55 protein-coding genes, 1 tRNA gene and 1 pseudogene (2 of these 57 running past the window's edge) are annotated in these 56,646 nt (G+C 55.1%); 35 read left to right on the forward strand and 22 right to left on the reverse strand.

Annotated features, from left to right (window positions below; translation table 11 throughout):
• Positions 1-633, reverse strand: the 5' portion of a protein-coding gene (locus J1C54_RS06165) for a LysM peptidoglycan-binding domain-containing protein (RefSeq protein WP_229145898.1). Its footprint begins 1,020 nt before the window's first position; only the first 633 of its 1,653 coding nucleotides appear in the window; it begins with the start codon at positions 631-633; its stop codon lies beyond the left edge, outside the window.
• Positions 634-651: 18 nt separating this feature from the next.
• A complete protein-coding gene (gloB, locus tag J1C54_RS06170) occupies positions 652-1,428 on the reverse strand; it encodes a hydroxyacylglutathione hydrolase (RefSeq protein WP_229145899.1) in 777 nt (258 codons plus the stop codon).
• 71 nt (positions 1,429-1,499) lie between these two features.
• Here gloB and J1C54_RS06175 point away from each other — a divergent pair, with 71 nt between their 5' ends.
• The 11 genes from J1C54_RS06175 (at position 1,500) to J1C54_RS06225 (ending at position 12,858) form a co-directional block, all read left to right on the forward strand.
• Complete coding sequence (locus tag J1C54_RS06175) at positions 1,500-2,300, forward strand: class I SAM-dependent methyltransferase (RefSeq protein WP_229145900.1); 801 nt, start codon at positions 1,500-1,502, stop codon at positions 2,298-2,300.
• On the forward strand, positions 2,297-2,755 hold the full coding sequence (gene rnhA, locus J1C54_RS06180) for a ribonuclease HI (RefSeq protein WP_229145901.1): 459 nt from the start codon (positions 2,297-2,299) through the stop codon (positions 2,753-2,755). Before J1C54_RS06175 ends, rnhA begins: the two co-directional genes overlap by 4 nt.
• Positions 2,752-3,462 carry a DNA polymerase III subunit epsilon gene (dnaQ, locus tag J1C54_RS06185; protein ID WP_229145902.1) on the forward strand — a complete coding sequence of 237 codons (711 nt, stop codon included), beginning with the start codon at positions 2,752-2,754 and terminating at the stop codon, positions 3,460-3,462. Before rnhA ends, dnaQ begins: the two co-directional genes overlap by 4 nt.
• 235 nt (positions 3,463-3,697) lie before the next feature.
• On the forward strand, positions 3,698-5,389 hold the full coding sequence (locus tag J1C54_RS06190; protein WP_229145903.1) for a hypothetical protein: 1,692 nt from the start codon (positions 3,698-3,700) through the stop codon (positions 5,387-5,389).
• A 4-nt stretch (positions 5,390-5,393) separates the two neighbouring features.
• On the forward strand, positions 5,394-6,215 hold the full coding sequence (nudC, locus tag J1C54_RS06195; protein ID WP_229145904.1) for an NAD(+) diphosphatase: 822 nt from the start codon (positions 5,394-5,396) through the stop codon (positions 6,213-6,215).
• A gap of 20 nt (positions 6,216-6,235) precedes the next feature.
• On the forward strand, positions 6,236-6,883 hold the full coding sequence (locus J1C54_RS06200; protein ID WP_229145905.1) for a hypothetical protein: 648 nt from the start codon (positions 6,236-6,238) through the stop codon (positions 6,881-6,883).
• A gap of 58 nt (positions 6,884-6,941) precedes the next feature.
• Positions 6,942-7,991, forward strand: coding sequence for a protease SohB (gene sohB, locus J1C54_RS06205; protein ID WP_229145906.1), 1,050 nt, complete (start codon positions 6,942-6,944; stop codon positions 7,989-7,991).
• A 15-nt stretch (positions 7,992-8,006) separates the two neighbouring features.
• Positions 8,007-9,005 carry a YhdH/YhfP family quinone oxidoreductase gene (locus J1C54_RS06210; protein WP_229145907.1) on the forward strand — a complete coding sequence of 333 codons (999 nt, stop codon included), beginning with the start codon at positions 8,007-8,009 and terminating at the stop codon, positions 9,003-9,005.
• The gene (locus tag J1C54_RS06215) at positions 9,005-9,973 is read left to right on the forward strand and encodes a zinc transporter ZntB (RefSeq protein WP_229145908.1); all 969 of its coding nucleotides are present in this window, start codon (positions 9,005-9,007) and stop codon (positions 9,971-9,973) included. The genes J1C54_RS06210 and J1C54_RS06215 overlap by 1 nt, the downstream gene beginning before the upstream one ends.
• Positions 9,974-10,103: 130 nt before the next feature.
• Positions 10,104-12,476 carry a phosphoenolpyruvate synthase gene (gene ppsA / locus J1C54_RS06220; RefSeq protein ID WP_229145909.1) on the forward strand — a complete coding sequence of 791 codons (2,373 nt, stop codon included), beginning with the start codon at positions 10,104-10,106 and terminating at the stop codon, positions 12,474-12,476.
• A gap of 79 nt (positions 12,477-12,555) precedes the next feature.
• Positions 12,556-12,858: a Rieske 2Fe-2S domain-containing protein gene (locus J1C54_RS06225; protein WP_229145910.1), complete on the forward strand. Its 303-nt coding sequence runs from the start codon at positions 12,556-12,558 to the stop codon at positions 12,856-12,858.
• Between the two features lie 41 nt (positions 12,859-12,899).
• Here the strand turns inward: J1C54_RS06225 and J1C54_RS06230 are convergent, their stop codons facing one another.
• From J1C54_RS06230 to J1C54_RS06240, 3 genes are all read right to left on the reverse strand, one after another.
• Positions 12,900-13,397 (reverse strand): DUF934 domain-containing protein, encoded by a 498-nt coding sequence (locus J1C54_RS06230; RefSeq protein ID WP_229145911.1) that lies wholly within the window; start codon positions 13,395-13,397, stop codon positions 12,900-12,902.
• Positions 13,381-15,042 carry a nitrite/sulfite reductase gene (locus J1C54_RS06235; protein WP_229145912.1) on the reverse strand — a complete coding sequence of 554 codons (1,662 nt, stop codon included), beginning with the start codon at positions 15,040-15,042 and terminating at the stop codon, positions 13,381-13,383. Before J1C54_RS06235 ends, J1C54_RS06230 begins: the two co-directional genes overlap by 17 nt.
• 127 nt (positions 15,043-15,169) lie before the next feature.
• A complete protein-coding gene (locus J1C54_RS06240) occupies positions 15,170-15,388 on the reverse strand; it encodes a DUF2970 domain-containing protein (RefSeq protein WP_229145913.1) in 219 nt (72 codons plus the stop codon).
• Between the two features lie 137 nt (positions 15,389-15,525).
• On the opposite strand from J1C54_RS06240, the gene nfuA reads away from it, so the two are divergent.
• Positions 15,526-16,119, forward strand: coding sequence for a Fe-S biogenesis protein NfuA (gene nfuA / locus J1C54_RS06245; protein ID WP_229145914.1), 594 nt, complete (start codon positions 15,526-15,528; stop codon positions 16,117-16,119).
• A gap of 43 nt (positions 16,120-16,162) precedes the next feature.
• Here nfuA and J1C54_RS06250 read toward each other — a convergent pair whose 3' ends face one another.
• The 4 genes from J1C54_RS06250 to J1C54_RS06265 form a co-directional block, all read right to left on the reverse strand.
• Positions 16,163-16,951 carry a M48 family metallopeptidase gene (locus J1C54_RS06250; protein ID WP_229145915.1) on the reverse strand — a complete coding sequence of 263 codons (789 nt, stop codon included), beginning with the start codon at positions 16,949-16,951 and terminating at the stop codon, positions 16,163-16,165.
• Between the two features lie 5 nt (positions 16,952-16,956).
• On the reverse strand, positions 16,957-18,621 hold the full coding sequence (locus J1C54_RS06255) for an AarF/ABC1/UbiB kinase family protein (RefSeq protein WP_229145916.1): 1,665 nt from the start codon (positions 18,619-18,621) through the stop codon (positions 16,957-16,959).
• Positions 18,622-18,683: 62 nt separating this feature from the next.
• Complete coding sequence (locus J1C54_RS06260) at positions 18,684-19,352, reverse strand: RluA family pseudouridine synthase (RefSeq protein ID WP_229145917.1); 669 nt, start codon at positions 19,350-19,352, stop codon at positions 18,684-18,686.
• Positions 19,353-19,985, reverse strand: a complete 633-nt coding sequence (locus J1C54_RS06265; protein WP_229145918.1) for a methyltransferase — start codon at positions 19,983-19,985, stop codon at positions 19,353-19,355. It lies immediately after the preceding gene.
• 173 nt (positions 19,986-20,158) lie between these two features.
• Here J1C54_RS06265 and J1C54_RS06270 point away from each other — a divergent pair.
• A pseudogene (locus J1C54_RS06270) lies at positions 20,159-21,091 on the forward strand (ABC1 kinase family protein); the annotation flags it as partial.
• A gap of 291 nt (positions 21,092-21,382) precedes the next feature.
• On the opposite strand, the gene J1C54_RS06275 reads toward J1C54_RS06270, so the two are convergent.
• The gene (locus J1C54_RS06275; RefSeq protein ID WP_229145919.1) at positions 21,383-22,240 is read right to left on the reverse strand and encodes a DMT family transporter; all 858 of its coding nucleotides are present in this window, start codon (positions 22,238-22,240) and stop codon (positions 21,383-21,385) included.
• A gap of 36 nt (positions 22,241-22,276) precedes the next feature.
• Positions 22,277-23,620: a 30S ribosomal protein S12 methylthiotransferase RimO gene (gene rimO / locus J1C54_RS06280; RefSeq protein ID WP_229145920.1), complete on the reverse strand. Its 1,344-nt coding sequence runs from the start codon at positions 23,618-23,620 to the stop codon at positions 22,277-22,279.
• An 81-nt stretch (positions 23,621-23,701) separates the two neighbouring features.
• Between rimO and thpR the strand changes: the two genes are divergently transcribed.
• Entirely contained in the window at positions 23,702-24,244 is a 543-nt protein-coding gene (gene thpR / locus J1C54_RS06285; protein ID WP_229145921.1) for an RNA 2',3'-cyclic phosphodiesterase, read from the forward strand.
• On the opposite strand, the gene J1C54_RS06290 is transcribed toward thpR, so the two are convergent.
• Together J1C54_RS06290 and J1C54_RS06295 are read right to left on the reverse strand one after the other, a co-directional pair.
• The gene (locus tag J1C54_RS06290) at positions 24,241-25,497 is read right to left on the reverse strand and encodes a hypothetical protein (protein WP_229145922.1); all 1,257 of its coding nucleotides are present in this window, start codon (positions 25,495-25,497) and stop codon (positions 24,241-24,243) included. The genes thpR and J1C54_RS06290 overlap by 4 nt on opposite strands.
• Positions 25,498-25,698: 201 nt before the next feature.
• Positions 25,699-27,408: a proline--tRNA ligase gene (locus J1C54_RS06295; RefSeq protein ID WP_229145923.1), complete on the reverse strand. Its 1,710-nt coding sequence runs from the start codon at positions 27,406-27,408 to the stop codon at positions 25,699-25,701.
• A gap of 127 nt (positions 27,409-27,535) precedes the next feature.
• Between J1C54_RS06295 and J1C54_RS06300 the strand changes: the two genes are divergently transcribed.
• The gene (locus J1C54_RS06300) at positions 27,536-27,964 is read left to right on the forward strand and encodes a PaaI family thioesterase (RefSeq protein WP_229145924.1); all 429 of its coding nucleotides are present in this window, start codon (positions 27,536-27,538) and stop codon (positions 27,962-27,964) included.
• A gap of 17 nt (positions 27,965-27,981) precedes the next feature.
• Here J1C54_RS06300 and J1C54_RS16710 read toward each other — a convergent pair whose 3' ends face one another.
• The 7 genes from J1C54_RS16710 to J1C54_RS06335 form a co-directional block, all read right to left on the reverse strand.
• Positions 27,982-31,440, reverse strand: a complete 3,459-nt coding sequence (locus J1C54_RS16710; RefSeq protein ID WP_229145925.1) for a translocation/assembly module TamB domain-containing protein — start codon at positions 31,438-31,440, stop codon at positions 27,982-27,984.
• The gene (locus J1C54_RS06310) at positions 31,437-33,059 is read right to left on the reverse strand and encodes an autotransporter assembly complex family protein (protein WP_229145926.1); all 1,623 of its coding nucleotides are present in this window, start codon (positions 33,057-33,059) and stop codon (positions 31,437-31,439) included. The genes J1C54_RS16710 and J1C54_RS06310 overlap by 4 nt, the downstream gene beginning before the upstream one ends.
• Before the next feature lie 193 nt (positions 33,060-33,252).
• Positions 33,253-33,807: a response regulator transcription factor gene (locus tag J1C54_RS06315; protein WP_229145927.1), complete on the reverse strand. Its 555-nt coding sequence runs from the start codon at positions 33,805-33,807 to the stop codon at positions 33,253-33,255.
• Complete coding sequence (locus J1C54_RS06320) at positions 33,807-35,000, reverse strand: HAMP domain-containing sensor histidine kinase (protein WP_229145928.1); 1,194 nt, start codon at positions 34,998-35,000, stop codon at positions 33,807-33,809. The genes J1C54_RS06315 and J1C54_RS06320 overlap by 1 nt, the downstream gene beginning before the upstream one ends.
• An 86-nt stretch (positions 35,001-35,086) precedes the next feature.
• Entirely contained in the window at positions 35,087-35,707 is a 621-nt protein-coding gene (locus J1C54_RS06325) for a class I SAM-dependent methyltransferase (protein ID WP_229145929.1), read from the reverse strand.
• 3 nt (positions 35,708-35,710) lie between these two features.
• On the reverse strand, positions 35,711-36,937 hold the full coding sequence (locus tag J1C54_RS06330) for a hypothetical protein (protein WP_229145930.1): 1,227 nt from the start codon (positions 36,935-36,937) through the stop codon (positions 35,711-35,713).
• A 144-nt stretch (positions 36,938-37,081) separates the two neighbouring features.
• Entirely contained in the window at positions 37,082-37,375 is a 294-nt protein-coding gene (locus tag J1C54_RS06335; RefSeq protein WP_229145931.1) for a PA4642 family protein, read from the reverse strand.
• 111 nt (positions 37,376-37,486) lie between these two features.
• Between J1C54_RS06335 and J1C54_RS06340 the strand changes: the two genes are divergently transcribed.
• Entirely contained in the window at positions 37,487-38,527 is a 1,041-nt protein-coding gene (locus tag J1C54_RS06340) for a DUF2806 domain-containing protein (RefSeq protein ID WP_229145932.1), read from the forward strand.
• A gap of 77 nt (positions 38,528-38,604) precedes the next feature.
• Here the strand turns inward: J1C54_RS06340 and J1C54_RS06345 are convergent, their stop codons facing one another.
• Positions 38,605-39,066, reverse strand: coding sequence for an HU family DNA-binding protein (locus J1C54_RS06345; RefSeq protein WP_229145933.1), 462 nt, complete (start codon positions 39,064-39,066; stop codon positions 38,605-38,607).
• A gap of 329 nt (positions 39,067-39,395) precedes the next feature.
• Between J1C54_RS06345 and aspS the strand changes: the two genes are divergently transcribed.
• From aspS to J1C54_RS06425, 16 genes are all read left to right on the forward strand, one after another.
• Positions 39,396-41,168 carry an aspartate--tRNA ligase gene (aspS, locus tag J1C54_RS06350; RefSeq protein ID WP_229145934.1) on the forward strand — a complete coding sequence of 591 codons (1,773 nt, stop codon included), beginning with the start codon at positions 39,396-39,398 and terminating at the stop codon, positions 41,166-41,168.
• A 117-nt stretch (positions 41,169-41,285) separates the two neighbouring features.
• On the forward strand, positions 41,286-42,497 hold the full coding sequence (locus J1C54_RS06355; RefSeq protein ID WP_229145935.1) for a hypothetical protein: 1,212 nt from the start codon (positions 41,286-41,288) through the stop codon (positions 42,495-42,497).
• 75 nt (positions 42,498-42,572) lie between these two features.
• The gene (gene ruvC, locus J1C54_RS06360; RefSeq protein WP_229145936.1) at positions 42,573-43,091 is read left to right on the forward strand and encodes a crossover junction endodeoxyribonuclease RuvC; all 519 of its coding nucleotides are present in this window, start codon (positions 42,573-42,575) and stop codon (positions 43,089-43,091) included.
• Complete coding sequence (gene ruvA / locus J1C54_RS06365; RefSeq protein ID WP_229145937.1) at positions 43,088-43,690, forward strand: Holliday junction branch migration protein RuvA; 603 nt, start codon at positions 43,088-43,090, stop codon at positions 43,688-43,690. The genes ruvC and ruvA overlap by 4 nt, the downstream gene beginning before the upstream one ends.
• 13 nt (positions 43,691-43,703) lie before the next feature.
• Positions 43,704-44,738, forward strand: a complete 1,035-nt coding sequence (gene ruvB, locus J1C54_RS06370; protein WP_229145938.1) for a Holliday junction branch migration DNA helicase RuvB — start codon at positions 43,704-43,706, stop codon at positions 44,736-44,738.
• Positions 44,735-45,145 carry a tol-pal system-associated acyl-CoA thioesterase gene (gene ybgC, locus J1C54_RS06375; RefSeq protein WP_229145939.1) on the forward strand — a complete coding sequence of 137 codons (411 nt, stop codon included), beginning with the start codon at positions 44,735-44,737 and terminating at the stop codon, positions 45,143-45,145. The genes ruvB and ybgC overlap by 4 nt, the downstream gene beginning before the upstream one ends.
• A gap of 35 nt (positions 45,146-45,180) precedes the next feature.
• Positions 45,181-45,870, forward strand: a complete 690-nt coding sequence (gene tolQ, locus J1C54_RS06380; protein ID WP_229145940.1) for a protein TolQ — start codon at positions 45,181-45,183, stop codon at positions 45,868-45,870.
• The gene (tolR, locus tag J1C54_RS06385; protein WP_229145941.1) at positions 45,870-46,298 is read left to right on the forward strand and encodes a protein TolR; all 429 of its coding nucleotides are present in this window, start codon (positions 45,870-45,872) and stop codon (positions 46,296-46,298) included. The genes tolQ and tolR overlap by 1 nt, the downstream gene beginning before the upstream one ends.
• Positions 46,298-47,026: a cell envelope integrity protein TolA gene (gene tolA, locus J1C54_RS06390; protein WP_229145942.1), complete on the forward strand. Its 729-nt coding sequence runs from the start codon at positions 46,298-46,300 to the stop codon at positions 47,024-47,026. The genes tolR and tolA overlap by 1 nt, the downstream gene beginning before the upstream one ends.
• Positions 47,023-48,306 (forward strand): Tol-Pal system beta propeller repeat protein TolB, encoded by a 1,284-nt coding sequence (gene tolB / locus J1C54_RS06395; RefSeq protein WP_229145943.1) that lies wholly within the window; start codon positions 47,023-47,025, stop codon positions 48,304-48,306. Before tolA ends, tolB begins: the two co-directional genes overlap by 4 nt.
• A gap of 51 nt (positions 48,307-48,357) precedes the next feature.
• Entirely contained in the window at positions 48,358-48,930 is a 573-nt protein-coding gene (gene pal, locus J1C54_RS06400) for a peptidoglycan-associated lipoprotein Pal (RefSeq protein ID WP_229145944.1), read from the forward strand.
• A 13-nt stretch (positions 48,931-48,943) separates the two neighbouring features.
• Positions 48,944-49,696 carry a tol-pal system protein YbgF gene (ybgF, locus tag J1C54_RS06405; RefSeq protein WP_229145945.1) on the forward strand — a complete coding sequence of 251 codons (753 nt, stop codon included), beginning with the start codon at positions 48,944-48,946 and terminating at the stop codon, positions 49,694-49,696.
• A gap of 37 nt (positions 49,697-49,733) precedes the next feature.
• Positions 49,734-50,375, forward strand: a complete 642-nt coding sequence (queE, locus tag J1C54_RS06410; RefSeq protein WP_229145946.1) for a 7-carboxy-7-deazaguanine synthase QueE — start codon at positions 49,734-49,736, stop codon at positions 50,373-50,375.
• Positions 50,372-51,049: a 7-cyano-7-deazaguanine synthase QueC gene (queC, locus tag J1C54_RS06415; protein WP_229145947.1), complete on the forward strand. Its 678-nt coding sequence runs from the start codon at positions 50,372-50,374 to the stop codon at positions 51,047-51,049. Before queE ends, queC begins: the two co-directional genes overlap by 4 nt.
• 84 nt (positions 51,050-51,133) lie before the next feature.
• A tRNA-Lys gene (locus tag J1C54_RS06420) sits at positions 51,134-51,208 on the forward strand.
• A gap of 82 nt (positions 51,209-51,290) precedes the next feature.
• Complete coding sequence (locus J1C54_RS06425) at positions 51,291-52,196, forward strand: aspartyl/asparaginyl beta-hydroxylase domain-containing protein (protein ID WP_229145948.1); 906 nt, start codon at positions 51,291-51,293, stop codon at positions 52,194-52,196.
• Between the two features lie 54 nt (positions 52,197-52,250).
• Here the strand turns inward: J1C54_RS06425 and J1C54_RS06430 are convergent, their stop codons facing one another.
• On the reverse strand, positions 52,251-53,309 hold the full coding sequence (locus J1C54_RS06430) for a porin (RefSeq protein ID WP_229145949.1): 1,059 nt from the start codon (positions 53,307-53,309) through the stop codon (positions 52,251-52,253).
• 128 nt (positions 53,310-53,437) lie between these two features.
• Here J1C54_RS06430 and J1C54_RS06435 point away from each other — a divergent pair, with 128 nt between their 5' ends.
• The 3 genes in view from J1C54_RS06435 to J1C54_RS06445 are tightly spaced (each overlapping or abutting the next) and all read left to right on the forward strand, a layout consistent with a single transcriptional unit that may run on beyond the window.
• Complete coding sequence (locus J1C54_RS06435; RefSeq protein ID WP_229145950.1) at positions 53,438-54,892, forward strand: deoxyribodipyrimidine photo-lyase; 1,455 nt, start codon at positions 53,438-53,440, stop codon at positions 54,890-54,892.
• Entirely contained in the window at positions 54,889-56,136 is a 1,248-nt protein-coding gene (locus J1C54_RS06440) for an NAD(P)/FAD-dependent oxidoreductase (RefSeq protein ID WP_229145951.1), read from the forward strand. Before J1C54_RS06435 ends, J1C54_RS06440 begins: the two co-directional genes overlap by 4 nt.
• Positions 56,133-56,646: the 5' portion of a DUF1365 domain-containing protein gene (locus tag J1C54_RS06445; protein ID WP_229145952.1), read on the forward strand. The gene runs 236 nt beyond the window's last position; only the first 514 of its 750 coding nucleotides appear in the window; the start codon lies at positions 56,133-56,135; its stop codon lies off the right edge, out of view. Before J1C54_RS06440 ends, J1C54_RS06445 begins: the two co-directional genes overlap by 4 nt.

A 56,646-nucleotide genomic window follows, 5' to 3' on the forward strand; every position in this document is an offset into this window, starting at 1 on the left:
GTCAAAACGTTTCGCGAGTCTGGAAAGATACTCAAGTGCTGCGTCGGTTGATGACAGAATGTCGCGCCTTCCGTCATACCAGTAATCCTGATGCAGGCCAAAGGCTTTGCCAGTAGAGGGAATGAACTGCCAGGGCCCGGAGGCGCGGCCATGGGAATAGGCAAACGGGTCAAAGGCACTTTCCACCACTGGCAGCAGGGCCATCTCCAGTGGAACCTGTTTGGCTTCGGCGCGCTCGACAATATGGTAGAGGTAGCGCTGTGCCCGGGTGGTCACTCTCTCAATATATTGAGGATTGCGGATTAGCCAATTGCGCTCGGCAGTAATGCGAGCATTATCAATGTCCAGATTGAGGCTGAAGCCGCTACGCAATCGCTGCCAAAGGTCTGAGCCAGTTACCGGCAGGCTTTCAGGTCGGGCTTCTGGCCAGTCCGTATCACCGCACAGCAGAGCAATATTTCCCTCTTCAGAGGCAGCCGCCAACATCGGCCCGAACTCGTCCAGAGGATCGTAATCACTGATGGAAGGCGCTCGCGAGGCACAGCCCTGAACGATCAGTATTACGCTGATTGTGGCAAGAATTTTTTTCATCACAGTAAAAAGGTTACTCACATCGGGAGAATAGAAGGCCATTGAGCGGCCAGCAAGGTATCAGAAATGGTCTTTCTTTGTCCGTAATGCTGTAAAGACCGAAAGTCGGTCAGTCGGTTCCGTAGAGCCGTCGTTTAAGGCTGCCTGAAGGTCGGCTTCATGGCAGCGTAGAAAAAGGTTACTGCGCAACTCCTCGGCAAGAGTGGAGGGCAGGCTGGGTTGATCCGCGTCCCGCAATGCGGACACCTGCTGCTGCCGTCGGATCAGTGCCGGATCGCTCGGCAGAATGCTGCGGGCGAAGGCCAGGTTGGAGGTCGTATATTCATGGGTGCAGTAGATCAGGGTTTGCTCGGGCAGTTCGCTGAGTCGGTCCAGCGAGGCCAGCATCTGTGCTGGACTGCCCTCGAACAGCCTGCCGCAGCCGCCGCTGAACAGGGTGTCACCGCAGAAAAGCAGCGGTTTATCAGGCTGCACGGTGTAATAGGCAACGTGGCCAAGGGTGTGCCCGGGGACAGCGATCACATCGAGGCGGATTGACGGTTCCGTCAGGATGACTTGATCGCCGTCGTCGACCGCCATGGTTACGCCGCGGATGGATTCCTGCTTCGGGCCGTACACTGGCACCGGCCAGCATTCAGTCAGGGCGTCTATGCCAGCGGTATGATCAGGGTGGTGGTGTGTAATCAAAATGGCTCGCAGGGTAACGCCGAGCCGGTCGAGCGCTGCCATCACGGGCGCTGCATCGCCTGGGTCGACCACCACGCCGTTACCGGCCGAATCATGGATCAGCCAGATATAGTTATCTTGAAATGCAGGAATAGCGATTACAGATAGCATCGGGGCGGGAACAGATCAGCAAGCCTTGATAGACTGTCACCATATCATCTGCCTGAGGCGACGCAAACCGTATGGATCTGCCGCGACTGCTACGCTCACCGTTCCGTCGGCCACCACCGGATACCGACCGGGCATTTGCTGACTGGCTTGCCTCGGATGCAGGGCAGGCTATGCTGGCCGAGCAGCGTCATCTACTGGATGACATTTTGGTGCGTATGATTGGTTATCATGCGGTGCAGTGTGGTGTTGGCTGCGCCGAGCCCCTGCTCGAAGCGACTCGAATCCGGCGCCAGCACTATGTTGGCCGCCCCGGTGACCAGGGCATTACTATCGCTGCTGACCCAGCCTGCCTGCCATTGGCCAATCACAGTGTTGATTTGGTGCTTTTACACCACAGTCTGGACTTTGAGGCCAATCCACATGAGGTACTGCGGGAGGTCACACGAACACTGATCCCTGGTGGGGCTCTGGTGCTCATCGGTTTCAATCCATTCAGCATCTGGGGGCTGACCCGCTTGTTCAGACTGGGCTCGAAGCACCTGCCATGGCTGGCCAGGTTTTTGCCTGCCCAGCGCGTGCACGACTGGCTTGGAGTGCTGGGGCTGGAGCTTGAGGGCTACGAAAGCGCTCATTATGCTTTGCCTCTGGGGGCTTCCGGACGCCAGCGTTTTTCCATGATTGAGCAAATGGGTCGGCGTTTCTGGCCGCGCCGGGGTGCCTTCTACATCCTCGTAGCCCGCAAACGGGCGGCCATGATCAGGCCGGTACGGCCTCGCTTTGCTTTGCCGGAGCGCTCTCCGCAGGTTATTCCAGTGCCTCTGGCACATTGGCAGCGTCGGGGAAGGCGAGACCCGCAAGGACCTGAACATTGAAGAAAATAGAGATATATACCGATGGAGCGTGCCGAGGTAATCCCGGGCCAGGCGGCTGGGGGGCATTGCTGCGTTATGGTGACCACCAGCGTGAACTATTCGGTGGTGAGGCGGATACCACTAACAACCGGATGGAGCTGACTGCCGCAATTCGTGCTTTGCAAGCGTTGAAAGAGCCCTGTGAAGTCGATTTGACCACTGATTCCGAGTATGTCCGCAAGGGTATTAGTGAATGGCTGCCAGCCTGGAAGGCAAGGAACTGGCGGACCAGTGATCGAAAGCCAGTAAAAAACGCTGATCTGTGGAAGCTGCTGGAGCAGGCTGCAGCGCCCCATTTGGTGCGCTGGCACTGGGTCAAGGGGCATAGCGGTCACGAGGAGAATGAGCTGGCTGACCAGCTGGCCAATCGTGGCATTGACAGCCTCAAGGAATTGCCGGAGGGACAGCCCGAATGAGACAGATTGTCCTCGATACTGAGACCACTGGTCTCGAGACCAGTGAAGGCCACCGGATTATCGAGATTGGCTGTGTGGAAATTATTGGCCGACGATGTACTGGTCGGGTGCTGCACTATTATCTCAATCCTCAGCGTGACAGTGATCAGGCAGCACTGGATGTGCATGGTCTGACTTCAGAGTTCCTGGCAGATAAGCCACTATTCTCTGCGGTGGTAGAAGATTTTATTCAGTTTGTCGACGGGGCGGAGCTGGTTATTCATAACGCGCCCTTTGATATAGGGTTTCTTGACCACGAGCTGCGTTTGCTTGGCGGGCAGTGGGGTGTGTTGAGTCAGCGTTGTCAGGTTCTTGATACGCTGGTTATGGCCCGGCAGATGTATCCGGGGCAACGCGTCAGCCTCGATGCGCTGTGTCGCCGTTTCGGAATCGATAACTCAAACCGAGAACTGCACGGTGCATTGCTGGATGCGCGTCTGCTGGCCGAGGTGTACCTGACCATGACTGGTGGTCAGGTTGGTCTTTCTCTTGACGGTGAAAGCAGTAGCGGTGGTGCCGAAGTGGAAGCTATTCGGCGACTGCCACAGGGCCGGCCAGCACTGCTGGTACAGGCGGCGGGCGTAGAAGAGCTGGCGCGCCATGAAAGTCGGTTGGATCACCTGGATAGCAAGCTGGAGGGCGGCAGTCTGTGGCGTCGTGGCCCGTGAGTCAGGCTGACTGACTGCCACCGCCATATTGTGTTCGACTTGGCAAAACTCTTTTTTTTCAGTTGGTTGGCGGTAAAAGTTGACGGATTCTTTAACATCGTGCGACAGTTGCTGGCATTGTTAGACAGAAGCTTGGACAGTGTTATGAGATGCCTGTATCCCTCAGGGAACGGTGCCGGATAGCTCAACCCGCAGCTGATAAACGCTGATAAGAACATAAGATTGCGGAGAAGCCATGGTTGCGATGACCAACAGTACCTCGCTGACCTTCCTCAAGGAGGAGATTGATAGCACCTTGGCGGAGGCAGGTCGCTCTCTGGAGGCTTGGGCTGCTGATTCTTCCCGGACACAGGAGCTTGATGTCTGTGCGGAGAGCTTTCACCAGTTGAGAGGGATCTTTCAGGTTCTGGAGTTGCCAGCGGCAACTCTGACTGCCACCGAGATGGAGCAGGTCGTACGCAAAATGCAGGAGCAGGGCTCCGGGGGTAACCTTCTTGGCGAGGCTTTAGGCCAGTCGCTACTGCTGTTGGGCCGTTATCTCGAATATGTTCAGCTGAAAAATCGGCCTTTGCCGGAAGTTATGGTGGGTGGTTTGAATGAGCTGCGTCGCGCAGCTGGCAAGCCGCTAATTCAAGAGAGCCACTTTTTTGCTGTGGATCTGGCACGCGACCGCTATCCAGTACCGACCGCAGCACCCCCCCCGGTGGCGGAGTTGAGTCGTCTCGGTCGCCGCCTTCGGCACATGTATCAGGTTGGATTGTTAGGTGTGCTGCGTGGTCAAAACAGCATTATTAATCTGAAGCTGATGGCCCGTGCCTTGAGCCGTATTGATAGACTGTGCGGCTCTGCTGCTATCGGTCGCTTGTGGTGGATCGGCAGGGCAATGCTGGAGGCGTTGATCGCCGACCAAATGGCGATTACGCCAGCGCGTAAGGCGTTGCTGGCTCAGTATGATAGACAGATAAAAAAGCTCATCCAGGAGGGGGAGCGGGCACTGGCTGCTGACGCGCCGCTGCTGCTGATCAAGGAAAGTATTTTTGTCGCTTCGTTATGCAGTCATTCCTCAGGGGTTATAGGCGAGGTCAAACAGGCTTTTGAGTTGCGCTCGGGCATTACTGATGCGGAGCTGCAGGCAGAGATTGCATTGATGGCCAGCGGCAGTGGCTCTGTCGCCAGAAGTGTTGCCGAGTCACTTAAGGAAGAGCTGAATGACGTCAAGCAGACCCTTGATATGGCGGCTCAGGGTGTTGCCGATATCGACTACCGTGAGGTTGCTGACGGGCTTGCGCGGATCGGCGGTACGCTGCTGATGGTCAACCTGGGCAATGAGTCCAAGCAAATCAAGTCGAGGGCCGATAGCGTTCGTGGTTGGCCTGCGGACTTTGATATTGAATCGCCGGCTTTTGTCGAGCTGGTTGATGATTTGATCTCCGCTGAGAATGCTGTGGCTGAGCTGGAACACAGCCTCACGCCTGCCGACGAGGTTAACCGTGAGGCAGGTAATCAGCGTATTTCTCGCTATCAGCTAGATGATGCCCGGCGTACGGTGGTGTCTGAGTGTCGTTCCGGTCTGGCACTGGCCAAGCGGGCGGTCGCTTCCTTCCTTGAGTCAGAGTGGGATCGGATGCACTTGGCTAATTTGCCCGGCATTCTGGGTGGCGTATCCGGCGGCCTCATGTTTCTTGATCTGGGCCGGGCGAAAGCGGTGATGGATGCCTGTCGTGCCTATATCGAGCAAAGACTACTTGCCGCCGGCGGCGGCTCGCCGGAGCGGGAGCACATGGATACGCTGGCGGATGCTATTACCAGCGTGGATTACTATCTGGAGAGTATGGAAGAGCACAAGCCCATTGGTGAGTCAGTGCTTGAGGTTGCAGAGGTGAGCATGGAAGAACTCGGTTTTCCGGTTATCCGGCCGGTCGGTTAAACCGATGCCGGTGGATATCGAGTTTGGCCCAGCCCCGGCCCAGTTTGAAGCAGAGCTACGTTTGTTCGTTTTTCATCAGGGCAGGGTGCTGATCAATGAGGAAGGTAGTGGAGCTTTGCTGCCATCACTACGTGCCGGCATGGCGCGCATGCTATTCCCTGGTGAGCAGATATATCTGGGGTGCCTGGATGGGCAGCATTGTTGCGCGGTTAGTCTGGAGGATGATACCGATCCCCCGCAGGGCTTTTTCCCGGAGGAGCTGCGTCGACTGATTCATCTGCTGCCGCAAGGTGACTTCATGCTGGCCTCCAGGGCAATGCAGTTATTTGCCTGGAGACGAGATCATCGCTTTTGTAGTCGCTGCGGGGCCGTCACCATGGCCCATAACAGAGACATGGCCATGGTCTGCCCAGCGTGCCAATACACTCAGTATCCGCGTATAACTCCTTGCATAATCACCCTTGTCACCAAGGGTGATGAGATCTTGCTCGCCCATGGTGCTCGCTTTCCCGAGGGGCTGTTTAGTTGTCTGGCTGGCTTTATGGAGCCGGGCGAGGACGCCGAGCATGCGGTGCGCCGGGAGGTCCGAGAGGAAACCGGCTTGCGGGTCGGTAAGTTGCGTTATCATGGTAGCCAGTCATGGCCTTTTCCCCACTCTTTAATGTTGGCCTTTCATGCCGACTATGAGGGTGGTGATCTGGTGCCAGATGGCGTCGAAATTATCGAGGCGGGTTGGTTTTCCAGAGATAACCTGCCAAGAGTACCTCCGCCGGGAAGTATTTCCAGATCATTGATTGACGACTGGATACAGCGTGGCGGGGTATGAATTAACCAGAGGATGCCGGCATGGGGTTCGATACTGCACCGTTATTGATCATTAGCTTTTGCCTGGTGATAGTCATCGCCGGCAGCATTGTTCTGCTCAGGACCGAGTGGCTGCTACAGTGGCTCAGGGGTACTGCGGGGCTGCTGTTGATCGGGTTGGCGGTGTACTTTTCTTTATTTTCTCTGAATTTGTTCAGCTATAAGCAGTTGTCTCGAGAGGAGCCTCTGGTGACTGTCAGCTTTCGGGAGCTAGGGCCTCAGAGCTATGCAGCTACACTGGCCCAGCCTGGCGGTGACAATGTGGACTATCAGTTAAGTGGTGATCTTTGGAGGGTGGATGCAAGGGTTATTCGCTGGAAAGGCTTTTTTGCCCTGCTGGGATTTCAGTCCGGTTATCAACTGGATCGTGTTCAGGGGCGCTACTTGACGCTTGAAGATGAGCGCAACAAAGATGCCAGTGAGTATCAAATCACCCGCCCGGCAGTTGGTTTTGATGTATGGCAGAACGCCCGTACGGGTTGGAGCATGATGCTTCATGCGGATTATGCCAGCGGTGCCCCCATGCCAATGGCGGATGGTGCGATTTACGAGGTTACTTTGGGCAATGGTGGATTAATTGCGCGGCCGCTTAATGAAGCGGCACAAGGTGCGTTAAAACGCTGGGAATGATTTTTCTCTGATAGCGGCGCTCCGGTGCCGCTTTTTTATTAATTAACAGGAGTCGGCAGTGCTGGATTTAGTTGTTGAGTACGGCATGTTTCTCGCGAAGATTGCTACTGTGGTAATCGCTTTGCTGTTTGTTATCAGCGGTATTGCCACCATGGCTGCCCGTAATCGGCATCAGAATGATGATGGCTATCTCAAGGTTCGTCACTTGAATCAGGAGATTGACAATCTGCGGGATGGCTTGCGCCATGAGATTATGACGGAAGCGGAAAGCAAAGCTGAGTTAAAACGTAAGAAGAAAGATGAGAAGACAAAGCGTCGCGCGGAAAAGAAGATGCCCGCCGCGAAAAGCGCTCGATCACGGCTTTTTGTTCTGGATTTTGATGGTGATGTGCAGGCTAGCGGGGTGGACAACCTGCGTCGGGAAATTTCTGCTGTGCTACAGGTCGCCGAAGCAAATGATGAGGTGGTTATCCGTCTGGAAAGTCCTGGCGGACTGGTTCATAGCTACGGGCTCGCCGCGTCCCAGTTACGCCGGGTAACCTCACAAGGAGTTCATCTGACGGTTTGCGTGGATCAAGTGGCGGCAAGTGGCGGCTATATGATGGCGTGTATCGCAGAGAAAATTATTGCGGCTCCTTTTGCGGTTGTGGGCTCCATTGGCGTTGTCGCGCAAATTCCCAACTTTCATCGTTTGCTTAAGAAAAACGATATTGATGTCGAGCTTCTGACGGCCGGTGAGTACAAGCGCACCCTGACCATGTTTGGTCAGAATACTGACAGTGATCGCGCTAAATTTCAGGAAGAGCTGGAAGACACCCATGTTTTGTTCAAGGATTTTGTTCGTGACAATCGTCGAGGTCTGGAAATCAGCAAGGTAGCCACCGGTGAGCACTGGTATGGTATTCGTGCCTTGGAACTTGGTCTCATTGATGAGCTGGCTACTAGCGATGAATATCTGCAGCGCCGTAGTAAGGATGCAGAGGTGTTCGAGATTAGTTGGCAGGTGAAACGCAATCTGGCTGAACGCCTCGGTTTGGGAGCTGAAGGGGCCATGATAAGGGTGCTGGAGCACCTGTTTCATCGAGGCAGCAATCGTCTGCTCAAGTAAAGTCGGGGAGAGGCTATGAATCAGTTATTCCGAGCGCTGCGCAGTGATAGGAGCGAGCAAGGTTTCGATGTTTCGATAGTCGATAGAAATGTTGCTGACCTGCCAGAAGGGGATGTGCTGATTCGAGTCGAGTGGTCGTCTCTGAACTATAAGGACGCACTGTCAGCCACCGGCAAGCCGGGAGTAACCCGCCAATACCCGCACACCCCTGGCGTGGACGCCGCCGGCGTGGTTGTCAGTGCCAATGATGGTCCCTGGAAGGCCGGTGATAAGGTGATCGTCACCGGCTATGACCTTGGCATGAACACTGACGGTGGCTACGGCGAATATATTCGCGTGCCGGCGGACTGGGTGGTCAAGTTACCTCAGGAAATGAGCTGCCGCGATGCCATGCTGCTGGGCACCGCTGGGCTGACTGCGGCGCTATGTGTAGAAAGTCTTCTGGATACTGGTCTGTCACCGGATCACGGCGAGGTGCTGGTGACCGGTGCCTCCGGTGGCGTTGGTGCCATTGCTGTGGCGCTGCTGGCACAGCTCGGGTTCAACGTAGTGGCAGGCACAGGCAAGGCTGACGCAGAGGACTGGCTAAAGCAGCTCGGTGCCTCCTCGCTAGTTGGCCGGGAAGAGCTTCAGGCCGGTGTTGCCAAGGCATTGCTCAAGCCGCGCTGGGCCGGGGTTGTCGATACTGTCGGTGGGGATATCCTGATGAACGCCCTGAAGACCCTTCGCTATGGAGCCAGTGCCACCTGTTGTGGCATGGCGGCCTCCGGCGAACTGCACGGTACCGTATTTCCGTTCATTTTGCGGGGCATCAATTTGCTCGGGGTGGACAGTGTTGAGCTACCGTTAGATATCAAGCAGCAGGTTTGGGAGGTGCTCGCCAGCGAATGGCGCCTTGAAAAATCAGAGCAGCTGCTGGCTGCAGAAGTGTCGCTAATGGAGTTGGTGGATTGGTTTCCACGCATCCTCGCCGGTCAGGTGCGCGGTCGTGTGCTGGTAAGGGTTGCGAGCTGATGCAGCATGGCCTTGTGCATGCTCTGTTGCTAGACGGCCAGGGCGGTGCCCGGCAGGTTGACTGGCCCGAGGTGGAGGCATGGCGGGCGGACCAGGGGGTGCTCTGGCTGCATTTTGATTACACCATGCCGCAAACCCGTGAATGGCTGCTGCTGCATAGCGGCCTGCCGGAGGCGGCAGTGGAGGCATTGCTGACCTTGGAAACCCGTCCCCGGGTGACGACACTGGCCGACGCCCATCTGATCAACCTTCGCGGCGTTAATCTGACTCCTGGTGCACAGCCGGAAGATATGATCGCCATCCGTCTGTGGCTGGACAGTAGTCGCATCATTAGTACCCAGCGACGCAGCCTGAAAGCGGTCAGCGATCTCCTTGAGGCATTGCAGAATGGTATGGGGCCAGAGTCGGCCCAGGCCTTGTTGGCAGAACTACTGGATCGCCTGACCTGGCATTTCGAGGACGTCATCGCCAGCGTTGAAGAACGCGTATCTCAGCTCGAGGAGGTCAGCGCGAGCTCGCAAGGCTCAGCAGCGCTGGGCGGCATAGCAGAGCTGCGCCGTCAGGCAATCAGTCTGAGACGCTATCTTAGCCCCCAGCGTGAGGCCATGGCTCGCCTGCTGGCGGATACCGGAGGGTGGTTAAGCGAGTCGGACCGGCTGGTAATTCGCGAGGCTGCCGACCGTTTGCAGCGCCTTTTGGAAGACATTGATCTGGCGCGGGAACATGCCACCATCGCTCAGGAAGACCTGCAGAGCCGGCTTTCTGATCGGCTTGGCCGAAGAATGTATGTGCTGGCGGTTATCACCTGCCTGTTTCTGCCTTTGACCTTTATTACAGGCCTGTTTGGGGTCAATCTCGGCGGTATTCCCGGCGCTCAGGATGACTTTGGCTTTACTGCGTTTTTCTTGCTGACACTGGGGTTCGGGCTGGTTCTGACCTTGCTGCTGCGTTGGCGCCACTGGCTGTGATCAGCCGCGACCATCTTGGGCGAGAAAATCTGTCTCGCTTTCGGTAGAATCCCGCCTTCATCTCGATCCACTCGGATACCTGTTCCGGCAATCCCGGCCCACCGGTCGGCTCAGTAAGGGGAGCACTACCTTGGCGAACTATGTAGTCTGGTTTGAAAACCTTGGCAAAGGTGATGTCGATACCGTGGGTGGCAAGAATGCCTCTCTCGGAGAGATGATCAGCAACCTGTCTGCTGCCGGCGTTTCGGTACCGGGAGGCTTTGCCACCACGGCTGAAGCGTTCCGGGACTTCCTTGATACCAATGGTCTGACCAAGAAGATCAACGACGCCTTGCTGGCGCTGAATGTCGATGACGTCGTAGCGCTGGCGAAAACCGGCGCGGAGATCCGTAGCTGGGTAGTCGAGGCTCCTTTCCAGCCAGAACTGGAACAGGCGATCAGGGATGGCTACGAAAAGATTGGTGCAGGTAATGCAGAAATGGCTGTGGCGGTGCGATCTTCCGCAACAGCTGAGGATTTGCCGGATGCTTCGTTTGCAGGCCAGCAAGAAACCTTTCTGAATATTCGCGGCATTGATCATGTTCTGCACGCAGTCAAGGAGGTGTTTGCCTCTTTGTTCAATGACCGGGCGATCAGTTACCGGGTTCATCAGGGCTTCGAGCATGCTCATGTGGCCCTTTCCGCTGGCATCCAGCGCATGGTGCGCTCTGAGACTGGCGCTGCCGGGGTTATGTTCACGCTGGACACCGAGTCGGGCTTCCGTGATGTAGTGTTCCTGACCGCTTCTTATGGTCTCGGTGAAATGGTTGTTCAGGGTGCAGTGAACCCGGACGAATTCTATGTTCATAAGGAAACTTTGTTGAACAAGCGTCCTGCTGTGCTACGCCGCACCCTTGGCAGCAAGCTTCAAAAAATGGTGTATGCGGAAACTGGTGCAACCGGTAAATCGGTTGAGACCGTGGCCGTGGATGCTGCAGAGCGAGATCGCTTTTGCTTGACCGATGCCCAGATTGAAGAGCTGGCGCGTCAGGCTATCGAGATTGAAAAGCACTACGGTGCACCTATGGATATCGAGTGGGCGCTGGATGGTGATGATGGCAAGCTTTACATCGTTCAGGCTCGCCCGGAAACGGTCAAGAGTCGTTCCGATGTTTCGGTTATGGAGCGTTACCTGCTTAAGCAAAAAGGCAAAGTGCTGGTAGAGGGCAGGGCGATTGGCCAGCGTATTGGTGCTGGCGTGGTGCGTATCGTCTCCAGTATTCGTGAAATGGACAAGGTTAAGGACGGTGACGTACTGGTAACCGACATGACTGACCCGGATTGGGAGCCAGTGATGAAGCGTGCTGCAGCGATTGTTACCAATCGCGGTGGGCGTACCTGTCATGCGGCGATTATTGCCCGTGAACTGGGAGTACCGGCAATTGTTGGCTGTGGTGATGCCACAGAGATTCTACAGGAAGGGCAGGCGGTAACTGTTTCTTGCTCTGAGGGCGATACAGGCCGTATTTATGAGGGACAGCTTGCTTTTGACGTGCAGCGCAATTCTGTTGAGTCTATGCCCAAGCTGCCGTTCAAGATCATGATGAATGTTGGTAATCCTGACCGTGCTTTTGATTTTGCCTCATTACCCAATCAGGGCGTTGGCCTTGCCCGCCTGGAATTTATTATTAACCGGATGATCGGTGTACACCCCAAGGCATTGCTTAACTACGACAGCATCCCCCGCGATATCCAGCAGACCATCGATAAGCGAATTGCTGGCTATGCTGGACCGGTAGATTTCTATGTTGAGAAGTTGGTGGAGGGTGTCAGCACGCTGGCAGCGGCCTTCTTCCCGGAGAAGGTGATTGTTCGCCTGTCTGATTTCAAATCGAACGAATACGCTAACCTGATCGGTGGCAAGCTTTATGAGCCACATGAGGAAAATCCGATGCTGGGTTTCCGGGGGGCGTCTCGCTACATTAGTGAAAACTTCCGCGATTGCTTTGAGCTTGAGTGCCGGGCAATGAAGAAAGTTCGAGACGAGATGGGCTTTAGCAACGTTGAGGTGATGGTGCCATTCGTGCGCACTGTTGGCGAAGCTGAGCAGGTCATCGAGTTGTTGTCGAAGAATGGCTTGCGTCGGGGCGAGAATGGTTTGCGCGTGATTATGATGTGCGAATTGCCCACCAATGCGCTGCTGGCGGATGACTTTATCCAGCACTTTGATGGCTTCTCGATTGGCTCGAATGATCTTACTCAGCTAACGCTTGGGCTGGATCGTGATTCTGGTATTGTCAGTCATCTGTTTGATGAGCGTGATCCGGCGGTTAAGCGCTTGCTCAGTATGGCGATTCAGGCCTGCAATAAGGCTGGTAAGTACATCGGTATTTGTGGTCAGGGGCCAAGCGATCACCCGGATCTGGCTCAATGGTTGATGGAGCAGGGCATCGATTCCGTTTCGCTGAATCCTGACTCGGTATTGGATACCTGGTTTTATCTGGCTCAGCACCACGGCCAGTAAAGCCTACTGGAGACGCCCACTTCGGTGGGCGTTTTTTTGTAGGCTGTTATTGTCTTGTTACTGCCATGGGGATGGTCTGATGGCATTTCACAGGCTGGTTCGACTGGATCAGTTGTATGACGGGTTTCGTCAGTCCTTTCGTATCGAGCGCGAGGATGTCCTGCTTCTGCAGCGTGATGGCAGGGTGTTTCTCATTGAGGGACGTTGTCCGCATCAGGGGTTTTCTCTGGCGCAAGGCTCATTGCACGGAGAAAGGATTATTTGTCCGCGGCATGGCTTTGCTTTCCATATTGAGCATGGTGACTGCTTCCAGGCGCCTTCATGTCGTTTGAAGACCTGGCTGCCAGCGTATGATGGGAATTATCTCGGCGTTGAGATATGAGAGCCCGTAGTGGCTGGCCTCCCTGTTGATAGTGGTAAGGGTTACTCTGGCTGCCGTCGGTAAATTGGTCGCGGATCGCGGGCGTCGGCTTGGTAGGTGACGGTGAAGTCGTTCAGGCCTTTTAGTGCTTCGCTGGCGTCTTTGTCGGCGCGAATGTCAAATGCATTGAAGCCGCAGCGCCACATATAGAACAGCTGGTCTTGCAGTACATCGCCAACCGCACGAATCTCACCTTGATAACCATAGCGTGTGCGCAGCTCGCGGGCGTAGGAGTAGCCGCGACCGTCAGCAAACACCGGGAAGTCGATAGCGATCATTGGTAGATCAGCAAGATCACCGGCAAGCTCGGCTGGTTCTTGACCGGGTTTCAGGCAGACAGCGACTTTACCGTTATGGTTCTTCAGCGCTTCTTTTTGTTCCAGCCAGCAACTTAGCGATACGATAATGTCGCCATTTGCAGGAATGCCTTCGGCATCTTCCGGGGTTACCCGTACCCAGCTGTTTTCGCACAGCGCGCCGTCTTTAATTAGCTGGGCCATAAATGCGCTCCTTAAAGGGTTCCATGCCAACACGCTCATAGGTGTCGATAAACAGCTCGCCATCGTGACGCAGCTCTACATACAGGTTGACGATTTTCTCAACAACGTCTGCGACTTCATCTGACTCAAAAGATGGTCCCATTTTGTCGCCGATGCGCGAGACCTTATCGCCACGACCTCCGAGGGTAATTTGATAGTACTCGCGACCCTTTTTGTCGACGCCGAGAATGCCGATATGACCGATGTGGTGGTGGCCACATGCATTCATGCACCCGGAAATATTGATATCCAGTTCGCCCAGATCGTGCAGGTAGTCCATGTCTTCAAAGCGATGCTGAATTGCTTCTGCAATTGGAATCGACTTCGCGTTGGCCAGAGAGCAGTAATCACCGCCTGGACAGGCAACAATATCAGTGAGCAACTTGAGGTTTGGCGTCGCCAGACCCATAGACTCCAGTGCCTGCCAAAGATCAAAGAGCTCATCCTGGCGCACATCTGCCAGAACCATGTTCTGTTGATGGGTTGTGCGCACCTCACCAAAGCTGTAACGGTCGGCAAGATCGGCCACCACATCAAGCTGCTCATCAGTGATGTCACCGGGGACACGGCCGGTTTTCTTCAGGGTCAGGGTTACTGCCCGATAGCCAGCTTGTTTGTGAGCCCGGGTATTGGTGTGATACCAGCGGCTAAATGCCTTGTCGCTACTCAGTGCCTGCGAAAGAGCCTGTGGCAGGTCTGTCAGGGAGCTGTAGGCAGGTGCCGGGAAACTGGCACGCATGCGCTCGATCTCATGCTCAGTGAGAGTTATAGGACCATCTTTAAGTTCGGCAAACTCACGCTCGGTCAGCTCACGGAATTTGTCGCGCCCCATGGCTTTGACAATGATCTTGATGCGCGCCTTGTATTTGTTATCGCGGATACCGTACTTGTTATAGACCCGCAGAACTGCCTCCAGATAGGCGAGCAGGTATTTGGGCTCGATAAACTCGCCGATAACTTCGCCTGTCATCGGTGTTCGGCCAAGGCCGCCGCCTGCCCAGATCTGGAAGCCCGTTTCGTCTTGGCCATTTTCGACGATCTGCACGCCGATATCGTGTACGCCGATCAGAGCAGGGTCTTCATCCGGCACAGCGTTGACAGCAATCTTGAATTTGCGCGGCAGGTAGGCAAACTCGGGGTTAAACGTTGACCATTGACGAATCAGCTCACACCATGGCCGCGGATCATCAATCTCTTTTGCATTGACCCCGGCAAATTCATCGGTGGTGGTGTTGCGGATGCAGTTGCCGCTGGTCTGGATGGCATGCATCTGCACGCTGGCGAGCGCTTCAAGAATATCCGGTACGTCCTGCAGCTCAGGCCAGTTGAACTGGATGTTCTGACGGGTGCTGACATGGCAGTAGCCTTTGTCCCAGGTGCGGCAGATGTGGGCAAGCATACGTAGCTGTGCGCTGGCCATCATGCCGTAGGGCACGGCAACGCGGAGCATCGGCGCATAGCGCTGCACGTAGAGGCCATTTTGCAGGCGCAGGGGACGGTATTCCTCTTCGGCCAACTTGCCGTCCAGGTAGCGTTGCGTTTGATCGCGGAACTGGGCGACACGCTCGTCCAGCAGGCGCTGGTCATAATCCTGATAAACGTACATATACTCTAAGTAACCCGCTAATTTATAGGGAAACAGGCGCTCAGAGACGCCGGGCGACGAACTTTATCAGATAAGGAAAGGAGTCAGAAGAAAGATACGGTTATATGGATATTCCGGACAGCTGACGTTATTTCCCGGCGGAGGCCAGCACCATATTGACCAGGACTATCATGCTGACTACGAAAATCACCACCAGAACCACATACACACCGATAAAGTCCTTCGGATCGCCTTTGCTAAAGTCCCGCTCCCGGTTTTTGCCACTTTGCACTCCCAGCAAACTGGCCAGAACGCTGATTATGACTTGAATCAGATTAGGCTTCTTTTCTGGGTTCTGGTCGCTCATAGCGTGTCCCGGGACTGGTAGTTGGTGCCAAGAAGGTCGCTATCATAACGCCTGATATGAGAAAGGGAAGGTCACGGCCATTGCGTCCAGCGAATACTTGACTAAAATGGTCGGGATTCCGGCCTGAGACCTGCTCCATGTCCGAACAGCTGATTAGCATCACCGATAATGCCAAAGAGTACCTGCGTGACCTGATTGAAAAACAGGGTAACCCGGGCATGGGCGTACGCATATTTGTGGAACGTCCCGGCACTCCTCATGCCGAGTGCTGTATGGCCTACTGCCCGCCAGGCGAGCAGGAAGAAAATGACGTTCGCTATGACTATGAGGGGTTCCACGCCTGGATCGAGGGCAAGAGTGTCCGTTATCTCGAAGATGCTTCGATTGACTTCAAGAAGGATAGTATGGGCGGGCAGCTGACCTTCCGGGCGCCAAAGTCACGGGTGCCGGACATTGGCCCTGAAGCCACGCTCGAAGAGCGCATCAATCACGTGCTTTACGCCGAAATCAACCCAAGTCTGGCTTCCCACGGTGGCAATGTGCAGTTGCTGGAGTTGACTGACGATAACGTGGCTATTCTGGAGTTCGGTGGTGGCTGTCAAGGTTGTTCCGCCGTCGATATGACACTCAAGAGTGGAGTTGAAAAGACCCTCAAGGAGCGTATCCCGGAGTTGACGGCAGTACGTGATAAGACGGATCACAGCGTCCGGGACAACGCCTACTTCCGCTGATCGCCGCAAAGCAGCGATCGCGGGGGCGTTTGCCCTTGTCAGGTCAGCTGCATTTGGGCACTCGTCCAGCAGCCAGAGCCTGTTCATAATAGGGCAGCACCTTAGGCATATATCCGCTCAGTCCTTTGATGCGGGTGTCATTGGAGGGATGGGTGGACATAAATTCTGGCGGCGCCTTGCCGCCAGCTGCGCCCATATTTTCCCACAGTGACACTGCCTGACGCGGGTCAAAGCCGGCCTTGGCCATCATTTCCAGACCTATCAGGTCTGCCTCTGCTTCATGCTTGCGGCTAAACGGCATGGATACGCCGAATTGGGCGCCAACCCCCAGAGCTGCAAAAACCATCTGCTTTTGAGGGCTTTCTTCCCCGGCCAGTACCTGAAGTAGCTGCAGGCCGGTGCTGGTGGCAGACTCGATGGAAACACGCTCATTGCTGTGCTGGGCAAGCACATGACCGATTTCATGGCCCACAACAGCGGCGAGCTGATGCTGATTCTGGGCTACTCGCAGCAGACCGGTATGCACGCCCATAAAACCACCGGGCAGGGCAAAGGCATTGGCGGTCGGGTCTTCAAACAGATTGATTTCCCATGTCTGGCCACCGTCCAGAGTCGCCGTCAGTGCGTTGCTGACGCAGCGCACATAGCTGATCTGGGCTTGATTGGTAGACAGGGGGGTTTGTTGTTTAAGTTGGCTGTAGGCGGTTAGACCCATTTGGTCCATTTGTGCTGCTGGCATCAGTAGCAACTGGCGTCTTCCCAGTGGTGATGTGGCGCAGGCGACCAGTGTTAGTGCGGCGACGCTAATGGCCACCCAGTTGGCTTTTTTCATTCGTACTACTCCCATTCGCGCAGGTGGCGACGGGCCACCAGCATCATCCAGATTGACCAGGTACCACTGCTTAGCAGGATCAGCAGACCAAAAACAGAAATATCCCAGATTGTCGGAGCCACTCGGCCAGCGAGCAGCAGGCTGCCACAGAGAATTCCGGCGACGGTCAGCCATGTCTGCACCAGACGATACTGGGAGCGCTCAAGTCGAGCCACCAAACGCTCCAGGTGGCGAGGATCAATGCCGTTGCCGGCACCGCCACGGGGGCCGCCGACGGCCGGTGGTGGAGCATATATCCGATCGACCACGCCTAGTGCGCGCATGCCCAGACTGCGGGCCAGGCGACCGGGGCTATAGCGAATACGAACCATACGCTTGATCAATGGCTCAGCTTCGCTCATCACGTCAAAAGTCGGGTCCAAAACCCGGCCAAAGCCCTCCAGTGTGATAATCGTCTTGACCAGCAAGGCAATGTCACTGGGTAGCACCAGATCGTGATTTCGCAGTAGTGCGGTAATGTCCATCAGCAGGGCGGTAGCATCAAGTTCCGCCAAGGGAATGCCGTAATAGCGAGTGATTATGTCTTCGATATCGGCAGTCATTTGTTCATGCTTGACCGGAACGCCATCAGACCAGGAGGCAAGCACGGAGGCGCAACCTTCAGGCTCCTGCATGACCACGGACTTCATGATCTGCACCATTTGCTCCTGACGCGCGCGTGTCAGTTTGCCGACCATGCCATAGTCGAGCATGGCAATACGGTTGCCAGGCAGGATGAGGAAATTACCGGGGTGGGGGTCGGCATGAAAGAAACCATCTTCCAAAACCATTTTCCAGGCCAGCGAGGCACCACGGCGGGCGATCAGTTTACGGTCAAGGCCCTGATCTTCGATGCGCTCTGTCTGTCTCGCTGGGATTCCATCAATAAACTGTTGCACGGAAAGTGCAGCAGAGGTGTATTCCCAGTACACCTTGGGAACGACTAGCCACTTTACCGCTTTCATGTTCTCGCGGATGCGGTCGGCGTTGCGTGACTCGCTAGTAAAGTCGAGCTCCCTGGTGAGAGATCTATCGAATTCGCGCACCAGTTCAACTGGCCGATAGCGACGCAGTTCCGCGGAGTTGTCGGCAGCCAGCTTGGCGACTTGATCCAGCAGGCGCAGGTCCGATTCAATGCGTGCTCGGATGCCGGGCTTTTGTACTTTCAAGACCACCTGTTCGCCACTGCGGGTAACAGCTCGATGAACCTGACCGATAGAGGCTACCCCAATGGGCTTGGGGTCGACGCTGGCAAACACCTTGTCCATGGGTTTGCCCAGACTTTTCTCAATTTTCGGCTGCAGCTTGTCGAAAGGGATGGCGCGGGCGTTATCTTGCAGCTTTTCAAACTCCTCGATCCACTCCATCGGGAACAGGTCTACACGGGTGGCAAAAATCTGCCCGAGTTTGACAAAAGTTGGCCCCATTTCCTCCAGTGCATGTCGTAGTCGCTCGCCCGGCTGCATGTTCAGCATATCGCGGTCGACAGACTGACGGAACAGTTTGCTTGCCTGCTCCACAGAGCCAGCCAAACCCAGCCTGCGGATCATATCTGCAAAGCCATATTTGAGAAGAATGCCGGTCAGTTCGTTAAGGCGGCGCAGGTCGCGACCGGTATCAAGAAGACTCATTGCCTGTTCCGTTCGGCTGTCAAAGGCCAGATGGTAGCGTTTATTGGCTGGCAGGGGGAAGTTTAGGAAAAAGGCGCCGGGCAGTGGAACTCTCGCCACTGATTGGTTTGCGGGTGTTCAAAGCCAATATAGCAGGCATGTAGCAGTAGTCGTGGTGAGCGGGCCAGAATATCGGCGGGCGCATAGAGGTCACAGCCTATTATCGGGTGGCCCAGCTCGCGCATATGAATACGTAACTGATGAGAGCGGCCGGTATATGGCTCCAGTGCTACAAGTGTGCTGTCATCATTGATGTCGCGGCTTAGCACCCGATAGCGAGTCAGCGCCCATTTGCCATCTTCGCTAATCTTTTGTCTTGGCCGGTTTTCCCAATCACAAATAATTGGCAGCTCTACTTCACCTTGATCAGGACCTACAATCCCTGCCACTCGTGCGCGGTATTCCTTACGCACCTTGCGCTCCTGAAAGTGCCGGGCCAGGTGCTTCTGCGCCGGGCCACCACGGGCAAACACCATAAGCCCGGAGGTATCCAGATCCAGCCGATGGATTAGCCGTATATCATCGAACTGCGCCGCCAGTCGACTCTGCACGCTGTCCTGCTTTAGCGGCCCGCGACCTGGCACCGACAGCAAGAATGCCGGCTTGTTGACGATTACCAGCCAGTCGTCCTGATATAGCACTAGCAGTGGCTCAGTGCAGGGCGGTGGCAAGTGATAGGGACGCTCGTCCAATCAGGCCTCGACAATCAGCAGATCGGCAAGAGCCAATTTAGGCTTGGACGTTTTGCGCTCTACCACCCGAGCGTTAAAGGCCTTTTCGCAGCGCTCGGCCAGCTGGTAGAACGGGTCCCGGCCAGGGTCGGCGATAATTACGCGCTCAACGCCAGCCTTCAGCGAGCGTCGGATCAGCTTGAACAGTACAGGCGTCAGTTCATCCCAGAAGCAAATATCGGCGCCAGCCAAGGTGTGTACGCCGTCAAGATCGCTACGCTTGAGCTTTTCAAAGCGCCGCTGGCGGGTTTCGATTTCGACGCCATTCAACTGGGCATGCAATTGCAGGTAGGGAAATACGCCGTCGTCTGCGTCCACGGCAATCACTTGCTGTTTCAGTTTCTTTGCCGCATATACGCTCAGCGGGCCCCAGCCACAGCCCAGATCCATCAAGGTGCCTTTCTTTGGGGGCGGGTTGCGGCGTAACTCATCCATCAGTAACCAGCTTGAGTCCCAGACCTTGTCGCCATGGATGCAAGGGGTAGGCAGGTCTCTTTTCAGTTTGCGGATCAGGGGATGAGAGGGCTTAAGTACGACAATGCTGCGGCTGTGGACGGCACGCGTGTCGTTGCGCGCAATACGGACTGACGACATGAAAAGTTCCTGTTCTATCTGGTGAATGGAGGCTCGCCCATTACGCATTGTTACAGGGTGGAGCAATACATCACAGTACATGATGTCATGATTTGGTTACACTGATGCGACTTTTTCTGGGGATATGACACTTGGTTTCGAGTATCCAGTTGGCGCGTACCGGTTCTGGTGCGGTGAGCAGTCTGCTTACCGGTCGCCGTCGATATGCTCGTGCCCTGCGCACGGGGCTGGATATTCTGGCCCTCTATGGTCGTCATGGCCTGGCCTTACAGCGGGCTCGCCCTGATCAGCTTGAGCAGGTTCACAAGCGCGCAGCAGAAGCGGTCACAGAGTTGTGTCGTCGAAATGGCGCCATCTGGATAAAAGCCGCACAGTTTTTTTCGTGCCGCCCGGATGTCCTGCCTCCTGCCTATATTCTTGCACTTCAGTCCCTGCAAAATGATGCCGCTCCGGTATCTTTTAACAAGCTGGAGCCTGTACTTGAGCGTGCCTGGGGATCTCGCTGGCGGGATCGCTTTATTGAGTTCAATGAAGTGCCTGCTGCGACTGCGTCAATTGCTCAGGTGCATCGTGCAACCTTGCGTGATGGCAGGGAAGTGGCGGTAAAAATACGCCTGCCCAAGGTGGCGGAGCTATTTGAGCAGGATGCTAGGGTTTTCCGCCTGCTGGCGTTATTGCTGGCGCCCATGTTTAGCGAGCTGGACTTTGTCCAGATTACCGAGCAGTTACTGGATATGACCTCGGTTGAGCTGGATTTTCGTAACGAAGCGGAAAATATGCGCCGTTTCTCCAGGATTCCCCACCCCCCGCGTATCAAAGTGGCCGGCCTGGTGGAGAAGATGTCCGGCGCCAATGTGCTGGTAAGTGAATGGCAGCATGGCCATCGCCTGCGTGACTATCTTGATGCCCATCCGGACAAAGCAGCAGATCTGTTGAGCTTGTTGTTTGCTTCCTATTTGCAACAGGTTACTAGAGTAGGCGTCTATCAGGCGGATCCGCATCCGGGTAATTTCATCGTCAATGATCAGGGTGAAATAAGTATTCTTGATTTCGGCACGTTGGGCCGTTTGACGCCTAGCGAAGTGCGTAATTATTCCAGATTGCTGTATGGCATGATGGGATACGAGGGTGACGTAGATATTGGCCAGCTGTTTGTCGATGCCGGCTTCGTCGGCGGTAATCCGGATACACTGCGAGAATTGGCACTGTATGTACTGAGTGATCGCATGAAGCGAAATGATTTTGGCCTGGCGATGTCCGATCTATTAGAGAAATTTCGTGAAAACAAGGTGCGTATTCCGGATTCCTATATCGGCATCGCCCGAGTATTGATCACGTTGGGTGGGTTTCTGATGACCTACAATGTGCCATTTGACTGGACGCCCCCGGAGCGTCGTTCAGGCCCGCTGACTGCGCAGGTTCCAAACTCCGGCGCCGACGATCAGTATGGTACCGATAACGAATCCCAGATAGAGAGTCTCGCCCCAGAACAGCCAACCAAGCAGTACCGCCCAGATGACTGAGCTATAGTTGTAGACACCTATTCGGCCAGGGCTTGCCAGTTGGTAGGCGTGAGTCATACAAAACTGCGCGGTAGTGGCAACCAGTCCGATGGCTAGTAGCCAGATAAACTGGGCCTGATCTGGCCAGGTTTTCTGCCAGAACATTGGCACGGCGGAAATTAAACTGCTGAACATTGCGAACCAAAAAACGATACGGCGCGGGGGTTCCGAGTTGGCCATTCGTCGTATGCTTACTTTGGCGACTCCCATTAATGCTGCACTGGCCAGCGCGACTAAAAGTACGGGGTTAAAGTCCCCAAAACCTGGCCGCAGAATAACTACCACGCCTAGAAAGCCTAGAAAAATCGCCCACCAGGTTTGTACTCGCACTTTATCGCCAAGCCAGATCAGACCAATCAAGGGAAGAAAAAATGGCGCTGTCATCTTAACCAGTACCGCCTCCGCCAGAGTGGCATGAGTGATGGCGTAGAAAAACAGAAACATGGCGCCGACACCGGTGACCGCGCGCAGTAGATGCAGGCCAATGCGTTCAGTCTTTAGCTGAGTAAGGCCGCCACGGCTGATGAGTAGTGGTAGCAGAATCAGTAAGCCAAGCAAATTACGGAAGAACACCAGGCTCTCACTGGATAAGCCCTGATCGGCGAGGTGCTTGATCATGGCGGCCATCAGCGCCAGCAGTAATTCGCCGGTAACCAGAAGGATGGCGCCACGAGCCGGGTCATTGGCAAGCAATCAGCACCCCCTCAGCACGGATATAAAATGATTTCGTTACAGCGGCTCCGCCCACATATCGTGCTCATCGGCGTCTATAACTCGTACCTGCAGACGTTGGCCAGGGTGCACGTTGGTGACGCCATCAAGATAGACTAGTCCGTCAATCTCCGGTGCGTCGGCTTGACTGCGAGCTACCGCGCCCTGATCGGTGATCTCATCAACAAGTACTTCAATCTTCCGGCCAATCTTCTGTTGCAAACGGCGAGCGCTGATTCGCGCTTGCACATTCATGAAGCGTTCCAGGCGCTCCTCAGCCACTTCCAGATCTACCGGGTCTGGCAGCTCATTGGCAGCTGCCCCTTCCACCGGGGAATAAATAAAGCAGCCGACTCGGTCAAGCTGAGCTTCTTCCAGCCAGTCCAGAAGCATCTCGAAGTCTTCGTCAGTCTCTCCTGGAAAGCCCACTATAAACGTTGAGCGAAGGGTGATATCCGGACATATTTCGCGCCAGCGTTTTATCCGGGCTAGTGTGTTTTCAGCATGTGCCGGTCGCTTCATTAGTTCAAGGACCCGAGGACTTGCATGTTGGAACGGAATATCTAAATAGGGTAGTACCAGCCCCTCATTCATTAGTGGGATGACGTCATCAACATGAGGATAGGGGTAAACGTAGTGCAGGCGCACCCATACTCCCATGCTGCCCAGAGCGCGGCATAGGTTGAGCATCTTCGCCTTGACTGGCATGCCTTGCCAAAACCCGGTTTGATATTTCAGGTCGACACCATAGGCGCTGGTGTCCTGAGAAATAACCAGCAGCTCCTGAACGCCTGCTTTAACCAGTCGTTCGGCCTCGTCCAGCACCTCACCAACTGGACGGCTGACCAGTTTGCCACGCATGGATGGAATAATGCAGAAGCTGCACTTGTGATTGCAGCCTTCGGAAATTTTCAGGTAGGCATAATGGCGAGGTGTCAGCTTGATACCTTGTGGTGGCACCAGATCAGTAAACGGGTCATGGGAGGCTAGCGGCGGGATCACCTGGTGAACAGCATTGACCACCTGCTCGTACTGCTGTGGGCCGGATACCGACAGAACCTGAGGATGGGCCTTGCGAATATTATCCTCCTCAACGCCCATGCAGCCGGTGACTATTACCTTACCGTTCTCGCTTATCGCCTCGCCAATGGCCTCAAGAGATTCTGCCTTGGCCGCATCAATGAACCCGCAAGTGTTGACTACCACTACGTCAGCGTCTTCATAGGTGGGGACCACTTCATAGCCTTCGGTTCGCAGCTGAGTCAGAATACGTTCAGAGTCCACCAGCGCTTTCGGGCAGCCCAGACTGATAAAACCGACTTTGCCCGGGGTCTGGGAGGTAGGGAGCTTTTCAGAAGACATTGTGAGGGTCACCGTGTTGGCAGGAACAGGGTCAGAGGTTCCCGGGGGCGCAGATTGTACCGCCCGGCAGGCACAGAGGCCATGAGGGCATTCATTGGTTTGTCGGTTCCCGATCATCTGTCTCTGGAGCTGATCAGTGTCCGTGACAGGGCAGTGGCGCAGCTGGCGTCAGCCAGTCCCCGTCCGGTAATTGCGGGTAACTTCCATATTACGCTGCTATTTCTGGGGGAAATAGCAACAGCACGCAAGGACAATGTCTGTCGTGCGATTGATCAAGTGATCGCCGCTGAGCGGGGTGCGATACCTCTGTATCTTGAGCGGGCGTGCTGCTTTCCTGATGCCAGTGGTCGTATTTTTGCCGCAGAGGTCGCTCCTGAGGGTGGCCTGATCCAGCTTCATCAGAGGCTGCTGAAGGCTCTATCAGAGCCTGACGCCAGAGCGTTTCGCCCCCACATTACCCTGGCTCGATTATCCAGAGCATTTATCCCGGCACCCGTTATGCCACTAAAGCTGTCTTTTCAGGCTACAGAGTTGTGCCTGTATGAATCCCGAATGAGTGAATGGGGTGTGCGCTATCGAGCGCTGCGCCGCTGGACGGTACCAGCGGCAAACCAGGCAGGTTAGTCGATCGTTCGCCAGCTGATTTGCGGCGCATCGAGTATCGAATTGGCGTACTGGCCAGGGCCGAGGTTTTGGCTGTTTTCGCTGAAATACAGCCCGGCTCGAAAGTAGAACTCTTTGCCAATCGGAAGCTTCTCAATGATGAAGCCAACATTGGGTAGCTGTCCGGGGAAGCGCTCTGGCAGATTCGCAAGACTGGCGTCGTCTTCGTAGAGCAGGCGCACCGGCCGCTCAAAACCTTCCAGAAACTGTAGCTCGGCAAGCAAGTCGAAGCCTCGACCGGTTCCAAACCAGAGCCAGTTTTCGCCCTTAAGAGGGGTGTCTTTCATTTCTTGCTCAGAGGGCGAAAGCTTGCCGTCCGTGACGGCTACTTTGTCCCCTGTCCAGCTGGTTACCAGTTTGCTGTCGTAGAGCTGGTTGCCGTCCAGAGAGATCGACAGGGTTGGGGGGGTTAATACGGTTTTGGCAACGGTGGGCAGAGTGAAGCGAGTGTGTATGTCCGTCTGTTGTGGCATTAGCAGAAAGTAATTGCGCATCCGCATCACAGGCACGCGCGCGACTGTCAGCGTGGTGCTGGTAAAAACAGCCCAGGCCAGAGGGCCTTCGATGATCTCCTCAATGCGCGGCTCGAGATTTTCGTTGGTCAGGGTGATACGCGCATTCTCTGAGAACAGACCAGCGCTCATGCGAATTTTAAGGGTGTCTAGTAATGTCTCTGGCTTGCCGGAGGCTGTCTCGAAGCTGCGATAAAAGAAGTCCTTCCAGATCAGCATGTTGTCCTGATCCATTTCAAGTGAGTAGTCCGTGCTGCGAACCTGCATGCGCTGCTGGTCAAAGCGTATATAGCGCTGGGTTGCCTGACGGTAGGCATTTCGCACTGCATAGTAGTAAAGCGTAGTGCCGCCGATGGTTACCTGGACTTCTCCAACTACATGCTCGGAGGGTGTGCCGGAAAGGCGTTCTCCACCATCGCTACGACGCAGCAGCAGGCGGTCAGTGGTATTGATGACACCGGGTTTGCCCGTTCTTTCGGTGGCACTATCTTTGGCAAACCAGGGAAAGCCATCATCAGAAAATGCCAGCCACTGATGAGGGACTGGCTCAAGGCGACCGTTCTGCATACTGAAGAAGCTATAGGGCTCTGGTGCTTGATTGACTAGCCCAGGCAGCTCCCCGGCAGGAATCTGAAAAACATGGGCGATGGCCGTTGCTGGTAAAGTCACCAGACAAAACAGAGAGAGCAAGAGTCGCAGCATTGACTTATTCCGCTTCAGCCATAGGCCCCAGTTGCGTGAATGCGGATTGTCCGCAAAATACTAGACCGCCACCGGTGCAGTTGTGTGTCATGACAGTCGTTACTGTTATCGGTTGCACTCGTCGCGTCAATCACCAGTTCACAAAAAGGCTACGAAAAGGCTCCAGAAGCCGACGACTGGCCCGTCTTCTACAAGAGGGGGTCATCGGGACTGAAGGAATGTCGTCAGCTCGGTAATTGCAACATCCGTGGACTCTGCATCACGGCGTCCTTTGTACTCCAGAGTGCCGGCATCAATGCCTTTTTCCGTAATTAGCAACCGATGGGGAATGCCAATTAACTCGGTGTCAGCCAGTTTAACGCCCAGACGTTCTTTTTCCCGGTCATCGTAAAGCACATCAAAGCCAGCGGCGGTCAGTTCGGCGTAGAGCTTCTCGCACAGCTCACCCTCACGTGGGCTTTTCTTCAGGTTGAGCGGAATCAGTGCTACATCAAACGGGGCGATGGAGGCGGGCCAGATTATGCCGCGGTCATCATAGTTTTGCTCAATAGCGGCAGCGACTACCCGGCTTACGCCAATACCATAACAGCCCATCGGCATAACCACTGACTTGCCGTTTTCATCCAGCACTTTGGCTCCGAGTGCCTCAGAGTACTTGGTGCCAAGCTGAAAAATGTGACCAACCTCGATGCCCCGGCGGATGGTCAGACTGCCTTTGCCATCCGGGCTGGGGTCTCCTTCCACGGCATTCCGCAAGTCGGCAGTCACTTCAATGGCAAGGTCGCGCTCCCAGTTGATACCGAAGTAGTGTTTGCCATCAATATTGGCACCACTGGCAAAGTCGCTGCACAGCGTCACAGCGCGGTCAGCAATAAACGGAATGGGCAGGTTCAAAGGGCCAAGACTGCCTGGCCCTGCACCGATAAGGTTGCGGATCTCCTCTTCGGTGGCAAAACGTAGTGGGCTGGCGATCGCTGGGTGCTTTTCCGCCTTGATCTCATTCAGCTCATGATCGCCGCGAAGTAGCAGGGCGACAAAGCCACCACCGAAATCTTCACTGGCCGCAACAATCAGAGTCTTGACTGTCTGATTGGCCGGGATATCAAACTGTTCAACTAGCTCGGCAATGGTTTTTGCGTTGGGTGTGTCGACCAGTCGAAGCTCCTCCTTGCCATCGACGCGATCGCCGATAGCAATAGCTTCGGCCAGCTCAACGTTGGCTGCATAGTCAGACTGGTCGGAAAATGCGATGGCATCCTCACCTGAGTCCGCCAGCACATGGAACTCGTGCGAGCCAGAGCCACCGATAGAGCCCGTATCTGCAGCGACCGGACGATAATCCAGGCCAATGCGATCGAAGATCCGGCAGTAGGTGCGGTACATCTCGTCATAGGTCTGTTGCAGGGAGTCCATATTGATATGGAAGGAGTAAGCGTCCTTCATAATAAACTCCCGTGCCCGCATAACGCCAAAGCGGGGGCGGGTCTCATCACGGAATTTGGTTTGGATCTGGTAGAAGTTCATTGGCAGCTGCTTGTAGCTATGTACTTCGTTACGCACCAGATCGGTGATTACCTCTTCGTGGGTAGGGCCGAGGCAGAAAGGATTGTTATGTCTGTCGGTGATACGCAACAGTTCAGGGCCATAGGCCGGGGCGCGGCCAGACTCATCCCACAGCTCCATGGGCTGCACCACGGGCATCAGAACTTCCTGGGCGCCGCTGGCGTCCATTTCCTCGCGCACAATGCGTTCAACCTTGCGCAGCACCCGCAGGCCCACGGGTAGCCAGTTGTATAAGCCGGAGGCCAGTTTGCGGATCATGCCGGCACGCAGCATTAGCTGGTGGCTGATAACCACGGCATCGGCCGGGGTTTCCTTGACGGTGGCAAGCAAAAAGCGAGACGCGCGCATGAGTTGTTCCTGAAAGGTGTTAAAGCCGACCATTTTACGGCATGCGGAGGGCGCTGCCCATGGTCATACTGTTCTGTATGCATGCAATCGCTATGATAGGGGGCGGTTTTGGCCAACGGAGTGCAATATGAGTCTTGATGCCCGTGCGGTAGAGCAGATTATTAGCAGTGGGGTGCCCAACTTCAGCGAGCATGGCATTTGTGTGGAGCAGGCAGGCTCAGGCAAGGCCAGATTACGCCAGCCATTTCGGCAAAACCTTATCCGCCCTGGTGGCACCCTGTCGGGCCCGACCATGATGGGCCTTGCAGACGCAGCCATGTATGCGGCGATTCTTGGTCAGCTTGGCCGCCTTGAGATGGCGGTCACTCAGAATCTTAATATCAACTTTCTCGCCCGTCCGGAGCCTTGTGATCTGATTGCTGAAGCACAGATTATTCGCCTCGGCCGACGCTCTGCAGTGCTGGAAGTGCGCCTGTTCAGCGACGCTAGCGAGAAGATGGTCGCCCATGTGACGGGCATTTATTCCCTTCCCGTGACCGCGGAGGAGGTGCCTTAAAGCTGGCTGACAGACAATCAACGCTCTAACTGATAAATGAGATCAAGGCTTTGTCGGTTACTGTCTGATTGTGCTTCAAGGTGCAGGCGTCGGCTAAGGGTATAACGCAGCATGACCGTTGAGATCGCATCGAACAAACCTATGGCGTAGCGCAGGTACAGCCGGTCGCTAATCTGCTTGCCTAGCATCAGAGATGCGTCCGAAGTTTCCCAGTCACTGCCTACCGCGATTTCGTCCAGACCCAGTTTGTCGCCGATTTTCTTGGTCACGCCGCTACCCTGCTCCAGGCCATAGACTGCCAATGCCTGAGCGATCATGGCGTTGTCACTTTCTGACCCCCCGGCAAGTCCGCGCCCGGTCAGTAGCCAGGCCATGATTTCGCTCTCTTCCATGGCAGGCTCAGAAATAAGACGAGCATGTGGATTCTGTAGAGTGCCGCTGATGGCTACGCCGGCGACAATTTGAGCGCTGGGAATGCGACGCACCGCGCGGATGTTCAAGCCAGGGTTATCAATTTTTTCCTGGAATAGTAGTACACCCTGATCAATCGCCAGCTTTTGGCCGTAGGCCCTGTAGCGGCCTTCTTCGATGCGCAGATCGCCAAGCAGGCTTATCGGCTTGTCCGGCTTTTGAATAAACTGCAAATTGCCGCCCAGTCGGGCGTCCAGGCCAAAGCCGCTGAAGCGTACGTCCTTACCAATCAGCAGCATCAGCTCTGCATCCAGTTTCAGCGCCTCAACCGGAGGTTTTACCGAATTTACTATGATCTGATCTTCGCTAACACGTATGGCTACCTCTGGGAGTTGCTGCGGGGCCAGACGCGCCTCTGGAATTTGTATGTCGCCGCGCAAACGAAATAGCTGCGCATTTCCCCTTAGAGTTACGGAAGGGTTGATTAATACCATGGCCTCAGGCAACGCAAGCAGCTGGAAGCGTTCTCCACTAATGCTCAGGTTAAGTTCTCCGGGCAGGCCGCCTGCGAGGTCAAGTGCGCCCGTGATATCAACAAATCCAGGGCCTGACTGAGCGCTGCCAGAGATGTCAATATGTTTACCCTCAGCGTTTAGTTTAGCGCTGATATTCGTCAGTGTCAGTCCGGCTTCTGCCACATCGGTTTCACCATCTTTTAGTTCCAGTAAGCCGTGCAGCTGTGGTGCGTTTCGTTTCCCGGATAGCACCAAATCGCCAGTAAGGCTGCCGCTGCGCTGGCGAATGCCAGGTATTAACAACTCCAGCCAGCGTAACTCACTGATCTCAACATCAAGCTGACCATTTAGAGGTGCGTCAGTTGGTATTGCGGTGCGCAGTGATGCGTGTAGATGGCCATGTTCTGACATGACAACACTTGCTACAGCGTCAATGTTCTGCTGATCAAGTGTGGCAGACATTTCTGCTTCTTCAAGTAGTAGCGGGTAGTCTACTGGCCCATCATCGAAAGAAATCGTTGTTCCGTTGAATGTACTTTGCAGAGAGCCATGCCAGTCGCCATTAGAGTCACGCTTGATATCACTTCTATGCTCAAGCTCACCAGACAAGCTTATATCCGGCCCAAGGAGCGCGGAGAAAGGCGCAAGAGGAAGGGCGTTAATGGCAAGACTTGCTTTAAGTTGTTCCGCGCTGGAGTTGAGTTCTATGCATGCCTGTCCGTCCCCGTTAGACAGACATGTGTTCTCCAGAAGTTGCTGTCTGGCCGATAGTGACAGGGCTGTGGGGTTATCCAATTGCCAGTCAGGAAAGTCGCTCAGGAGCAACGTGAGTTGATCAAGTGTTCCATGCCAGCCTGATTCAAAATCTGTTATGCCGCCGTGCACAGTTCCGAACAATTGGGCAGCCTGTTGATTCAAGGACCAGCTCAATACATGCTTTTCGTGACTGCCTTGAAGCTGGGCTGCGGCACTGCTAAGCAGGCCTTTGTTGTAATAGAGCACGCTATCGCTGCTTGCTGATAGTTGCATCTCGTCTGATAGCAAGCCTAACTGCCGCCCATGAATTTCAAGATTTTCTATTGTGTATTCAGAAAATCCCACTCGACTGCTGCTGACGTCAATGTCCAAAAAGGGCTCGCTGCGTGACCCAAAGACATGCAGGTAAACTTCAGCGTTACCGCGTAGATGTGGGTGAAAGCTTTGCGGGTTACGTAACTGCGCGCGACTATGAATGCTAATAGCCTGGTTGATGTGGCCATCAATTGTAAATTGGTTGTTATCGTAGTTTGCCTCGCTGTTAAGGGATAGCACAGAGTCGTTTATCGCTGCCTGCAATGTTGCTTCTATGGGGCGATTATTTACTAGTCCTTTAACGCGGAAGCTGTCGGCACTGAGCTGCCATTTGCCGCTGTCATTGCGCTGGCCAGTCAGGTTTCCTGAAACGTTAATCCTTCCTGGTAGTTTCGGGTCAAGTAGAGACGGATTAATCTCTCGGCCATCCGTGGTCAGCTTGAAACTAATGCCGGGGAGCCAGCGGGCAGCCCCCTTGATATCCAGCTCGCCATCGTCTCCTGCTAGTTTTACGTTGAGAGAAGTGGCTTGTTGCCAGTCTCCAGTGGCAGAAACATTGAGCTGACTATCTATGATGTCAGAGAAATTAGCGTGGGTTTCAGATGTGAGGTGAACTACGCTGTTATCTGAATCCAGCCGCAACTCTCCAGAAGACAGTTTCACTGCCTGATCTTGCGGCAGGAATATGGTTAGACTTTCCCATCTATGCTGACTGGAAAAATCATGCTTGGTTGAGAATGGTGCAACCTTGATTTGACTGTCTATTAGCTGTGGTGTGCGCAGATGATGACGAACGTCAAGGTTCATTAGCGAACCTTTTATGCGCGCATCCCCCGCGAGATTTTCACTGCCAAGCCAGCTTGATGCCTTGGTCAATACGCTTTGCCAATGCAGGCGGGCAGCGACAGGGTAGGGCATGGCCAGATCTATCTGCACGTCACTAAGTGTGGCCTGGTGCTGCTGTTGACTGACGCTCAGCCTGTCAATATTCATTTGCCTTCTCATGGACGCTTCATCAAGCGAAACGGCATCAAGTTTTAGTAACAGTTGATGACCTCTTGTTAGCTCCAGATTGCTCAGCCTTGCAGATGTGATGGCAATGCCAAATGGCAGTGCTAACGCATCCGGCAAAACAAACTCATTATCACTGCCTGGTTCGAGCTCCGGCAGGTTGATCAGCAGTCCGTCGATTTTCAGGTGCCGGGCACTAAGCCAGCCCTGCCAGAGCTCGCCGGTATCAATGGCAATTTCAGCCTGTGCTAGTTGGACAGATAGATCTTTGTTCTGAAATTTAAGGTTGGTGACTAAAACACCATCAAGCACGGTGCCATTAATCTGATCGATTTGCAGGTTGCCTGGTACCAGAGGCAATAGTCGATATATCAGCCAGCGACTACCGGGTTCGGTGCCAAGTAGTGCCGCCACCACTAGCTGCATGGCAATCAGCAAAACAAGCACTGTCAGCAGGAGTCGTCTCACAAGTCAGGGCCCATGCTAAGGTGAAGCCGCCAGCTTCGCTGGGCATCAACCGGACGGGCAAGGTCGATCCGTATTGGCCCCAATGGCGAGCGCCAGCGAATACCCGCCCCGGCGCTGTAGCGAATATTCATTTCATCGGTTTCGTTAAAGGCGTTGCCGGCATCAGTAAAAATGGCGGGGTGCCAATGTGCAGTCAGCGGGAAGTCCATTTCCACTGAGCCTACCAGCAGATGACGACCACCAATTGCATCGCCGGCAGGGTCAGATGGGCCCAATGTTTGATAGTCGAAGCCGCGCACGCTGGTATCACCACCTGCAAAGAAACGGACTGAGGCGGGTAGTGTGGCAACATCGCTGACCATGGTTTGGCCGCCATCAATTCTGGCAAGTAATCGGGCCGGGCCTAGCGGAATTACCCCTTTTGCTGAGAGTCGTGTTTGCAGGAAAGCCTCGGTGCTGGAAATTTCGGGATGGGTGCCGCGCAGGCCGAAGCTGATTTTCCAGCCACGACGAGGGTAAATAGGGTTATTACTGCGGGTTTTTTGTACTTGTGCGCCGGGCATTACAAGCTCGATGGTATTGCTTTGATCGCCTACAGTAAAATTCTCCCTTTCGTAGTCCAGTGATCGAGTCAGCACCCAGCCATTGCCAATGCCGCCGATCAGACTTCCGCCGAAGTGGAGCTGTTCGCTTCTGGCGCTTTCATTATCTTCAAGGCGATAGCCCGTAGAAAATACAAGTCTGTCGCGGGCAGGGTCGCGCAAAGGTATTTCATAGCGACTGGATGCTGCGCGAATCAAGCTGGATATTTCGCTGTCAACATACCAGCGATGTCCATGCTGATTGATATAGCGGTCTTCATAGCCCAGGCGCAAGCGTGGTCCGGTATCTGTGCTAACGCCTAGGCCTGCAAGCCAGGCCCTGCGTGGGCGTTCGCTGAGATAGAGGGTGGCAGGGACTTCAAGTGTAGCAGGGTCGGCAACACTTCGTTCCAGTCTGGCGGTGGTGAAATATCCACTGCCGAGCAACGCCTGCTGACTCTCCAGTAGCAGATCGCTGTCCCAGTAGTCACCGGGCGAAAAACGCAGGTAGCGTTTAGCTATCTGTGCGTGAAGTATTTCTTGATCCAGAGAAAATTCGCCGAAGCGGTGGCGGCGACCACTTTCAAGTGTCAAAAAAATTCGAGCCGAATAGTTATCCGGGTCCACTTCCAGGCGATGCTGTCTAAGCTGGTGGTCGAAATAACCCCGTTGACTGGCCATTCTCAGAAGGCCATCTTTCATTGACTTGTAATCACTATGGCGCAGGATTGCATCTACCTGCAAGGGGCTACTGCTGATCAGCTCTGCAAAGGCAGGGTCTGTCTCAGCATCGCCTTCAAGGCGCACCTGAACTTCCGCTATTTTTACCGGGCGACCCGCTTTGGCAGAGATAAATGCGCGCCAGCAGTTTTTGCTATCTTCGAATCGGATACTGATATCGGCTTCGTAGTAGCCCACAGCCTGTGCAGCCAGACTTGCGCGCCGCTGCAGGTTGCGCTCCAGCAAGCGTTTGCGGGAACGGTCAGCACTGCAGCTTTCGTGTAGTACATCAAGGCTGGCCTGAAGATTCTGGCTCAAGGTCGGCTGATCCGATTCCACATGTAATGACGGCTGTTTGTCGGCAGCGCGGGCTTGCACCGCGACGGCGGCGAGGCATAGGGTCAGCAGGGCAGAGTGCAACTTTATTGGCATGCCAGCATTGTAACGTTTTGCCGCAGGCTGGTCGGTAAGTTATTGCACAGGTTGTGTGGCCAAAGGGCACGTATGTGGCTCAGTTGCGATCTCTCTCGTACTCACTTGCCGAGGGGCGCTTCTTCAGGCGTCGTTGCAATGTGCGCCTATGGATGCCGAGCGTTCGCGCCGCTGCTGAAATATTGCCATCATGCTCCTCCATCACTCGCTGAATATGCTCCCACTCCAGGCGCTCCAGGGATGGCGGCGCATCGGGCAGAGCAGGTAGGGCCGTTTCCGCCTCATCGCTTATGGCGTGAAGAATGTCACTAAGAGATGCCGGCTTAGTCAGATAATTGCGTGCTCCCCGTCGAGTGGCGGCTACTGCCGCGGGAATGCTTCCATAGCCGGTCAGAATAAGTATCCGGCAGGCGGGAAACTTTTCCAGAATAGGTGTTATCAGGTCCAGGCCATTGTCATGACCGACATTTTGATCCAGCACTGCGATGTGAATTTCCGGCTTTGACTCTATGGCCTGTCTGGCTTCCTCCAGTGAGGCGCAGCAGATGACCTGATATTGGTGCCGCTCAAGCTTGCGGCCGAGGTGGTGGCGCAGCACTTCATCGTCTTCGAGCAAGAGAAGATGCTCAGCCATTAGATACCCCGGCTTGACAGTGGCAAGTGAATCCGGGCGACTGTCCACTGCCGATCAAATAACAATTCCAGAGAGCCGCCCAGCGCTGCAAGTGTGGTTTCCACCAAGGCAAGTCCGATTCCGAGGCCCTGTCTGGCGGAGTCATGATCATGTTGTCTGGGGCCGTCATCACTGACCTGAATGTAATAATCATCTATTCCCTTCTCGCAGCGAATCTCCAAAGTGGTGGCTCCTGCGTCACAGGCATTGTAGCCAAGGTTCGCAAGAACACGTTGCCACTGACTGGTCTGGGTAATGGGTAGGTCATCTGGACCATGCCAGCGCACTTTCAGGCCCGGTGCCAAAATGCGCAGATTCTTGCCTAGATCGCTGACCAATTCGGAAAGCAGTCGCTGGCCCTGCGCCGCGCTGTTATCTGGGGCTTTCAGCAGAGCGGCCATGCGTTCTGTTAGCGCATGAATTTGCTGCCAATCCTCCTGCAACTGGGTGTTGTCTTGCGGGGGCTGGTCTTCTGTCATCAGCATTAAAGTTGCCAGCGGCGTGTTGAGCTCGTGAGCACGATCAGCCAAATCAGCGGCGATCTGGTACATACGTTCACGCTGCAGGGCAATTCCCAGAGCGGTCGCCTGCTGCCGTTGGCTTTGCCCAAGTGCCCTTTGCAAAGCCTGCCCAAGCAAAGAAAAGACCAACGCAAGCATGGCAAAGATTAGCCACATACCGATGCCATGGGCATTACTGATGTCCTGCAGATCATGCATGTGGTGTGCATGCCCGGTTTGCCAGAGAAAGGTACTGGCATACCCGGCACTAGCCAGCACTGCGATTAACATATTGCCCACAACTGGCAGGGACAGGGCTGCAACCAGTACCGGCAACAGCAGATAGAAAATGACAGGGTTGCCAGCACCGCCTGCCTGATAAAGGAAGCCTAGAAAGAGCAGCACATCTAAGGTCAGTTCAGAGATCAGCCAGAGGTGCTGATAGCGCTCTGGAGCTTTTCCGGTAAATAGAAGGAGTAGCGATGGTAGCCATAGCAGGGTTAGCCAAAACAGGACGGTTATCACGGGTAGCGGAGATACAGAGTGACTCCATGCAGCGATAAAGACGATGGCAAGAATGACTACCAACATGCCGCGCAGCATCACCAGACGGCTCCGCCAGGTGCGGAAGGAAGTGGGAGATAGTGCTGTCATGATGCCCCGTCAGACTTGATTCTTTAAGGAGCGATTCTAAACCTATCGGCAAGGCTGTGCCTGCGGCTTGATGCCACACAGATCAATCAGGGCTTCAGTGCTGTACCGGATAACATGAAGCCAGCCAACTTGGGGATTTTTGGATGTTGCCAACGTCGCAAGCCGGAAACATCAAAGCCTGCTTGCTCGAAAAGTTGGTAGGTGTCCCGGCTGAGATGGCAGCCGCAAGCCATTGGCGTCCATACTGGTTCAATTATTTTCTGCCCGCGCCGCCATAGCGACTGTTGATGGGCAATATGTTCAAGTACAAGTAGTTTGCCGCCGGGCTTGAGTACACGTAACACTTCCTGAGAAGCGCTATTGGCATCTGGAATGGTACAAAATACCAGACAAGCAACTACGGTATCGAAGTGGTTGTCTGGATAGGGTAGCTTTTCAGCGCCGGCCTTGATTAGTTGAAAGCGCTGGGGGTTGACTTGTATTGCGGCGTTGGCGGTAGCCTCGCCAAGTAAGGCTGGGGCCGGCTCAATGCCATGAATTTCGGTGGCGCACTCGGTATAGAAGGGGAAGTTGGCGCCGCTGCCGACGCCAATTTCCAGCACCCGGCCAGCAGCTTCAGATAGCAGTTCCTTTCTATCCCGCGTCAGCGGACGCGTAGCCCAGTCGAGCAGTCGCGGAAACACCTTATCTTCATACCAGCCAAACATGAATTACTGACGTTCCGGCAGCTTGTACTTGTCCGGGTTTTCCAGCATATCCATGGTCAGGGTTGGGCTGTTAACGCTGCTCAGGTTGCGGTCCGTGGCGCGAATCAGTTTGCGGCGATCCTTTTCAAACTTGCGGAAGCTGCGGTAGTTAAGCGCATACAACCGGATTTCAGCGAGCCGTTTGTGTGCGTACATGGTATCCAGAGCATCCATGGAAAATTGCGGCTGCATCCTGGATGCTTCCTCAAACAGCGCCATGGCCTCATTGAGGTTGCGGTTTTTGTTCATGTAAATCAAAGCATTGCCGTGCTCGTAGGCGACAATCGGAATGTCCGGGGTAAGTTCGCGGGCTTTGCCGAACGAACTCCCCACCACAGTGGAGCGTGCGTTATAAGTCATTCTGCCGGTGAACTTGCCAACCCGGCGCATGATGCCCGCATCTACGCCCGCTCGAAATGCATGGCCCAGCGGGTGGTCCGGGACGAGCTCTGTAATGTGATCAGAGTTGCTTTTGATTTTGCCAATATAGCGGCGGGCAACGACGATCGGAATCGGTGATTCTTCGGCGATGCGGGCGATGGCGTAGGCATAGCCCAAACGAACTGCCGCTGCCAGAGTGGCGATTTCCGGGTCATCCTCGATCTCTTCAAATTCATCGAAATACATGTGGGCCCGGTTTGCCGTGTCCTGCAGCAGCATGTATTTGTCGCTTTGTCGATCGGTCAAGTAGATGGCGTACATGAGCTGCGAAAACATGGCTGGCATAAGGCCGATTGGGCCGAGTTTCATGCCATCGTTACGCGCCTGTTGAAAGTTGCCGGCAAAGAAGTTGCGCCACGCCGACAATACGTCCTTTTCCAACCCCTCGAAGTCACCGTCAAAGCCTTCAATGCCCTCGATAACAAATGGGTATTTATTCGACGTATCGCGAATGTACTCTGCTGAAGGAAACGGGATGCGCAAACCGCGCATCAAGTAGTCCCACTTTTCCTCGATCTGCTCATCGGTGTAGGTAAAGAATCGTTGGTCAAACGGAGGCTTCTTCCAGATCTCCAGAAAAATTCTCTCGTCCACCGGAATGTCTTCGATGGCCAGGTCTTCAGCGGTAACCTCGTCCATCTCATCATCGGCTTCGTCGTCGTCATCTCTGGCGGCGTGGCTATTCAGGGAAAAAAGGCACAGAAATATCAGCACCAACAGGCGCCAGCGGGTGGTTTGCAGATGTGGCATGGGCTTAAGGCTCATTTTTTAGTTATTGTGATTATCCCGCCAAGCATAGCGAGTTATGCATACCTTGCCACGGGATTGCTGCTTTGAACAGACCTGACCGGTCAGTCACAGTGTATTGGGTGCACGCCTGCGGCGGGGGCTAACCTAGCACCCGCCGACTTGTTTTAATACTTCGGCGTAGTCTGCACTTTGTTGGTGGCAGCTGATTATACTCAGCACCGTTCTGCCCGTGGTGTCCGGGGCGTTAACATTGCGGCCATCGGCAAGGAAAAAGGCCACAAATCGGCCGAAGTCCTCGCTGCGCAGGCTGCGGTATGCTCGCAGCAACGCATGGTGGTCCTCGTCCAGGCCCGCCTCCCGGCTGCCGTGCAGGAATGCACGAATTTGCTCGTCTGTCATCGGCTCGCCAATAATCTGTTTCTTGTCCTTGCGTGCCATGGGGCTCTCTCTGTTGGGCGGGGGGATGGCATTATAGGGATATATGTAGCGTGCACAAAGCGGCCGCGACAACACACGATATGGCCGGGCGTCTGGCTGGAGAACCGGTTTATGAGTGGTTTTGACGATTATTTGGACAAACTGTGGCTGACAATCTTTGGCAAAGGGATGCGTGGTTTATCTGCCCCTGACCTGCTGCGCCGCCGCAGCCTGGACCGGCGCACGGTGCGCGCCAGGGAGCTGCGCGAGATTGCCAAGGTGCAGCACGAACTGCAGGGGCTTATTGAAGGGCGCCTTAAGCTGACCCGGGAGGGGACGCTGCGAGAGGCAGTGGATGATGAGTTGATGCAAGGGGTCAAGCTCAACTCGGTCATTGTTTCGGCGGGCTTTGATGACCCGGTCGAGTCCCTGGATACCGCCAGGCTGTTGCGCCAGGCTGACCGGGATGGCGCCATGAGAGCGGTGCGCCGAGAGCTGGCGATCCGCCATATCGCGATCCTCGCTGAGGAGGAGTGCCGTAACCTGCCGCTGGAAAATATCTCCCGAGTGCAGGTTGATCCAGACTGGATGGTGCGCTGGAGAGATGGTGCTCAGGACGCGGTTTCCGTGCAGCTGAAGCGTTACTGGGCGCGACTGCTTGCCGGTGAGGTGCTCAAACCCAGCACCTATTCGGTGCGGACCATGGAGTTTATGCGCACCATTTCCCGCGGCGACCTCGAAATGATCAATATCTGTGCCCGGCTATGCTTCGATGGTTTTATCTACCGCAATCCCGGCACTTACTTCTCTGCTGAGCTGCACCTGCCCATGTTTGAGCAGCTTGAGGAGCTGGGCTTGCTTCGTGGCGTTTATGGTCGGCCCGAGTCTTGGTTGATGAGTTCAACCACTAGCGAGGGCTTCAGCACCATGTTGGCGTGTTCCAATAAGGCCATTTTTGTTGAAGGTGGCAGCGCTGAGGACGATTTCCGCTTGCCGGTATACCGGCTGACCCGCTTTGGCCGCGAGGTGCTGTCGCTTTGCCGGGTAGATGCGGATCTGGCCTATATGATGGCGGTGGCTAATGAGCTGAAGAAGAAGGGCTTTAGCATCCTCCTTGGGGATTGGGTCGGGGATGCAGGCCAGGGCCTGTTCGCAGAGAGAATGTCAGTCTGAAAGGCGTTCTGATGGTTGTGATCGACAAACAAATAAGGCGGGTTGCCCCGCCTTATTTGCTGTGCAGATGACTCGAATTACTGAGCCATATCTTTGACTTTCTTGAGCGGGCGAATCTTCACTTGAACAGAAGCCGGTTTGGCTTTGAAGGTGGTTGGTTCCTTGGTGATCGGATGGATGCCTTTGCGAGCCTTCTGGGCTGGCTTGTGCTTGGTCACGATCTTGAAAAGGCCTGGCATGGTGAAACTGCCGACTCCGCCTCTCTTCTTCAGGTGGCCCTCAATGATCAGGTTAAGCTCGTCCAGAACGGAAGCAACCTGCTTGCGGGTCAGTTGGGTGCTCTCAGCGATGTTGGTCAGCAGCTGAGTCTTGCTAATCGCCTCAGCGTATACTTTCGCCTTCTTCGGAGCAGCCGGAGCAGCTTTGGCCTTAGCCGCCGCTTTCTTCGGAGCAGCTTTGGCTTTGGGAGCAGCCTTGGCCTTTGGTGCGGCTTTGGCTTTTGCAGGTTTTGCGGCAGCAGCTTTTTTCTTGGCAGCCATGATGGTGTTTACCCCTTTTTTATATTTCCGATTGGATGTCATGACCCATCTGAAGGATATCCTTTTCCGATGCCCCTTAATTCTGGCACCTGTGGGTCATCCCCCGCGATGATTCCGGGCTAGTTATATGCCAACGTCCTGCGTCCGGCAAGCACTGAATGAGTGTTTTTCCCTGTATTTTTCAGCTTTTTTGTCGATGAACGTGTTTGGCGCAGGGCCGTCTGTCAATGCACCAATCGCTGGCATAGCTGACGGCTGCCTGAATCGCTATACTACGCGCCCTCCGCGGCAGCCCGCCGCATCCTGAAAAAATGAGCGGATTCAGAGTTATGCGTAGCCATTATTGCGGTGATTTGCGTGCATCAAACGACGGTGAGACGGTGGCCCTGTGTGGTTGGGTGCATCGTCGCCGGGATCACGGTGGGGTAATTTTTCTTGATGTGCGCGACCGGGCTGGGCTGGTCCAGGTGGTATTTGATCCGGATTCCGTAGCCGCGTTTGAGCGCGCTGATCGTGTTCGTGGCGAGTATGTTATCCGTGTTGAGGGCAGGGTACGGATGCGTGATGAAGCCGTACGCAACTCGCGCATGGCTACTGGCGATATTGAAGTTCTCGGTACCGAACTGGAAATTTTGAATACCTCCGATACACCGCCGTTCGAGCTAGATGAGTTTGGCGGTGCTGGTGAGGAAGTACGTCTGAAGTACCGCTATCTGGACCTTCGCCGAGCCAACGTACTGGAGAAATTCCGGTTCCGCTCCAGACTTACCCATGTGGTGCGCAGCTATTTGGAAGAGCAGGGGTTTATGGATGTGGAAACCCCCATCCTGACTAAGGCTACCCCGGAAGGCGCCCGAGACTATTTGGTGCCTAGCCGTACCCACCCCGGTAGTTTTTTTGCGTTGCCCCAGTCGCCCCAGCTGTTCAAGCAGCTTCTTATGGTGGCCGGCTTTGATCGCTACTACCAGATTGCCAAATGCTTTCGCGACGAAGATTTACGTGCTGACCGTCAGCCAGAGTTTACCCAGATCGATATCGAGGCCTCGTTTGTCGACGAGGAGGCGATAATGGCCGTTGCCGAGAATATGGTGCGTCGGGTGTTCCGTGATTTGCTCAGTGTCGAGTTCGGCGAGCTGCCACGCATGCCATTCAGTGAAGCCATGCGCCGCTTCGGTTCGGATAAACCGGACCTGCGCATCCCGCTGGAGCTGGTTGATATTGCCGATCTCATGGATGGCGTTGAGTTCAAGGTGTTTGCTGGCCCAGCAAAAGACCCGAAGGGGCGCGTGGCAGCTCTGCGGGTACCGAAGGGCGCAGAGCTGTCGCGTAGCCAGATTGACGAGTACACCAAGTTTGTTGGCATTTATGGAGCCAGGGGCCTTGCCTATATCAAGGTTAACGATCTGGATGCAGGTGCTGACGGGCTGCAGTCACCGATTCTCAAGTTCCTCACCGACAGTGCCATTCAGGGAATTTTGCAGCGTACCGGCGCGCAGAATGGTGATTTGATCTTCTTCGGTGCGGATAAGGCTAAAATTGTTAATGAAGCACTTGGTGCATTGCGTGTGCGGGTTGGCCACGACCTGAATATGCTGGAGGCTGACTGGGCTCCTCTGTGGGTTGTTGACTTTCCAATGTTTGAGGAAAACGACGATGGCTCCTGGGCGGCACTGCACCATCCCTTCACCATGCCCAAGTGTACCCCGGAAGAGTTGGCTGCCGATCCTGCGGCCGCATTGTCCCGAGCCTATGATCTGGTGCTTAACGGCACCGAGCTGGGAGGTGGTTCGATCCGTATCTTCAGTGCACAAATGCAGCAGGCCGTATTCAAGGCGCTGGGTATTAGTGAGGAAGAGGCGGAAGAGAAATTCGGCTTCCTGCTGGATGCGCTCCGTTTTGGTGCGCCGCCGCATGGTGGTTTGGCCTTCGGACTGGATCGTATGGTCATGCTGATGACCGGCAGTGATTCGATCCGTGATGTCATTGCCTTCCCGAAAACCCAGACTGCAGCCTGCGTTATGACCCATGCACCATCACCGGTGGAGGCCAAACAGTTGCGAGAAGTGGGTGTTCAGGTGCGCAAGATGGACGCGGATAAGTAATCTCCTGCTCCCGAGCTGCGACATTGATTTTGGGTTGTCATCAGGGTCGTGGCATAGCACCATCCGTTTAACGTAATGTAATACCACTGTTAAACGGAACGCCTACGGGGGCTTGCTATGCAAAACTCATTACTCCGAGTCACGCTTTTGGCGTTGATGTCTGCTGTTCTGCTAAGTGGCTGTCATACGCGCAGCTACTTGCCTCCAGATGGTCAGATGGCCCCCTCCGTGGCGCCACCGCAGGAACTCTCTGCCTACTCTGGCTCTGTCTCTTCCAGCAAAATTGAAATGATGCATCAATCTGGCAGAGAAGAGAGGCTTCGTAAGGGCTGGAATGAAGCTGCTAAATGGTTTGCTGGTGATGGTACTGATTATGAAGTGGCAATTGACGTCAAGAAAACGGATGGCAAAGGTGGCTGGACATTTGTCACCTATCTGCTGACGTTGTCGCTACTGCCATACGTTGAAACGAATAGCTACGAGAGCACTATGGAGCTTCGCTCCGGGGACGTCGTGCTGTTCAGCAATACGGATTCGTTTGCCGTCAGGGAGTCGCTATCCGTCTATTTTCCAACGGCGTTGCTTTTTGGTGCGCAGGGGCCTGGTCCGTTGTATAGCATTACCAGCGATCAGCTGAATCGCCACGCGCTGGCACTTGGTCAGTTTATTGCGGAAAGTAGAGGTGCATATCAGGCGGCCGTTCAAGGCGGTACCGTGGCTACCTATCGCAAGTATCTTGCCGACAACCCGACATCGTTTTTCCGTATGGACGCACTGCAGCAACTGGCGGCATTGGCGCCTGACCGCCAACCGTTGGCATTTCATCGTGAAAACCTTGCTATCGACGAGCGATATGCGCGGTTTATCCCGCCGGCCCACGCGGTCTGGTTTATCGGGCCAGAGGGTATGAAGGTGTCTGATGTATTGGAGAAACAGGCGGGCGAGGATATTGATTTGCTGGCCTCACGTATTCGTGCCGCAGGTCAGCCTTACAAGGTTTTTAATGATGAGGAAGTTGCCGCGATGAAGGAGGGCGGTCTAAAACCAGCCCTGATCGCCGCAATGATTGATGCTTCCGCTGGGCAGCCGTCTGCATCTTCGGTCGCCCCTGCTGCAGCTGTGCCTGTGGCTGTTCAAGCAGACCCTGTGCCTGCACAGCCTGCGGATGCAGCTGCTGCGGCGCCCACCGCAGGCGATATTGCGGCGGACTGTGCCAAGCGTCTGGCGGCAATGCAGGCCTGCGATCAGATACCCTCTTTTGGGAAAAATATCTGCAAAGCACAGGTGCGGAAAACGTACGATCATCTTGTCTGCTCGGTGATTCAGTAGCGCTCTTGGTACTGGACATCTGGCCAGCACGCGGGTACAAAGGACGTGCCCGCAGCTGCTCTTCCTGATAGGCCCATGACCCTCATTCTTGGTATTGATCCCGGCTCGCGCCACACCGGCTTTGGTCTGATTCGCCAGCAGGGTGGTGCCCTTGGCTACGTCGCCTGTGGCACCATCAGCACCGCTTCAGATGATATTCCGGCTCGCCTTGGTGAGATTTTTTCCCGTCTGTCGATGGTGGTGGAAGAGCATGGGCCGGCAGAGATGGCTATTGAAAGGGTCTTTATGGCGCGCAACGCAGACTCTGCGTTGAAGCTTGGTCAGGCTCGCGGCGCGGCGATCTGCGCCGTGGTGCAAGGTGGGGTGCCCGTGTTTGAATACTCCGCGCGGCAGGTTAAGCAGGCACTAGTGGGCAAGGGTAGTGCCGAGAAAACACAGGTGGCACAGATGGTCCGCTATCTGTTGAAGCTGGATCATGTACCACAGGAGGATGCAGCAGATGCTTTGGCCATTGCCATCTGTCATGCCCATATGCGTGTCAGTCTGGCACGCATTGCAGGTGCCACAGCAGTAAGAGGGCGACGAATCCGATGATCGGACAACTATCCGGCAAACTGCTGGACAAGCGAGCACCATGGCTGCTTATTGACGTTGGTGGTGTCGGCTACGAGGTCGAAGCGCCCATGACGGTGTTTTACCAGCTGCCCGATATCGGCGCTAACCTCCAGCTATATACTCATTTTGTGGTGCGCGAGGATGCCCAGCTGTTGTATGGCTTTGCATCCCGGTTTGAGCGTGAGTTATTCCGGGCGTTGGTCAAGGTTAATGGGGTCGGGCCCAAAATGGCTTTGGCGATTCTGTCTGGCATGGAGGCTGAGCGTCTGGTGCGCTGTATCGAGTCTCAGGACAGCAGCACGCTGATAAAAATACCCGGTGTTGGCAAGAAGACCGCGGAGCGCCTGTTGATAGAGATGTCGGATCGGCTGGGCAAGCTCGACGGAGCACCTGTTTCCCTGCCGGGCCTGGCATCCGTTGCCATGCCAAGCGATGCCGTCAGCGATGCGGTGGCTGCTCTTGAGAGTCTCGGCTACCGGCCCAAGGATGCACAGGCGGCGGTGGCCAAGGTGGCGGATATGGACTCAATGACTAGCGAGCAGTTGATTCGTCAGGCGCTGAAAGGACTTGCCCGATGACCCGGGGAGCAGCATGAGTATTGAACGCATTGTTTCCGCCGATTCACTGGAACATCAGGAAGAGCAGCTTGAGCGCGCTATCCGGCCTGCCAGCCTGAGTGACTATCACGGCCAGCCTGAAGTACGCGAGCAGCTGGAAATTTTTATTGATGCGGCGCGCAAGCGTGGTGAGGCGCTGGATCACACCCTGATTTTTGGCCCGCCGGGGCTGGGTAAAACCACGCTGGCCCACATTATTGCCCGGGAAATGGGCTCCGAGTTAAAGAGCACCTCCGGCCCGGTCCTTGAGAAAGCGGGAGACTTGGCTGCCATTCTGACCAATCTCGAGCGGGGAGATGTCCTGTTTGTCGATGAAATACATCGCCTGTCGCCGGTGGTGGAAGAGATCCTCTACCCGGCCATGGAGGACTATCAGCTGGATATCATGATTGGTGAGGGGCCTGCAGCCCGTTCTATCAAGATCGAGCTGCCACCCTTCACGCTGGTTGGCGCCACTACCAGAGCAGGCATGCTTACCAGCCCATTGCGTGATCGTTTCGGCATTACTCAGCGTCTTCAGTTTTACTCCACGGAAGATCTGACAGGGATTGTGCGGCGTGCTTGCGAGATCTTTTCCCTGCCGGTAGATGAGGATGGTGCAAGGGAAATTGCCCGGCGGGCCCGTGGTACACCGCGGATTGCCAACCGTCTGTTACGCCGTGTGCGAGACTACGCAGAAGTTCGCGCCGACGGCCGTATAACGGGTGCCATCGCTAGTGCAGCCCTGGATATGCTGCAGGTGGATGCTTGCGGTCTGGATGGCAACGATCGGCGCCTACTTGTCACTATGATGGAGAAGTTCGAGGGAGGACCAGTTGGTTTGGACTCTCTGGGGGCGGCGTTAAACGAAGATGCTGGCACGCTGGAGGAAGTGGTTGAGCCATACCTGATCCAGCAGGGGTTTATTCAGCGCACGTCACGGGGCAGGGTGGTGACTAATCATGCCTGGCGCCACTTTGGCCTTAAACCGCCTAGAGCTGTAAGCTCGGGAGATCTGTTCGAGTCATGACTGCCAGCTCCTTTCGTCTGCCGTTAAGGGTCTATATCGAAGATAGTGATGCTGGCGGCATCGTCTACTACGTCAACTATCTGAAATTCATGGAGCGTGCCCGTACGGAGTGGCTACGTACCTTAGGATATCAACACTACTCTCTGGCAGGGCAAAATTTTCTGTTCGTGGTGCACTCCTGCGCAGTTCGCTATCATCGCCCGGCGCGGGTTGATGACGCCCTTGAAGTCACTGCCAATCTGATACGTCTTGGCAAAGCGACGCTGGATTTTCATCAGCAGGTCTGGCGCCGAGATGAACTTCTCTGCGAAGCAGATGTCCGTGTGGCCTGTGTGTCTGCTAGTGATATTCGACCGCAGGCTATGCCGGCGGCGCTTCACAGTAACCTGAAAAATGCCCTGAACTGATAGATACCTGACCCATTATATAAAGGAGCCGCTCGATGGTTGAGCAAGACAGCATGTCCATTCTCAGCCTGATCGGTAATGCCGGTCTGGTTGTTCAGCTGGTGATGGCGGCATTGATGCTGGCGTCTGTTGTGTCCTGGGTGATGATTGTGGTGCGTTACCGCGTTCTCAGCCGGGCGCGTCGCGCCGGGGCGGTTTTTGAAGAGCGTTTCTGGTCTGGCGACGATCTCACCAGCCTCTATCATCAGGTGAAAAAGGCACCGGACGAGGATGCAGGGCAAGAGACAATCTTCCGTGTCGGCTTTGAAGAATATGTACGTCTGATGAAAAGCTCCCGTGACGCTGATGCGGTGATGGAGGGTGCCCAGCGTGCTATGCGTGTGGCGCTGCAGCGCGAGCAGGCCAGACTCAACCGGAACTTGCCATTTCTCGCGACCGTTGGCTCTACCAGTCCATATATCGGTCTGTTCGGTACGGTATGGGGAATCATGAACTCTTTCCGGGCACTAGCCCATGTGTCTCAAGCAACGCTCGCTGTGGTAGCTCCGGGTATTGCCGAGGCGTTGATTGCAACTGCCATGGGCCTGTTTGCTGCAATTCCCGCCGTTGTTGCCTATAACCGATATGCCTCTCTGACTGATGAGCTGGTGGGTGAGTGCGAGATGTTTGCGGAGGAGTTTTCTTCCCTGCTGCACCGTCAGGCTCACTCCGGGGAGCAACAGTAATGTCTATGAAAATTCGGACACCACGTAAGTTGGTGGCCGACATCAATGTGGTGCCTTACATCGACGTCATGCTGGTGTTGCTGGTTGTGTTTATGATCACGGCGCCGATGATGGTCCAGGGCATCAATGTCGATTTGCCGAAAACCAATAGTGCGCCGATAGACAGCAAGGATCAGGAGCCAGTAATCGTTTCTGTGAAAAAAGATGGCAGCTATTTTATTAACGTGGGTGGAGATATACAGAAATCTGCCAGTTTGGACACGGTTAAAGGGCACGCGTTACGCATCCATCGAAATAAACCGGAAACACTATTTTTGCTGGAGGGCGATGCGGAAGTGCCCTACGGAACCGTGGTCGCTTTGATGTCTGCGTTGCAGGGTGCAGGCATTGAAAAGCTCGGTTTGGTTACGGAGCCCCCGGAGAAGTGATGGATAGGGATCTCGGCCCAGCGCTGGCGATCGCCCTGACTCTGCATCTTTTGATTGTTGGAGCGGTGACTTTTACCTGGTCATCAGAGCCGACGATTAATCGTGTTCGGCCAGTTCCGCCCCATGTTATGGCCGTGGTCATGGAAAAGCCTGCCGCCAAGCCGGCGCCAAAGCCCGTGGCAAAGCCAAAACCGAAGCCGGTTGCCAAGCCTGAGCCAAAACCAACGCCAAAGCCAAAGCCAAAGCCTGTCGCAAAGCCGGTGCCGAAGCCTGAGCCAAAACCTGTAGCTAAGCCGCAGCCGGCTCCAGAGCCAGCGATTAAACCGGCGCCTTCATTTACTGCGCCCAAACTGGATGAGTTGTTGGCGACTGAAGATCGCGAGATTGATTTTGCCGTGGCAGAACAGCAGGCGCAGGCGGCCAGAGAGGCAACAGAGACAGAAACTTATGCAGCGGCAATACGCTCTGCGCTTAGCCAACGTTGGATTATTCCCGCCACTGCTCGCGAGAAGACCTCTCTTTCCGCAGATATTCGTATCCGGCTGCTGCCCGGGGGCGAGGTTTTGGATGTAAACCTGATCCGCTCCAGCGGCGATCGCGCTTTTGATGACTCTGCCATGTCTGCAGTACGTAGCGCAGGTAGGCTGCCGGTGCCATCCGGTGAGCTGTTTAACAAAAACTTTCGTGACATTACCATCAACTTTAATCCTCAGATGGCGGGCCAATGATCAGATTATTTTCCATTATTACCTCTATCTTGTTGGCAGGTGCTGCGCAGGCGCAGCTGATGATCCAGGTCACCGAGGGGCGGGTTGATGCCGTGCCGATTGCGGTTGTCCCCTTCGCTGCCGGCGGAGCTGCCGCTCCAGAGCAGATGGATGGGATTATTGCCGCCAACCTTCACCGTAGTGGCCAGTTTCGACCACTCCCGGCAGAGGATATGCTCAGCAGGCCAAGCCGTGGCGATCAGATAAGTTACCGGGATTTCCGGGTGCTCGGCAGTGAATTTATGGTAGTCGGTAGAGTTGACTCTTTGCCGGCGGGTGATTTTCGGGTGAGTTACGAGCTCCATGATGTTCCCCGCGGAGCCAAGCTTATCAGCGAGACGTACCAGGTGCAGGGCACGCAGTTGCGGGATGTGGCCCATGCCATATCGGACCGAATCTATGAGCAGCTCACTGGTGTGCGTGGTGCATTTGCTACCCGCATTCTCTATGTGACGCACAATCGTGGTGCAGACTATCCCTTTCAGCTGCAGTATGCCGATGCCGATGGAGCCCGCGCTCGCACGGTTTTGCGCAGCCGTGAGCCGATCATGAGCCCATCCTGGTCTCCGGATGGCAAGCAGATTGCATATGTCTCTTTCGAAGCAAGCGGCATGCCGGGGGTTTATATTCACGAGCTGGCAACCATGCAGCGTCAGTTGATTAGCAGTTTTAAAGGCATCAATGGTGCACCGGATTGGTCGCCGGATGGCCGCAAACTGGCTCTGACCTTGTCTCGTGATGGCAACCCGGAGATCTATGTGTTGGATATCGCCAGTCGCCAGCTGACTCGCATGACCAATCACTTTGCCATTGACACGGAGGCAAGGTGGCTTCCTGATGGTCAGTCGCTGGTGTTTACCTCCAGTCGCGGCGGTGGTCCACAGATTTACCGGCTGGATATGAGGGACAAGTCGGTGCGCCGGGTCAGCTTCGAGGGTGATTACAATTCCAACCCGGCGGTGACACCGGATGGTCGCTATTTGGCCTATATTCATCGCAAGGGCGGCCAGTTCCATGTGGCTGTGCAGGATTTACAGCGTAATACGTTCAATATCGTCACTAGCACTGAACAAGATGAGTCTCCCAGTGTTGCGCCGAATGGAAGTATGATAATTTACGCGACGAAACATAGGGGTACGGGCGTTTTGCAGGCCGTATCCGTCGATGGCAGGATAAAGGTGCACTTGCCGTCGAAGGAGGGAGAAGTCAGGGAGCCATCTTGGTCACCGTTCTTCCAGTAATGTTACCGGGCAGTGTTGCCCATTTGATAGCTACTTAACAGGAGTCACCCGATGAGTGCCTTTGCTTCTAAATCCTTGTTTGCCGTATTGCTGGCCTCCACCCTGGTTGCTTGTTCCAGCAAGCCCACCGATGATCAGAGCGGCGACATGCAGTCTGCTCCGGCGACTCCTCAGTCTGAGGTTAGTGCGGTTGATGATCAGCAATCACTGCAGGCCCAGCAGAGCGCCATCGCGCTGACTGCCGAGAACTTCCATAACCATCCGTCTAACTACGATGGTTCTACCAGCAGCCGGGTTATCTACTTCGCGTTTGATAATGCTTCTGTGCCGGCAGCGGCTTTCGATACTCTGCGTGCTCACGCCAACTACCTGAAAGGGAATAGCAACGCCAAGGTGCGTCTGGAAGGTCATGCAGACGAGCGTGGCACTCGCGAGTACAACGTGGCTCTGTCCGAGCGTCGTGCGCAGTCAGTCGAAAAGTTCCTGCGTGTTCAGGGCGTTTCCGCTGCACAGATCGAAATGGTCAGCTATGGCGAAGAGAAGCCGGCAGCATATGGCAGCGATGAAATGTCCTGGGCGAAGAACCGCCGAGTGGAGCTGAACTACCTGTCTGGCCGTCCGTAACAGGGCTTAGATAATGACTAAACGCCTGATTCTCGGCGTTATTCTGAGCGGGCTGTGGGTCTCTGCCTTTGCGCAGGGCCTCGGCCCGTTGTCAGTTGAAGATCGTGTTCAGGGCTCGCGCCAGTCCGCTGCCGCCAGCGACGAAGCGCTGATGATGCTGATGCAGCAATTGCAGCAATATGAGCAAGAAATCAGCATGTTACGCGGCCAGTTTGAAGAGCTTCGTTTTGAGCTTGATAACATGAAGCAGGCCGAGCGGGATCGCTACCTGGATCTTGATAGCCGCATTAATGCTTTGTCGGCGACTGGTACGGCGGTGTCGAGCGCAAATAACCCCCAGGCCGCCACCTCTGCTGGAGCAGCCGTAGATACACCGGCGGACCCAGAGGCTGAGCGTTCAGCCTATATGGCTGCGCGGGATCTGCTTTATTCCAGCCGATTTGATGATGCGAGAAAGGCTTTTGAGGCCTATCTGTCCACTTACCCACAGGGACAGTTCCGGGATTTTTCCCACTTCTGGTTGGGCGAGGCTTGGCGAAGCCTGGATAAGCCCGACAGGGAGCAGGCGATGGTCCAGTTTCGTACCGTTATCGAACGCTTCCCCGATAGTAGCCGGGTGCCCTCGGCCATGTATCGCCTGGCGATGCTGGAAGCCGAGTCAGGCAAGACTGACCAGGCCCGAGCGACCCTTAACCGGGTCATTCAGCAGTTCCCCAGCTCGTCTGAAGCGGGATACGCAAGAACTATGCTCGAGCAGCTTAAGTAACTCCTGATGGCTCCTGTGGAGCCTGTTTGAGGCATCCTTGGATCTGCGAATCAGCGAAATCTTCCACTCCTTGCAAGGCGAGGCACGCAGCGTCGGGCGCCCGACCGTGTTCGTGCGCCTGACGGGCTGCCCTCAGCGCTGTGTCTGGTGTGATACGGAATATGCCTTCTCGGGCGGCGCGAAGTACTCCATTGACACCGTTCTCAAGGATGTTGGCGAGTATCAAGCTGAGTATGTAACGGTGACCGGTGGTGAGCCGTTGGCACAGCCAGCTGTCCACCCGTTATTGGTCGAGTTATGCGATGCGGGCTATCAGGTCAACCTGGAGACCGGCGGGGCACTGGACATCAGCGAGGTGGATTCTCGGGTCAGCATCGTTATGGACCTCAAGGCCCCGGGATCCGGTGAGCTGCATAACAACCGTTTGGAAAACATTGCGCTGCTGTCAGCCAAGGATCAGGTCAAGTTCGTGCTTGCCGATCGGCGTGACTATGATTGGGCGAGGATGCAGCTGGACCAGTATGGTCTAGCCAGACGCGTCAGCGAGGTGCTGTTCTCACCGGTATTTGGCCAGCTGGATCCAGCCGAGCTGGCTGGCTGGATCCTTGACGATCGTTTGCCGGTGCGCTTTCAGCTGCAGCTACACAAGCTACTGTGGAAGGATGCGAGGGGTAAATGAAGAGCAGGGCGGTGGTATTGCTTTCTGGCGGTCTGGACTCAGCGACCTGTCTGGCTCTGGCCAGAAAGGAAGGTTTGGAGTGCCATACTGTTTCTTTTGACTATGGCCAGCGTCACCGCGCTGAGTTGGTTGCTGCACAGCAGTTGGCTAGCTCTCTGGGCGCCACCACCCACCGGGTTATTGAGCTGGGCCTGGGTTCCATTGGCGGATCGGCCTTAACTGACAATGCTATTGCCGTGCCGGAAAATGGCGGGGAAGGAATTCCTGTGACCTATGTCCCGGCCCGTAATACGGTCTTTCTGTCGTTGGCACTGGGGCTGGCGGAAGTGCTGGATGCCGAGGAGATCCATATTGGCGTTAACGCTGTTGATTACTCCGGCTATCCGGACTGTCGTCCGGAGTTCGTCGCAGCATTCCAGCAGCTCGCTGACGTGGCCACCAAGGCAGGTGTGGAGGGCCATGGCCCACGGATTGTCACTCCGTTGCTGAATCTCAGTAAGGCGCAGATCATTCTGGCAGGAATAACAGCCGGACTGGATTACGCGTTAACTGTGTCCTGCTATCAGGCGGATGAACATGGTTTTGCCTGTGGCCGCTGCGATAGCTGCCGGTTACGTAGCGAGGGTTTCGCTAGTGCTGGAGTCAAGGATTCCACGAGATATCGATCAATCTGAGCGGACTCGGTGCCACGATGGGAAAAAAACATGCATTTTCTCTTGTCGGGCGCGGAAAAATCAGTATCATTTGCGCCTCTTTCGGGGCCGTTAGCTCAGCGGTAGAGCAGTTGGCTTTTAACCAATTGGTCGATGGTTCGAATCCATCACGGCCCACCATGATCAAACGTAAAAAGCCCCGCAGTGTTAGCTGTGGGGCTTTTTATTTTGTGCCGGTAAAAAAAACAGGGAGCAACACTCCATGATGATTGTGATTTTGATACTGGCTGCATATGCCGGCTGCATAATATTTCTGCGGGTTCGCAACCGTGTTTCGTTCGAACTGGGGCGGCAGTTGACTGACTTCTCCACCTTCATGGTGCCCTTTAATATTCCGGCGTACTTACTGTCTAAGGTGCCCACCACCGCACGGCTTTCCATGGACAGCTTTCCGGAGCTAAAGATTTTACAAGACAACTGGGAGGTCATTCGTGATGAGGCGTTAGAGCTGTATGGTCAAGGTCATATAGCAGTAAAAGATGATTTGCCTGCCAGCAGTTTCTACAAGGACAATCGTTGGAAAAGCTTCTATCTGAAGGTCTATAACAACGATATCCCGTCTGCCTACCAGTTGGCGCCGAAAACTCGGGCCCTGATTGATCAGGTGCCAGGAATGAATATTGCCTTATTTGCAGTTCTGATGCCCGGCAAGCGCCTGAATAAACATCATGATCCTTTTGCTTATACTGTGCGCTACTCCTTGGGCTTGTCTACGCCAAACGACGAAGCCTGTGGATTGATGATTAATGGCGATCACTATATCTGGAAGGACGGTGACAGCATCATCTTCGACGAGACCTATCTACACTCGGCTTATAACGATACGGATAAGCCACGCATTATTCTGATGACAGATATTGATCGTCCAATGCGCCCGCGTTTTGTCCAGCGTCTGTATTATTACTTTGGCAGTTTTTTCAACAGCCTGTTCTATATCGATAATATCGATAGCAGCCACTCTGGCATCGGCAACCGTTTGGGCAAGGGCGTGCTGGCTTACAAGGATGTGCTAAAGAAGATCAAACGCTGGAATCGCCCCGTGTATGTGATCGGCAAGTGGCTGGTAATTCTTGCGGTACTGGGGCTCGCCATAAGAGCTATTGGCTGAGTGCCTTATTGTCCTAAGGTGGCCCGGTGATAACTGGGCCACCTTAGGCGTCGACTAAAAACGATAAATCATTCCTGCGGAAACCGCGTCTGGTGTGTCGCCGTTTCCGCTGACCAGGTCATCATTGCGCCCCTGAGACCATGGATCACGGTTGATGAGGTCGCCGTTAGTCACTTGGCCGTAGGTGCCATAAAACACAAGCTCTTTGGCTACGGTGTACTCCATGCCAACGGCAAAAAGTTCCGCATCCTGATCAACGCCCGCCGCGTTCAGCCTGTAGTAGTGAGTTTTAACGGCAAGTTTGTCTGTAATGTTTTGCTTGATGCCGGCGCCCCAGGCATCAATGTCCGGGTTGTCGGCTCGCTGATACAGACCGACCAAGCGAGTATCACCTAGTTGCCACGATAGCGCAGCACGACTGGCTTGCCGTTCGGTCAGCACCGCAGCGACGGCTCTGGCGGACTTTTCATGGGCTACAGCTAACCAAATATTTTCGCCACGCCATTCCAGTGAGGCACTCCATGAAGCCTGATCCGACGAAGTAGCAGCGGCGGCATCCTGATTGCTGGAGTATTGCAAGTTGGCAGTCAGGTTGTTCCAGGATGGCGTCTGATAGGCGATTGAATTGCGTAACCGTTCATTCCACCAGTTGGCATCGGTGGTGGTGGTAAGACCATCGGCGATGTCGGCACGAAGGATATTGCGGCCGTCGCCGACCTGATCCGAGAACAGACTTGTGCGGCTGTGCAGGAGCTTGAATGGGGTGTCAAAGCGTCCAGCACGAAGCTGCCCCCAGTCGCCGCGTAACCCAGCAAAGGTATTGCGGTCGGTTGCCAGGGCGGAACCATTATCCGCATAGACCTCCACCTCAACCTGCCAGATCGCCGTTAGCGCATCGGAAATGGGGGTGTTGCCACGAAAGCCCAGTCGACTGCTGTTACTCGATATAGTGGCGCCTTCATCGCCGGAATTCGGGTTGACAGGGTCGCCAGCATCCGCATTAAGGTAATCCGCCGATATATGGAAAAGGCCATAGATTTCAGCCTCGCCAGCAGAGGCTGACAGCGGAGTCAGCGCTGCCAGTAGTGCCGGGGCGAGATGTTTGATACGCATGGATTTCTCTCCGTGACCAGAAAAGGGCAGGGTACGTTGTTGTGAAGGATTTATGAAGGGAGTGGTTTCACATCGGAGTCACGGTGTACAAGGCTACCATTACCGCTATATTGACTAGGAAAACAGGGATGCCCGCCGCGCCAATGGAAGCTGTACTGGTCTGGTTTCGAAATGATCTGCGAGTTCATGAGCACGCAGCCCTGTCCGCCGCACTGGCCGATGGCCGCTCCGTTCGAGCCGTCTACTTTCTATGTGAGGATCAGTGGGATCGTCACCATGTGGCGCCTCTGCGTCGGTGGTATGTTCTGGAGTCTTTGCGGGAGCTTGGGGAGAGGCTGGCTCGCTTCGGTGTGCCACTGGATATCATCAAAGCGGGTACTTTTCAGGCTGTGGCACCTCTACTTGGGGATTATTTATCGCGCCATTCAGTCTGCAAGGTGTTCGTTGGTCGCGAGTACCTTCGTAATGAGCTTGATCGCGATAGGGCGTGTGCCGCGGTGGCGAGTAGCTGCGGGGCCGAAATCCAGGGCTTTGACCATGGCGTGCTAGTGCCGCCGCGCCTGTTGACGACCGGGCAGGGCAAGCCATATACGGTTTTCTCTCCGTACCGTCGCAGTTGGCAAAAATGGCTGGATAGTCATGGGCCGGAACCGCTCCCGTCAGCAAAGCGCAAGCGCGGGGCCAGGCAAGTCAACTTTGAAGGTCACCTCCTCATTGATGCAGCGTTGGCCGGTCTGGCGATAGACCCGGCTTTAACAGCCAGTTGGCAAGCCGGCGAGCAGGCGGCCCGTGGGCGTCTAAAGGCTTTTGTCAGCACGTCTCTTGCGGGCTATCAGCGGCAACGAGACTTTCCTGCGTTGAGTGGAACCAGCATGCTGTCCGTCGCGCTATCTGCGGGCACGCTGTCGGTGGCAGAGTGTTGGCACCTGGCCCGCGTTGGACTGCAGCAGTCGGCGCAGCGAGAGGGGGCAGAATGCTGGATTGGTGAGCTGGCATGGAGAGATTTCTATCGACAGATAATGGCCAATTTCCCGCGACTGGCCGTGGGGGAGCCGTTCCGCGAAGAGACTCGCTTTATTCAATGGTCATCTGACGAGTCTTTGTTTCAGGCATGGTGCGAGGGGCGCACGGGCTATCCTCTTGTTGATGCCGCCCAGCGTCAACTGGTCCAGACCGGCTGGATGCACAACAGGCTCCGCATGGTCTCGGCCATGTTTTTAACCAAGAACCTTTTTATAGACTGGCGTCGTGGCGAACAGTTCTTTATGCGCCACCTGATAGATGGAGATTTTGCTGCCAACAACGGTGGCTGGCAGTGGAGCGCCTCCACCGGTACGGACGCTGCCCCTTACTTCCGGGTGTTCAGCCCTGTCAGGCAAAGTCAGCGCTTTGACCCGGATGGCGAGTTTATTCGTCGCTACGTGCCTGAGCTGGCCGAGATGGACAACAAGTGGATCCACGAGCCGTGGAAAGCGCCCCATCCAGTGGCTGGTTATCCCAGTCCGGTGGTTGATCAAGCAGGTGTTCGGGACAGGGTCACTGCTGCATTCCGGGCAGCCAGGGAAATAATGGAGAGTCAATGAAGCGTATTGCAATTATCGGTTCCGGAATTAGTGGCCTTACTGCTGCATGGGTTTTAAGCCGTCGTCATCAGGTGGTGTTGTTCGAGGCAGAAGATCGCATAGGCGGGCACACCTGTACGGTTGAAGCGCAGGATCCTCTGGGCAAGCTACAGGTCGACGTGGGCTTCATCGTTTTCAATGATCGTACCTACCCGAACTTTCATCGCTTGCTGGAGCAGCTTGGGGTGGGGCGCCAGCCTACCAAGATGGGGTTTGCCATACGTTGTGAAAAAACCGGCCTTGAATACTCTGGCGATGGGCTTGGCGGCCTGTTCGCTCAAAAAGGTAATCTGCTTTCCTTTTCCCATTGGCGGATGATTCGCGACATTCTGCGTTTTAACCGAGAGGCGCCAGCTCTGCTGCATAGCGAAGAAGGAGAGCTTCCCCTGGGGGAGTACTTGCGACGAGGCGGCTATAGCCAGCGCTTCTGCGATCACTATATTCTGCCCATGGGGGGCGCTATCTGGTCATGCAGTGATGATCAGATGAAGGCCTTTCCTGCAAAGTTTTTTGTCCGTTTCTTCGATAACCATGGTCTGCTGACCATTACTAATCGGCCCCAGTGGTACGTGGTGCCCGGTGGCTCTAGTCGCTATGTGGAGAAGCTACTGGCGGGACTGAAGGCGGAGATTCGGCTGAGTACCCCAGTGAGTCAGGTGCGGCGGCTGGAAGACGGCGTCAGTGTCAGCAGCATGCACGGGGATGAAGTCTTTGACGATGTGGTATTTGCCTGCCACAGTGATCAGGCTATGGCTTTGCTGGCAGATGCGGACATGGATGAAAAGCAGCTTCTAGGAAATATTCCGTATCAGGACAATGAAGTAGTACTACATACCGATGTAAGCCTGCTGCCGTCCGCGCAGCGCTGCTGGTCAAGCTGGAATGCCTTGCTCCCTGTCCAGCGCGGAGACCGTGTTCAAGTCACCTACAACATGAATATCCTGCAGGGACTTAAGGCCACCAATACTTGGTGCGTAACGCTAAATGCAACGGATCGAATTGACCCTGCCAAAGTAGTACAGCGTTTCAATTTCAGCCACCCCCTGTTCACTCCAGCCGGCCTGGCTAACCGCACTGAGTTGCTTGAGAAGGTAAACGGGCGTCGGAACACCTGGTTCTGTGGTGCATGGTGCCGTAATGGCTTTCATGAGGACGGGGTTGTTTCGGCCTTGGCCGTGGCTGCCGGGTTCGGCGAGTCATTGTGATTACCGATCATGCGTTGTATACCGGCGAGGTCTGGCACCGTCGAGAGACGCCGGTGGTACATGTTTTCAAATATCCTTTCTGGTGGCTTTGGCTGAATCTGGATGACATTGACGGATTGCTGGCCCGCAGCAGCTGGTGGGGGCGTCGTTGGCGTCCGGCAGTGATACGAGAGCGGGATTATCTGGGGGAGGGTCAAGGCAATCTGGCGGAGCGGGCCAGAGCCAAGGCTGCTGAGCTGGGCCTCGATTGGGCTGAGGGAGCGGTTTGTATGCTGTCTCAGCCCAGACTATTTGGCTGGTCATTCAATCCGCTGACTCTGTTTTGGCACTTCCCGGTGGGCGCCAGCACGCCAGATAGTATTATCGCTGAAGTGCATAACACTCCTTGGAATGAGCGACACTGGTACCCGCTGATTCCGGTTGCTTCAGCCAAGGGGCTGGTTTTTGAGCACCCCAAGGATTTTCATGTGTCACCATTTATGGGAATGGCTATGCGCTATTGCTGGACAT

The organism is Alcanivorax sp. 1008, assembly GCF_020667895.1.
In the GTDB taxonomy this organism is placed as follows: domain Bacteria; phylum Pseudomonadota; class Gammaproteobacteria; order Pseudomonadales; family Alcanivoracaceae; genus PGZG01.

Bases quoted from the DNA above. Each gene is read 5' to 3' on its own strand.
- aspS (WP_229145934.1), top strand. From the start codon at position 39,396: ATGCGTAGCCATTATTGCGGTGATTTGCGTGCATCAAACGACGGTGAG.
- J1C54_RS06340 (WP_229145932.1), top strand. From the start codon at position 37,487: ATGAGTGGTTTTGACGATTATTTGGACAAACTGTGGCTGACAATCTTT.
- J1C54_RS06225 (WP_229145910.1), top strand. From the start codon at position 12,556: ATGGCATTTCACAGGCTGGTTCGACTGGATCAGTTGTATGACGGGTTT.
- tolQ (WP_229145940.1), top strand. From the start codon at position 45,181: ATGGTTGAGCAAGACAGCATGTCCATTCTCAGCCTGATCGGTAATGCC.
- ruvA (WP_229145937.1), top strand. From the start codon at position 43,088: ATGATCGGACAACTATCCGGCAAACTGCTGGACAAGCGAGCACCATGG.
- J1C54_RS06315 (WP_229145927.1), bottom strand. From the start codon at position 33,807: ATGGCTGAGCATCTTCTCTTGCTCGAAGACGATGAAGTGCTGCGCCAC.
- J1C54_RS06215 (WP_229145908.1), top strand. From the start codon at position 9,005: ATGCAGCATGGCCTTGTGCATGCTCTGTTGCTAGACGGCCAGGGCGGT.
- J1C54_RS06200 (WP_229145905.1), top strand. From the start codon at position 6,236: ATGGGGTTCGATACTGCACCGTTATTGATCATTAGCTTTTGCCTGGTG.
- J1C54_RS06335 (WP_229145931.1), bottom strand. From the start codon at position 37,375: ATGGCACGCAAGGACAAGAAACAGATTATTGGCGAGCCGATGACAGAC.
- tolR (WP_229145941.1), top strand. From the start codon at position 45,870: ATGTCTATGAAAATTCGGACACCACGTAAGTTGGTGGCCGACATCAAT.
- J1C54_RS06295 (WP_229145923.1), bottom strand. From the start codon at position 27,408: ATGCGCGCGTCTCGCTTTTTGCTTGCCACCGTCAAGGAAACCCCGGCC.
- J1C54_RS06325 (WP_229145929.1), bottom strand. From the start codon at position 35,707: ATGTTTGGCTGGTATGAAGATAAGGTGTTTCCGCGACTGCTCGACTGG.
- J1C54_RS06440 (WP_229145951.1), top strand. From the start codon at position 54,889: ATGAAGCGTATTGCAATTATCGGTTCCGGAATTAGTGGCCTTACTGCT.
- thpR (WP_229145921.1), top strand. From the start codon at position 23,702: ATGAGGGCATTCATTGGTTTGTCGGTTCCCGATCATCTGTCTCTGGAG.
- J1C54_RS06255 (WP_229145916.1), bottom strand. From the start codon at position 18,621: ATGAGTCTTCTTGATACCGGTCGCGACCTGCGCCGCCTTAACGAACTG.
- pal (WP_229145944.1), top strand. From the start codon at position 48,358: ATGAGTGCCTTTGCTTCTAAATCCTTGTTTGCCGTATTGCTGGCCTCC.
- J1C54_RS06250 (WP_229145915.1), bottom strand. From the start codon at position 16,951: ATGAAAAAAGCCAACTGGGTGGCCATTAGCGTCGCCGCACTAACACTG.
- J1C54_RS06425 (WP_229145948.1), top strand. From the start codon at position 51,291: ATGATGATTGTGATTTTGATACTGGCTGCATATGCCGGCTGCATAATA.
- J1C54_RS06240 (WP_229145913.1), bottom strand. From the start codon at position 15,388: ATGAGCGACCAGAACCCAGAAAAGAAGCCTAATCTGATTCAAGTCATA.
- tolB (WP_229145943.1), top strand. From the start codon at position 47,023: ATGATCAGATTATTTTCCATTATTACCTCTATCTTGTTGGCAGGTGCT.
- queC (WP_229145947.1), top strand. From the start codon at position 50,372: ATGAAGAGCAGGGCGGTGGTATTGCTTTCTGGCGGTCTGGACTCAGCG.
- J1C54_RS06330 (WP_229145930.1), bottom strand. From the start codon at position 36,937: ATGCCACATCTGCAAACCACCCGCTGGCGCCTGTTGGTGCTGATATTT.
- J1C54_RS06355 (WP_229145935.1), top strand. From the start codon at position 41,286: ATGCAAAACTCATTACTCCGAGTCACGCTTTTGGCGTTGATGTCTGCT.
- ybgF (WP_229145945.1), top strand. From the start codon at position 48,944: ATGACTAAACGCCTGATTCTCGGCGTTATTCTGAGCGGGCTGTGGGTC.
- J1C54_RS06345 (WP_229145933.1), bottom strand. From the start codon at position 39,066: ATGGCTGCCAAGAAAAAAGCTGCTGCCGCAAAACCTGCAAAAGCCAAA.
- dnaQ (WP_229145902.1), top strand. From the start codon at position 2,752: ATGAGACAGATTGTCCTCGATACTGAGACCACTGGTCTCGAGACCAGT.
- J1C54_RS06230 (WP_229145911.1), bottom strand. From the start codon at position 13,397: ATGGCCCAGCTAATTAAAGACGGCGCGCTGTGCGAAAACAGCTGGGTA.
- gloB (WP_229145899.1), bottom strand. From the start codon at position 1,428: ATGCTATCTGTAATCGCTATTCCTGCATTTCAAGATAACTATATCTGG.
- ruvC (WP_229145936.1), top strand. From the start codon at position 42,573: ATGACCCTCATTCTTGGTATTGATCCCGGCTCGCGCCACACCGGCTTT.
- ybgC (WP_229145939.1), top strand. From the start codon at position 44,735: ATGACTGCCAGCTCCTTTCGTCTGCCGTTAAGGGTCTATATCGAAGAT.
- J1C54_RS06300 (WP_229145924.1), top strand. From the start codon at position 27,536: ATGAGTCTTGATGCCCGTGCGGTAGAGCAGATTATTAGCAGTGGGGTG.
- ruvB (WP_229145938.1), top strand. From the start codon at position 43,704: ATGAGTATTGAACGCATTGTTTCCGCCGATTCACTGGAACATCAGGAA.
- J1C54_RS06435 (WP_229145950.1), top strand. From the start codon at position 53,438: ATGCCCGCCGCGCCAATGGAAGCTGTACTGGTCTGGTTTCGAAATGAT.
- nfuA (WP_229145914.1), top strand. From the start codon at position 15,526: ATGTCCGAACAGCTGATTAGCATCACCGATAATGCCAAAGAGTACCTG.
- J1C54_RS06265 (WP_229145918.1), bottom strand. From the start codon at position 19,985: ATGTCGTCAGTCCGTATTGCGCGCAACGACACGCGTGCCGTCCACAGC.
- J1C54_RS06235 (WP_229145912.1), bottom strand. From the start codon at position 15,042: ATGTACGTTTATCAGGATTATGACCAGCGCCTGCTGGACGAGCGTGTC.
- rimO (WP_229145920.1), bottom strand. From the start codon at position 23,620: ATGTCTTCTGAAAAGCTCCCTACCTCCCAGACCCCGGGCAAAGTCGGT.
- nudC (WP_229145904.1), top strand. From the start codon at position 5,394: ATGCCGGTGGATATCGAGTTTGGCCCAGCCCCGGCCCAGTTTGAAGCA.
- J1C54_RS06210 (WP_229145907.1), top strand. From the start codon at position 8,007: ATGAATCAGTTATTCCGAGCGCTGCGCAGTGATAGGAGCGAGCAAGGT.
- J1C54_RS06290 (WP_229145922.1), bottom strand. From the start codon at position 25,497: ATGCTGCGACTCTTGCTCTCTCTGTTTTGTCTGGTGACTTTACCAGCA.
- J1C54_RS06175 (WP_229145900.1), top strand. From the start codon at position 1,500: ATGGATCTGCCGCGACTGCTACGCTCACCGTTCCGTCGGCCACCACCG.
- J1C54_RS06430 (WP_229145949.1), bottom strand. From the start codon at position 53,309: ATGCGTATCAAACATCTCGCCCCGGCACTACTGGCAGCGCTGACTCCG.
- tolA (WP_229145942.1), top strand. From the start codon at position 46,298: ATGGATAGGGATCTCGGCCCAGCGCTGGCGATCGCCCTGACTCTGCAT.
- J1C54_RS06320 (WP_229145928.1), bottom strand. From the start codon at position 35,000: ATGACAGCACTATCTCCCACTTCCTTCCGCACCTGGCGGAGCCGTCTG.
- J1C54_RS06190 (WP_229145903.1), top strand. From the start codon at position 3,698: ATGGTTGCGATGACCAACAGTACCTCGCTGACCTTCCTCAAGGAGGAG.